General features: G+C 73.6%; 42 protein-coding genes, 1 tRNA gene, 2 pseudogenes and 1 riboswitch (1 of these 46 running past the window's edge). Of the genes and pseudogenes, 32 read left to right on the top strand and 13 right to left on the bottom strand.

Annotated elements, in window-relative coordinates; genetic code table 11:
- The 6 genes from shc to ABZ135_RS06435 form a co-directional block, all read left to right on the top strand.
- Nucleotides 1-1,948: the 3' portion of a squalene--hopene cyclase gene (gene shc, locus ABZ135_RS06460; protein WP_356692411.1), read on the top strand. It extends 209 nt beyond the left edge of the window; 1,948 of the gene's 2,157 nt are visible here — the last part of the coding sequence; the start codon falls outside the window, past its left edge; its stop codon occupies nucleotides 1,946-1,948.
- The gene (locus tag ABZ135_RS06455; protein WP_356692409.1) at nucleotides 1,948-2,646 is read left to right on the top strand and encodes a 1-hydroxy-2-methyl-2-butenyl 4-diphosphate reductase; all 699 of its coding nucleotides are present in this window, start codon (nucleotides 1,948-1,950) and stop codon (nucleotides 2,644-2,646) included. Before shc ends, ABZ135_RS06455 begins: the two co-directional genes overlap by 1 nt.
- A 7-nt stretch (nucleotides 2,647-2,653) precedes the next feature.
- Nucleotides 2,654-3,676, top strand: a complete 1,023-nt coding sequence (gene hpnH, locus ABZ135_RS06450; RefSeq protein ID WP_356692407.1) for an adenosyl-hopene transferase HpnH — start codon at nucleotides 2,654-2,656, stop codon at nucleotides 3,674-3,676.
- Between the two features lie 13 nt (nucleotides 3,677-3,689).
- Nucleotides 3,690-5,075 (top strand): aspartate aminotransferase family protein, encoded by a 1,386-nt coding sequence (locus ABZ135_RS06445; RefSeq protein WP_356692405.1) that lies wholly within the window; start codon nucleotides 3,690-3,692, stop codon nucleotides 5,073-5,075.
- Nucleotides 5,076-5,164: 89 nt separating this feature from the next.
- Entirely contained in the window at nucleotides 5,165-5,803 is a 639-nt protein-coding gene (locus ABZ135_RS06440) for an XRE family transcriptional regulator (RefSeq protein WP_356692404.1), read from the top strand.
- Between the two features lie 19 nt (nucleotides 5,804-5,822).
- A complete protein-coding gene (locus ABZ135_RS06435) occupies nucleotides 5,823-5,978 on the top strand; it encodes a DUF6126 family protein (RefSeq protein ID WP_356692403.1) in 156 nt (51 codons plus the stop codon).
- A gap of 6 nt (nucleotides 5,979-5,984) precedes the next feature.
- Here the strand turns inward: ABZ135_RS06435 and ABZ135_RS06430 are convergent, their stop codons facing one another.
- Nucleotides 5,985-6,782, bottom strand: coding sequence for a tyrosine-protein phosphatase (locus ABZ135_RS06430; protein ID WP_356692401.1), 798 nt, complete (start codon nucleotides 6,780-6,782; stop codon nucleotides 5,985-5,987).
- 355 nt (nucleotides 6,783-7,137) lie between these two features.
- Nucleotides 7,138-7,309: riboswitch (cyclic di-AMP (ydaO/yuaA leader) on the top strand.
- 4 nt (nucleotides 7,310-7,313) lie between these two features.
- On the opposite strand from ABZ135_RS06430, the gene ABZ135_RS06425 reads away from it, so the two are divergent.
- The 3 genes from ABZ135_RS06425 to ABZ135_RS06415 all read left to right on the top strand — a co-directional run bounded on the left by ABZ135_RS06425 (nucleotide 7,314) and on the right by ABZ135_RS06415 (nucleotide 10,378).
- Nucleotides 7,314-8,300, top strand: coding sequence for a LysM peptidoglycan-binding domain-containing M23 family metallopeptidase (locus ABZ135_RS06425; protein ID WP_356692399.1), 987 nt, complete (start codon nucleotides 7,314-7,316; stop codon nucleotides 8,298-8,300).
- A gap of 200 nt (nucleotides 8,301-8,500) precedes the next feature.
- Complete coding sequence (locus ABZ135_RS06420; RefSeq protein WP_356692397.1) at nucleotides 8,501-9,268, top strand: SGNH/GDSL hydrolase family protein; 768 nt, start codon at nucleotides 8,501-8,503, stop codon at nucleotides 9,266-9,268.
- Between the two features lie 225 nt (nucleotides 9,269-9,493).
- Nucleotides 9,494-10,378 (top strand): SIMPL domain-containing protein, encoded by an 885-nt coding sequence (locus ABZ135_RS06415; protein ID WP_356692395.1) that lies wholly within the window; start codon nucleotides 9,494-9,496, stop codon nucleotides 10,376-10,378.
- On the opposite strand, the gene ABZ135_RS06410 is transcribed toward ABZ135_RS06415, so the two are convergent.
- The gene (locus ABZ135_RS06410; protein WP_356692393.1) at nucleotides 10,363-11,007 is read right to left on the bottom strand and encodes a TetR/AcrR family transcriptional regulator; all 645 of its coding nucleotides are present in this window, start codon (nucleotides 11,005-11,007) and stop codon (nucleotides 10,363-10,365) included. The two genes, ABZ135_RS06415 and ABZ135_RS06410, sit on opposite strands and share 16 nt — an antisense overlap.
- A 184-nt stretch (nucleotides 11,008-11,191) precedes the next feature.
- Here ABZ135_RS06410 and ABZ135_RS06405 point away from each other — a divergent pair, with 184 nt between their 5' ends.
- On the top strand, nucleotides 11,192-12,391 hold the full coding sequence (locus ABZ135_RS06405; RefSeq protein WP_356692391.1) for an MBL fold metallo-hydrolase: 1,200 nt from the start codon (nucleotides 11,192-11,194) through the stop codon (nucleotides 12,389-12,391).
- Nucleotides 12,392-12,422: 31 nt separating this feature from the next.
- Here the strand turns inward: ABZ135_RS06405 and ABZ135_RS06400 are convergent, their stop codons facing one another.
- Nucleotides 12,423-15,710, bottom strand: a complete 3,288-nt coding sequence (locus ABZ135_RS06400; protein ID WP_356692389.1) for an NACHT domain-containing protein — start codon at nucleotides 15,708-15,710, stop codon at nucleotides 12,423-12,425.
- Nucleotides 15,711-15,785: 75 nt separating this feature from the next.
- Here ABZ135_RS06400 and ABZ135_RS06395 point away from each other — a divergent pair, with 75 nt between their 5' ends.
- The 6 genes from ABZ135_RS06395 (at nucleotide 15,786) to ABZ135_RS06370 (ending at nucleotide 20,531) form a co-directional block, all read left to right on the top strand.
- Nucleotides 15,786-16,163 carry a hypothetical protein gene (locus tag ABZ135_RS06395; protein WP_356692387.1) on the top strand — a complete coding sequence of 126 codons (378 nt, stop codon included), beginning with the start codon at nucleotides 15,786-15,788 and terminating at the stop codon, nucleotides 16,161-16,163.
- A gap of 429 nt (nucleotides 16,164-16,592) precedes the next feature.
- Nucleotides 16,593-18,536: an ATP-binding protein gene (locus ABZ135_RS06390; protein ID WP_356692385.1), complete on the top strand. Its 1,944-nt coding sequence runs from the start codon at nucleotides 16,593-16,595 to the stop codon at nucleotides 18,534-18,536.
- Between the two features lie 7 nt (nucleotides 18,537-18,543).
- Nucleotides 18,544-18,978 (top strand): roadblock/LC7 domain-containing protein, encoded by a 435-nt coding sequence (locus ABZ135_RS06385; RefSeq protein WP_345484375.1) that lies wholly within the window; start codon nucleotides 18,544-18,546, stop codon nucleotides 18,976-18,978.
- Between the two features lie 2 nt (nucleotides 18,979-18,980).
- Entirely contained in the window at nucleotides 18,981-19,352 is a 372-nt protein-coding gene (locus tag ABZ135_RS06380; protein WP_345484374.1) for a DUF742 domain-containing protein, read from the top strand.
- Nucleotides 19,330-19,965 carry an ATP/GTP-binding protein gene (locus tag ABZ135_RS06375; protein ID WP_356692382.1) on the top strand — a complete coding sequence of 212 codons (636 nt, stop codon included), beginning with the start codon at nucleotides 19,330-19,332 and terminating at the stop codon, nucleotides 19,963-19,965. Before ABZ135_RS06380 ends, ABZ135_RS06375 begins: the two co-directional genes overlap by 23 nt.
- A complete protein-coding gene (locus ABZ135_RS06370; RefSeq protein ID WP_356692380.1) occupies nucleotides 19,962-20,531 on the top strand; it encodes a GAF domain-containing protein in 570 nt (189 codons plus the stop codon). The genes ABZ135_RS06375 and ABZ135_RS06370 overlap by 4 nt, the downstream gene beginning before the upstream one ends.
- A gap of 109 nt (nucleotides 20,532-20,640) precedes the next feature.
- Here the strand turns inward: ABZ135_RS06370 and ABZ135_RS06365 are convergent, their stop codons facing one another.
- Nucleotides 20,641-21,840 (bottom strand): acyl-CoA dehydrogenase family protein, encoded by a 1,200-nt coding sequence (locus tag ABZ135_RS06365; RefSeq protein WP_356692378.1) that lies wholly within the window; start codon nucleotides 21,838-21,840, stop codon nucleotides 20,641-20,643.
- Nucleotides 21,841-22,460: 620 nt separating this feature from the next.
- Here ABZ135_RS06365 and ABZ135_RS06360 point away from each other — a divergent pair.
- A pseudogene (locus tag ABZ135_RS06360) lies at nucleotides 22,461-22,772 on the top strand (MmcQ/YjbR family DNA-binding protein); the annotation flags it as partial.
- Between the two features lie 205 nt (nucleotides 22,773-22,977).
- Here ABZ135_RS06360 and ABZ135_RS06355 read toward each other — a convergent pair.
- Nucleotides 22,978-23,871 (bottom strand): transketolase C-terminal domain-containing protein, encoded by an 894-nt coding sequence (locus ABZ135_RS06355; protein WP_356692376.1) that lies wholly within the window; start codon nucleotides 23,869-23,871, stop codon nucleotides 22,978-22,980.
- Nucleotides 23,872-23,978: 107 nt separating this feature from the next.
- Nucleotides 23,979-24,689 (bottom strand): transketolase, encoded by a 711-nt coding sequence (locus ABZ135_RS06350; RefSeq protein ID WP_356692374.1) that lies wholly within the window; start codon nucleotides 24,687-24,689, stop codon nucleotides 23,979-23,981.
- A 125-nt stretch (nucleotides 24,690-24,814) separates the two neighbouring features.
- Here ABZ135_RS06350 and ABZ135_RS06345 point away from each other — a divergent pair.
- Nucleotides 24,815-24,888 (top strand) — tRNA-Pro (locus tag ABZ135_RS06345).
- Between the two features lie 107 nt (nucleotides 24,889-24,995).
- Here ABZ135_RS06345 and ABZ135_RS06340 read toward each other — a convergent pair.
- On the bottom strand, nucleotides 24,996-25,535 hold the full coding sequence (locus tag ABZ135_RS06340) for a GNAT family protein (RefSeq protein ID WP_356692372.1): 540 nt from the start codon (nucleotides 25,533-25,535) through the stop codon (nucleotides 24,996-24,998).
- 66 nt (nucleotides 25,536-25,601) lie between these two features.
- Here ABZ135_RS06340 and ABZ135_RS06335 point away from each other — a divergent pair, with 66 nt between their 5' ends.
- Nucleotides 25,602-26,453: a DUF72 domain-containing protein gene (locus ABZ135_RS06335; RefSeq protein ID WP_356692370.1), complete on the top strand. Its 852-nt coding sequence runs from the start codon at nucleotides 25,602-25,604 to the stop codon at nucleotides 26,451-26,453.
- A gap of 12 nt (nucleotides 26,454-26,465) precedes the next feature.
- On the opposite strand, the gene ABZ135_RS06330 is transcribed toward ABZ135_RS06335, so the two are convergent.
- The 4 genes from ABZ135_RS06330 to ABZ135_RS06315 form a co-directional block, all read right to left on the bottom strand.
- Nucleotides 26,466-26,873: an FKBP-type peptidyl-prolyl cis-trans isomerase gene (locus tag ABZ135_RS06330; RefSeq protein ID WP_356692368.1), complete on the bottom strand. Its 408-nt coding sequence runs from the start codon at nucleotides 26,871-26,873 to the stop codon at nucleotides 26,466-26,468.
- A 156-nt stretch (nucleotides 26,874-27,029) separates the two neighbouring features.
- Nucleotides 27,030-27,638, bottom strand: coding sequence for a hypothetical protein (locus ABZ135_RS06325; protein WP_356692366.1), 609 nt, complete (start codon nucleotides 27,636-27,638; stop codon nucleotides 27,030-27,032).
- Entirely contained in the window at nucleotides 27,628-28,557 is a 930-nt protein-coding gene (locus tag ABZ135_RS06320) for a hypothetical protein (protein ID WP_356692364.1), read from the bottom strand. Before ABZ135_RS06320 ends, ABZ135_RS06325 begins: the two co-directional genes overlap by 11 nt.
- Before the next feature lie 154 nt (nucleotides 28,558-28,711).
- Nucleotides 28,712-29,602, bottom strand: a complete 891-nt coding sequence (locus ABZ135_RS06315; RefSeq protein ID WP_356692362.1) for a DUF4231 domain-containing protein — start codon at nucleotides 29,600-29,602, stop codon at nucleotides 28,712-28,714.
- A gap of 420 nt (nucleotides 29,603-30,022) precedes the next feature.
- Between ABZ135_RS06315 and ABZ135_RS06310 the strand changes: the two genes are divergently transcribed.
- Entirely contained in the window at nucleotides 30,023-33,274 is a 3,252-nt protein-coding gene (locus tag ABZ135_RS06310) for a toll/interleukin-1 receptor domain-containing protein (protein WP_356692360.1), read from the top strand.
- Between the two features lie 122 nt (nucleotides 33,275-33,396).
- Nucleotides 33,397-34,080 carry a DUF305 domain-containing protein gene (locus tag ABZ135_RS06305; protein ID WP_356692358.1) on the top strand — a complete coding sequence of 228 codons (684 nt, stop codon included), beginning with the start codon at nucleotides 33,397-33,399 and terminating at the stop codon, nucleotides 34,078-34,080.
- 62 nt (nucleotides 34,081-34,142) lie between these two features.
- On the opposite strand, the gene sigJ is transcribed toward ABZ135_RS06305, so the two are convergent.
- Together sigJ and ABZ135_RS06295 are read right to left on the bottom strand one after the other, a co-directional pair.
- Nucleotides 34,143-35,138, bottom strand: coding sequence for an RNA polymerase sigma factor SigJ (sigJ, locus tag ABZ135_RS06300; RefSeq protein WP_356692356.1), 996 nt, complete (start codon nucleotides 35,136-35,138; stop codon nucleotides 34,143-34,145).
- A 78-nt stretch (nucleotides 35,139-35,216) separates the two neighbouring features.
- On the bottom strand, nucleotides 35,217-36,689 hold the full coding sequence (locus ABZ135_RS06295) for a SulP family inorganic anion transporter (protein ID WP_356692706.1): 1,473 nt from the start codon (nucleotides 36,687-36,689) through the stop codon (nucleotides 35,217-35,219).
- A gap of 435 nt (nucleotides 36,690-37,124) precedes the next feature.
- Here ABZ135_RS06295 and ABZ135_RS06290 point away from each other — a divergent pair, with 435 nt between their 5' ends.
- From ABZ135_RS06290 to ABZ135_RS06240, 11 genes and pseudogenes are all read left to right on the top strand, one after another.
- Complete coding sequence (locus ABZ135_RS06290) at nucleotides 37,125-37,541, top strand: MerR family transcriptional regulator (protein ID WP_356692354.1); 417 nt, start codon at nucleotides 37,125-37,127, stop codon at nucleotides 37,539-37,541.
- A 263-nt stretch (nucleotides 37,542-37,804) separates the two neighbouring features.
- Complete coding sequence (locus tag ABZ135_RS06285) at nucleotides 37,805-39,061, top strand: helix-turn-helix domain-containing protein (RefSeq protein WP_356692352.1); 1,257 nt, start codon at nucleotides 37,805-37,807, stop codon at nucleotides 39,059-39,061.
- Between the two features lie 381 nt (nucleotides 39,062-39,442).
- Complete coding sequence (locus tag ABZ135_RS06280) at nucleotides 39,443-39,964, top strand: cobalamin-dependent protein (RefSeq protein ID WP_356692350.1); 522 nt, start codon at nucleotides 39,443-39,445, stop codon at nucleotides 39,962-39,964.
- Between the two features lie 68 nt (nucleotides 39,965-40,032).
- On the top strand, nucleotides 40,033-41,580 hold the full coding sequence (locus ABZ135_RS06275) for a methylaspartate mutase (RefSeq protein WP_356692704.1): 1,548 nt from the start codon (nucleotides 40,033-40,035) through the stop codon (nucleotides 41,578-41,580).
- Nucleotides 41,577-42,578 carry an asparagine synthetase A gene (locus tag ABZ135_RS06270; protein ID WP_356692348.1) on the top strand — a complete coding sequence of 334 codons (1,002 nt, stop codon included), beginning with the start codon at nucleotides 41,577-41,579 and terminating at the stop codon, nucleotides 42,576-42,578. The genes ABZ135_RS06275 and ABZ135_RS06270 overlap by 4 nt, the downstream gene beginning before the upstream one ends.
- Nucleotides 42,575-43,855 (top strand): glutamate synthase-related protein, encoded by a 1,281-nt coding sequence (locus tag ABZ135_RS06265; RefSeq protein ID WP_356692346.1) that lies wholly within the window; start codon nucleotides 42,575-42,577, stop codon nucleotides 43,853-43,855. Before ABZ135_RS06270 ends, ABZ135_RS06265 begins: the two co-directional genes overlap by 4 nt.
- 192 nt (nucleotides 43,856-44,047) lie before the next feature.
- Nucleotides 44,048-48,916 carry an amino acid adenylation domain-containing protein gene (locus ABZ135_RS06260; protein WP_356692344.1) on the top strand — a complete coding sequence of 1,623 codons (4,869 nt, stop codon included), beginning with the start codon at nucleotides 44,048-44,050 and terminating at the stop codon, nucleotides 48,914-48,916.
- Nucleotides 48,917-48,969: 53 nt separating this feature from the next.
- Nucleotides 48,970-53,637 (top strand): amino acid adenylation domain-containing protein, encoded by a 4,668-nt coding sequence (locus tag ABZ135_RS06255; RefSeq protein WP_356692342.1) that lies wholly within the window; start codon nucleotides 48,970-48,972, stop codon nucleotides 53,635-53,637.
- 675 nt (nucleotides 53,638-54,312) lie between these two features.
- Complete coding sequence (locus tag ABZ135_RS06250; RefSeq protein ID WP_356692340.1) at nucleotides 54,313-56,124, top strand: non-ribosomal peptide synthetase; 1,812 nt, start codon at nucleotides 54,313-54,315, stop codon at nucleotides 56,122-56,124.
- Nucleotides 56,121-57,032, top strand: a complete 912-nt coding sequence (locus ABZ135_RS06245) for a thioesterase domain-containing protein (protein ID WP_356692338.1) — start codon at nucleotides 56,121-56,123, stop codon at nucleotides 57,030-57,032. The genes ABZ135_RS06250 and ABZ135_RS06245 overlap by 4 nt, the downstream gene beginning before the upstream one ends.
- A pseudogene (locus ABZ135_RS06240) lies at nucleotides 57,026-57,671 on the top strand (hypothetical protein); the annotation flags it as partial. The gene ABZ135_RS06245 and the pseudogene ABZ135_RS06240, both read left to right, overlap by 7 nt.

The following is a 57,671-nucleotide window of genomic DNA, read 5'->3' as shown; positions in this document are numbered from 1 at the left end:
CGGGCCCGCGAAGGCGGGCGCGCGTGACGGGGCCCCGGGAGCGGATGTTCTCGACGAGGCCGCCGCCCGGGCGGCGGAACGCTCCGTCGCCCACCTCCTCGGCCGGCAGGACGCCGAGGGCTGGTGGAAGGGCGACCTGGAGACCAACGTCACCATGGACGCCGAAGACCTGCTGCTGCGGCAGTTCCTCGGGATCCTCGACCCCGACACCACCCGCGCCGCCGCCCTCCACATCCGCGGCGAACAGCGCGAGGACGGCACCTGGGCCACCTTCTACGGCGGCCCCGGCGAACTCTCCGCCACCATCGAGGCGTACGTCGCCCTCCGGCTCGCCGGGGACCCGCCCGAGGCCCCGCACATGGCCCGCGCCTCGGCCTGGATCCGCGCCCGCGGCGGCATCGCCGAGGCCCGGGTCTTCACCCGGATCTGGCTGGCCCTGTTCGGCTGGTGGCGCTGGGACGACCTGCCCGAGCTGCCGCCCGAGCTGGTCTTCCTGCCGAGCTGGTTCCCGCTCAACATCTACGACTTCGGCTGCTGGGCGCGCCAGACGATCGTCCCCCTCACCGTCGTCTCCGCCAAGCGGCCGGTGCGGCCCGCCCCCTTCCCGCTGGACGAGCTGCACACCGACCCGGCCCACCCGAACCCCCGCAAGCCGCTCGCCCCGGCCGCCAGTTGGGACGGCTTCTTCCAGCGCGTCGACAAGGGCCTGCACCTCTACCGCAAGGTCGCCCCGCGCAGGCTGCGGAAGATCGCCATGAACGTCGCCGCCCGCTGGATCGTCGAGCGCCAGGAGAACGACGGATGCTGGGGCGGCATCCAGCCGCCCGCCGTCTACTCGGTGATCGCCCTCCACCTCCTCGGCTACGACCTCGACCACCCCGTGATGCGGGCCGGTCTCGAATCCCTCGACCGGTTCGCCGTGTGGCGCGAGGACGGCGCCCGCATGATCGAGGCATGCCAGTCCCCGGTCTGGGACACCTGCCTCGCCACCATCGCCCTCGCCGACGCCGGCGTCCGCCCCGACCACCCCGCGCTGGTCAAGGCCGCCGACTGGATGCTCGGCGAGGAGATCACCCGCAAGGGCGACTGGGCGGTACGCCGGCCCGGACTCCCGCCGGGCGGCTGGGCGTTCGAGTTCCACAACGACAACTACCCCGACATCGACGACACCGCCGAGGTCCTCCTCGCCCTGCGCCGGGTCCGGCACCCCGACCCCGCGCGGCTGAACGCGGCCGTCGCCCGCGGCGCCCGCTGGACCCTCGGCATGCAGTCGAGGAACGGCGCCTGGGGCGCCTTCGACGCCGACAACACCAGCCCCTTCCCCAACCGGCTGCCGTTCTGCGACTTCGGCGAGGTCATCGACCCGCCCTCGGCCGACGTCACCGCCCATGTGGTGGAGATGCTCGCCTACGAGGGCAAGGCCCGGGACCCCCGCACCCGCCGGGGCATCGACTGGCTGCTCGCCGAACAGGAGCCCTGCGGCGCCTGGTTCGGCCGCTGGGGCGTCAACTACGTCTACGGTACGGGCTCGGTGGTCCCGGCCCTGACCGCCGCCGGTCTGCCCACCGGCCACCCGGCGATCCGGCGGGCCGTCGCCTGGCTGGAGTCCGTGCAGAACGAGGACGGCGGCTGGGGCGAGGACCTGCGCTCCTACCGCGAGCGGAGCTGGATCGGCCGCGGCACCTCCACCGCCTCCCAGACCGCGTGGGCGCTGATCGCCCTGCTCGCGGCCGGCGAGCGGGAGTCCGACGCGGTCCGGCGGGGCGTCGCCTGGCTGGTGGACACGCAGGCCGAGGACGGCTCCTGGGACGAGCCGTACTTCACCGGCACCGGCTTCCCCTGGGACTTCTCCATCAACTACCACCTCTACCGCCAGGTCTTCCCGCTCACCGCGCTCGGTCGCTACGTGAACGGGGAGCCCGTGCTGCACGGCCTGGAGGGCGGCTGATGGCCGGCGAACCGGCCGCGGGCCCGGCCACAGGCCCGGGAGCCGAGCCGGCGGGGACCCCCGCCCCGGCCGCCGCACCGCCGCTGCTCATCGCCTGTGCCCTCGGCATCGAGAAGCTGGCCCTGCGCAGCGGCGACCGCGGCGGCGCCCCCGCCCCCGTCACCGTGGTGCGGACCGGAATGGGCCCGGCGCAGGCGCGCCGGGCCGTCTCCCGCGCCCTGGAGCGCGAGACGTGGCGCGACGCGGCCGTCATCGCCTCCGGCTTCTGCGCCGGCCTGGCCCCCGGCATGCACCCCGGCGACCTGATCGTCGCCGAGGAGACCCGCGACCCCGACGGAGCCACGCCCTGCACGGGCACCGAGCTCCTGGTCGAGGCGCTCACCCACACCCTGCCAGGCCGCACCGTCCACACCGGGCCGCTGACCGGCTCCGACCACGTGGTGCGCGGCCCCGAGCGGGCCGCGCTGCGGGCCGGCGGGGCGATCGCCGTCGACATGGAGTCCGCCGCCACCCTGCGTACCGCGACGGCGGCGGGCGCCCGCCCCGTTGCGGCCGTACGGGTGGTCGTGGACGCCCCGGAACACGAACTGGTCAGGATCGGCACCGTACGCGGGGGAATATCGGCGTTCCGCGTCCTTCGTGCCGTCCTTCCCGCATTCTTCGAATGGCACCGTTCTTTGCTGCTCCCCAGGAGGTGAGCGAGTTATGGCCATGCCGCTCCGTCAGTCCATCCGGGTCGGGACCTACCTCTTCGAACAGAAGCTCCGCAAGCGGGACAAGTTCCCGCTGATCGTCGAGCTGGAGCCGCTGTTCGCCTGCAACCTCAAGTGCGAGGGCTGCGGCAAGATCCAGCACCCGGCGGGCGTCCTCAAGCAGCGCATGCCGGTCGCCCAGGCGGTCGGTGCCGTCCTGGAGTCCGGGGCGCCGATGGTGTCCATCGCCGGTGGAGAACCGTTGATGCACCCTCAGATCGACGAGATCGTGCGCCAGTTGGTGGCCAAGCGGAAATACGTCTTCCTCTGCACCAACGCGATGCTGCTGCGCAAGAAGCTCGACGACTTCACCCCCTCCCGGTACTTCGCCTTCGCCGTCCACATCGACGGACTGCGCGAACGCCACGACGAGTCCGTCGCCAAGGAGGGCGTCTTCGACGAGGCGGTCGCCGCGATCAAGGAGGCCAAGCGGCGCGGCTTCCGGGTCACCACCAATTCGACCTTCTTCAACACCGACACCCCGCAGACGATCATCGAGGTGCTCAACTTCCTCAACGACGACCTCAAGGTCGACGAAATGATGATCTCGCCCGCCTACGCCTACGAGAAGGCCCCCGACCAGGAGCACTTCCTCGGCGTCGAACAGACCAGGGAACTCTTCAAGAAGGCATTCGCGGGCGGAAACCGGCGCCGCTGGCGGCTCAACCACTCGCCGCTCTTCCTCGACTTCCTCGAAGGAAAGGCCGATTTCCCCTGCACCGCCTGGGCGATCCCCAACTACTCCCTCTTCGGGTGGCAGCGCCCCTGCTATCTGATGAGCGACGGCTACGTCCCCACGTACCGCGAACTCATCGAGGAGACGGACTGGGACAAGTACGGACGCGGCAAGGACCCGCGCTGCGCCAACTGCATGGCGCACTGCGGCTACGAGCCCACCGCCGTCCTCGCCACCATGGGCTCGCTCAAGGAGTCGCTGCGCGCGGTCCGCGAGACCGTCGCCGGGGACAAGGCGTGAGGGCGGACGGACGATGAGCGGCGGGTTCGACCTGAGGGCGCTGCTCGCCGAGCGCGGCGGCGAGCGCTACGAGCTGCACGCCCGGCACCTCAACCACCAGCTCCCGCGCATGCTGCACACCCTCGGCTTCGACAAGGTGTACGAGCGGGCCGAGGGCGCGCACTTCTGGGACGCCGACGGCGCCGACTACCTGGACATGCTCGCCGGCTTCGGCGTCATGGGCCTCGGCCGCCACCACCCCGTGGTCCGCAAGGCGCTGCACGACGTCCTCGACGCCCAGCTCGCCGACCTGACCCGGTTCGACTGCCAGCCGCTGCCCGGCCTGCTCGCCGAGAAGCTGCTCACCCACAGCCCCCACCTGGACCGGGTGTTCTTCGGCAACAGCGGCACCGAGGCCGTGGAAACCGCCCTCAAGTTCGCCCGGTACGCCACCGGCCGGACCAGGGTCGTCTACTGCGCGCACGCCTTCCACGGCCTGACCACGGGCTCGCTGTCCGTCAACGGGGAGAAGGGCTTCCGGGACGGCTTCGCCCCGCTGCTGCCCGACACCGCGATCGAGCTCGGCGACCTCGACGCCCTGGAGCGGGAACTGGCCCGGGGCGACGTGGCCGCCTTCGTCGTCGAGCCCATCCAGGGCAAGGGCGTCCACGAGGCACCGCCCGGCTTCCTGCGCGCCGCCCAGGAGCTCCTCCACCGGCACGGCGCGCTGCTGATCGCCGACGAGGTGCAGACCGGCCTCGGCCGGACCGGCGACTTCTACGCGTACCAGCACGAGGACGGCGTCGAACCGGACCTGGTCTGCGTCGCCAAGGCGCTCTCCGGCGGCTATGTGCCGGTCGGCGCCACCCTCGGCAAGGACTGGATCTTCAAGAAGGTCTACTCGTCGATGGACCGGGTGCTCGTCCACTCGGCCAGCTTCGGCTCGAACGCGCAGGCAATGGCGGCCGGGCTGGCCGTGCTCTCGGTGATGGAGTCCGAGGGCACGGTGGCGCACGTCCGCCGGATCGGCGACCTGCTGGCCGGCCGGCTGCGGGAGCTGGTCCCGCGCTACGAGCTGCTGCACGAGATCCGCGGCCGCGGACTGATGATCGGCATCGAGTTCGGCCGGCCGTCCTCGCTGGGCCTGCGCAGCCGCTGGACGATGCTCCAGGCCGCCCGCAAGGGACTCTTCGCGCAGATGGTCGTGGTGCCGCTGCTCCAGCGCCACCGCATCCTGACCCAGGTGTCGGGCGACCATCTGGAGGTCATCAAGCTGATCCCGCCGCTGATCATCGACGAGGCGGACGTGGACCGCTTCGTGACCGCCTTCACGGCGGTCATGGACGACGCCCACGGTGGTGGCGGTCTGATGTGGGACTTCGGGAAGACGCTGGTCAAGCAGGCCGTCGCCCAGCGCTAGCGCCCCCTGAGGTGCGGCCCGGGCGCGCAGGGTTTTGCCTCTGAGGCAAGAAAGTTGCCTCAGAGGCATGATCCTGGCGCAATGGACCCATGGACCACGTCCCCGGGGACAGCGCCCCGGACCCCGACGCCCGCGCCGCCCCCGACGCGCTGCCCGACGTCGCCCCGAGGCTGCGGGAGCTGCGCCGCCGCCGCGGGCTGACCCTGGAGGCCGCCGCCCGGCGGGCCGGTCTCTCGCCGGCCCACCTGTCCCGCCTGGAGACGGGGAACCGGCAGCCCTCGCTGCCGATGCTGCTCGCCCTGGCCCGTATCTACGGTACGACGGTGTCCGAGCTGCTGGGCGAGGCCCCGCCCGAGCGCGATCCGGTCGTCCGCGGCGGGCGCTCCGAACCGGTCGAGGCCGACGGCTGGGTCTACCGCCAGGCCGGCGGCGCCGGACGCGCGATGCAGTGCCTGCGCGTGCACGTGCCCCACGCCACCCGCGCGGACCTCGTGCGGGTCCATCCCGGCGAGGAGTGGATCCACGTCCTGGAGGGCCGGGTGCGGCTCGCGCTCGGCGAGGCGGTCCACGTCCTCGACCCCGGGGACAGCGCGCACTTCGACTCGCTCACCCCGCACCGGATCGGCGCCGCCACCCGAGCGGGGGCCGAGCTGCTGTTCGTCCACACCCTGATGCAGAGCCCCGCCGCCGAGCTGTGCCTCGGCGACGGCACTCCGCACCGCCGCTGACACCCCGAAAGGTACCGCTATGCCCGAGAAGTCCGTACCGGTCACCGGCGAGGAGCGCGGCGCCGGAAAGTTCCCCAAGGGGCTGGTGCTCCGCCTCTTCGCCTATCTGGTGGCGGGGCACCTCTTCGCCGGCTTCCTCTATCTGCTCTTCATGCTGGGCGGCCAGAACCAGTAGCCGCGCTCACGACCCGTCGAGCAGCCGCTCGCGGAGCAGCTCCCGGGTCTCCGGGGTGAGCCGCAGCCCCTCGGTCAGGTAGGCGTCCACCGATCCCCAGGTCGCGTCGATCGTCTCGAAGGCGGCCCGCAGATACTCCGCCCGCGCGTCGAACAGCGGGCTCAGCAGCTCCATCACCTCCGGCGACATGCCGTCCGGGGCGGTGGAGCTGCGCTGCACCTTGTAGCGGCGGTGCGGCGCGTTCGACTTGAGGTAGTCCTCCTCGATCGCGTCGCGCTCGACGCCGACGGCCAGCAGCGAGACCGCGATCGACAGCCCGGCCCGGTCCTTGCCCGCGGCGCAGTGCATCAGCGCGGGCACGCTGTCCGAGGCCATCTCGTGCAGGATCCGGCTGTGCTCGGCGGTCCGCTCGACCATCATCTTCCGGTACGAAGCGGACATCCGGGCCGCGGCCTTGCCGTCGCCGAGCAGTTCGCGCAACTGCGCCAGGTCGCCGGAGCGGACGAGCGCCCAGAACTCCTTGCCGTCGGCCGGGTCGCTCAGGGGTATGTTCACGTTCCGCACGCCCGGGAGCTCGACGTCCGGCCCCTCCACGCGCCGGTCGGCCTCGTTGCGGAAGTCGAAGACCGTGTGCAGGCCCAGGCCGGCGAGGAAGGCGGCGTCCTCGGCGGTGGCGTGCGCCAGGTGGCCGCTGCGGAAGAGCCGTCCGGGGCGCACGGTCCGGCCGTCCACGGTCGGCAGTCCGCCCACATCGCGGAAGTTGCGTACGCCGGTGAGCTCGGGCTCGGTCGTCGCTTGCGTCACGGTTGCTCCTGGTCTCGAGATCGGTTCCCGGGGCAATCATCCAGGTCAGGAACCCCCTGCGCACCCCCTCGGGCAGGAATGGGTGTTCTGTCCGAATTGAGGGTTTAGATATAACGCGCCCTGATTGCAGGGGAGATGAGGAACCGGGCGTGAGCAGCGTCATAGAGGTGACGGACCGTTGCTGATCGTCTTTTCCAAATTCCCTTCTGGAAAGGGAAATCGAGGGCCCGTCATCGACGGAGGGTGACCGGAATTCCGGGCGGATTTCGGGGAATCACGGGCCTGGCGAAAACGGTGGCTTGTTCCCGCCGACCCCCCTCGTCTAGCGTCGCGCTCAATCCGGACGGACCGCCGAATCCTGCCACCGCCCGGAATCCGCACCCACCCGTAGAAGGCAGGAGCGGGGGACCCAGGTACAACGCCGATCCCTCGACGAAGGACGGCTCGGGGTGAAGCCGCGCGACCACGCGGCCGGACATCTCCAGTCCGAACCCGACAGCTCACCTCGCAGGCGACGGAGAGGAATTCGCCATGCCCGCCAAGGGTAAGCACCGCCGTCCCAAGGCCAACCCGATCACCCGCGGGTTCGTGGCCGCCGGCGCCGGAGGCGCCGTCGTGGCCCTCCCGCTCATCGGCGCGACCGGCGCGCACGCCGCCGAGAAGGCCGCCCCGGCCGCCGCCCCGCAGCAGGCCGTCGCCGCCGCGACCCCCGCCCAGGCCCCGGCCGCGGCGACCGCAGGCAAGAAGGCCGCCCCCACGACGTACACCGTCGTGCGCGGCGACTACCTGTCCAAGATCGCCGCCGAGCACCGCCTCGCCGGCGGCTGGCAGAAGCTCTACCGCGACAACCGCCAGGTGGTCGGCGACGACCCCTCGCTCATCCTTCCCGGCATGGAGCTGACCCTCGGCGCCAAGTCCACCGCCAAGGCCCCGGCCGCCGCGCCCAAGGCTCCCGCCAAGGCCGCGCCCAAGCCCAAGAGCGCGGCGAAGTCCTCCGGCGACCAGCAGCGCGCCTCGCGCGCCAGCGAGCGCTCCTCGGACACGGGCTCCTCCGCCTCGGCGTCCACGTCGGCCTCCTCGTCCTCCTCTTCGTCGTCGGCCTCCTCGTCCTCCTCCGGCTGGGTCGCCCCCGTCGGCGGCGGCGTCTCCACCCCGTACCGCGCCTCCGGCTCGATGTGGTCCTCCGGCTACCACACCGGCGTCGACTTCATCGCCTCCTCCGGCACCACCGTCCGCGCCGTCGGCGCCGGCACCGTCCACTCCGCCGGCTGGAGCGGCGCCTACGGCAACGAGGTCGTCATCCGGCACGCCGACGGCACCTACTCGCAGTACGCCCACCTCTCCTCGCTGTCCGTCTCCGCCGGCCAGTCCGTGAGCGGCGGCCAGCAGATCGGCCTCTCCGGCTCGACCGGCAACTCCTCCGGCCCGCACCTGCACTTCGAGATCCGCACCGGTCCGGGCTACGGCTCCGACATCGACCCGCTGGCCTACCTCCGCCAGCACGGCGTGGGCATCTGACGCCCCGTTCGACACCACGTCCGACACGACGTCCGCCAGGGCCCGGCACACCACGTGCCGGGCCCCTGGCGTATTCCGGCTTGGGACAATCTTTATCGGTGGCATATGTCACCCTGCGTCAACCCCTCCTTACGGTCGCGTAGGTCACACCCGGAGGGGAATGATGTGCTCCCGTGGCAGACGATTCGACATCAAGAGACATGAACGCATTCGGGTCGTACGCGGCGATCGGTGACAGCTTCACCGAGGGCGTCGGAGACCCCGGGCCCGACGGGACCTTCGTCGGCTGGGCGGACCGGTTCGCGGTCCTCCTCGCCGACCGACTGCCGGAGCACGATGCCTTCCGCTACGCCAACCTGGCGGTACGGGGACGCCTTCTCGACCAGATCGTCGTGGAACAGGTCCCGCGGGCGAAGGAACTCGCCCCGGACCTCGTGACCTTCTGCGCCGGCGGCAACGACATCATCCGCCCCGGCACCGACCCCGACGACGTCGCCGAGCGCTTCGAGCGCGCCGTCGCCGACCTGACGTCCGCCGTCGGCACCGTCATGGTGACGACCGGCTTCGACACCCGCGACGTGCCCCTCCTCAAGCACCTGCGCGGGAAGATCGCCACGTACAACGGGCACGTCCGCGCCATCGCCGACCGCTACGGCTGCCCCGTCCTCGACCTGTGGTCGCTCAGGTCGGTCCAGGACCGCCGCGCCTGGGACGAGGACCGGCTCCACCTGTCGCCCGAGGGCCACACCCGGGTCGCGATGCGCGCCGCCCAGGTGCTCGGCCTGCCCGTGCCGGCCGATCCGGAGCAGCCCTGGCCGCCGCTGCCGGTGCGCGGCACGCTGGAGGTCCGCAAGGACGACATCCACTGGGCGAAGGAGTACCTGGTCCCCTGGATCGGGCGGCGCCTGCGCGGCGAGAGCTCCGGCGACCACGTGGCGGCCAAGCGCCCGGACCTTCTGCCGCTGTAACCGCGTCTTGTGGGGTGCCGGGCCCGGTGGGGTGCCGGCCGGTGCGGGCGGGTGCGGGCGGGGACCGGCGGGTGCGTCGCCGGTCCCTGGTACGGAGAGGTGAAGGATCGGCCCGCCCAGGAGTGGCGCGGGGGCGCGGCGGGCGGCGGCTGGTGGGATGTGCGCGCCGGGCAACGGCACCCGCCATGGCGACCGTCATGGCGACCTCCGCCGAAAGGACCGCCCATGACGTCCCGTCATCCCGCCGGAGCCGCCGGGAACCTCCGCGAAACCCCCGCCGGAGCCGCCGGGAACCTCCGCGAAACCCCCGCCGGAGCTCCCGGCGACCGCCCCGCCCACTGCTTCGGCACGCCCCTCGCCGCGCGTTCCGCACGGGCGTTCGCCGTCGGCGCCGTCCTCGGCGGGCTGTTCCTCGGGGCCGCCGCCCCCGCCCTCGCCGCCGCCCCCGGCGGCGCCGCGCGGCCCGCCGCCGTACGGCAGACCACGCCGGCCACCGTCACGGTCAACGGCAGCGGCCGGGCCGCCACCGCGCCCGACCTGGCCGTGGTCTCGATCGGCGTCGAGGTGACCCGCACGACCGCCAAGGAGGCGATGGCGGCCCAGAGCAAGGCCGCCGAGTCGCTGCTCGCCGTGCTGCGGGAGCAGGGCGTCGCCGACCGCGACATCCGCACCGAGAGCCTGTCCCTGTCACCGGTCTACGCCCAGAGCGGCGGCGGAGAGAGCAAGGTGACCGGCTACCAGGCCGGCCAGGGCTTCGCCGTGAAGGTCCGCGACCTCGACAGGACCGGACAGATCGTCGGCGCCGTCAACGAGGCCGTCGGGGACACCGGCCGGGTCAACGGCGTCGTGTTCGACGTGGCCGACCCCACCGCGCTGCGCTCCAGGGCCCGCGAGGCCGCCTACCGCGACGCCTACGACAAGGCCGCCCAGCACGCCCGGCTGAGCGGGCACCGGCTGGGGCGGCTGGTCTCCCTCACGGAGGGCGAGAGCGTGCGCCCCGCCACCGGAGTCGTCCCGAGCGCGTCCGCCGACGGCGGCGAGGGCGTGCCGCTCGCACCGGGCGAGATCGAGGAGCACGTCACGGTCACCGCGGTCTACGAGCTGCTCTGACCCCGCGGTCCCCGTGCCCGCCCGGCGCGGGCCACCGACGGCAGCCCGAGCTCCCGGGCGAGCGCCGCGTCCGCCCACTCCAGCATCGTGGCCCGGGGGAGGGCGCCGGGGTACGAGGTCATCTGGACGGCGAGGCCGTCCAGGAACGCGGTGAGCCGCCAGGCCGCGGCGGAGGGGTCGGCGCACGCGAACTCGCCGGCCGCCACGCCCTCCGCGATCACCGAGGCCAGTTCCGCCTTCCAGGCCCGGTCCAGCGCGCCGGCGACCTCGCGCAGCGCCGGTTCGCGCAGCGCCGCCGCCCAGCTCTCGATCCACAGCCGCCAGCCCTTGGCCTGACCGGTCGGGGCGTACCAGCGGACCGCCGCGCGCAGCCGCCGCACCGCGGTGGTCCGCCGCCCGAGCAGGGTGCGCAGCCGGACCAGATCCTCCTCGGCCGCGTACGCGAAGGCCGCCGCGACAAGCTGTTCCTTCGTCGCGAAGTGGTAGAGGACCAGCGCGTTGCTCACCCCGAGCTCGGCGGCCACGTCGGCGATCCGCAGGGCCGTGGCGCCCCGGGCCTCGATCTGGGCGACGGCGGCCCGCAGCAGCGCCTCCCGCCGCTCCGCCACGCTCAACCGCTCTCTCGCCACGCTCCGACCCTACACAGCACATGACAAGGGCATGATCAGCCCGCGCCCGCCCGCGCCCGCCCGCGTCGCCGGCCCGCCCCGTGCCGGCCCGCCCCCGCCCGCGCCGGGCCCCCGGTCCGACCCGACCCGCGCCCGTGCGCGCGGGCCGCACATAATGAAGGGACCCTCGACCGCAGGAGGTCCTGTGACCGGCACCGGCTCCGACCCCACGCTGCGGGCACGGCTGCGCGCGCTGCGCCCCGCGTCCTTCGGCGCCGACCCCGCGGGGGAGCGCCTGGAGCGCATCCGCCGCTCGCCGAACTACGCCGACGGCGTCTTCCGGAACCCCGAGTCGGCCCGGCACCGGCCGTCCGGTTCGACCGTCGAGTTCGCGAAGATCTACTTCGAGAAGGAGGCGCGGGCGCGCCGGGCCCCCACCGGCACGATCCCGGTCCACCCGACCACCCTCGCCGACCTGGCCAAGCCGCCGGCCACCGGTCTGCGCGTCACCTGGATGGGGCACTCCAGCGTGCTCGCCGAGATCGACGGCCACCGGGTGCTCTTCGACCCCGTCTGGGGCGACCGCTGCTCGCCCTTCGCCTTCGCGGGACCCAAGCGCCTCCACCCCGTGCCCGTACCGCTGGCCGCCCTCGGGCCGGTCGACGTGGTGGTGATCTCCCACGACCACTACGACCACCTCGACCTGCCGACGATCAAGGCACTGGCCGGCACCGGCACCCTCTTCGCGGTCCCGCTCGGGGTCGGCGCCCACCTGGAGCGCTGGGGCGTGCCCGCTTCGAAGCTGCGCGAGCTCGACTGGAACGAGTCCGCGGAGGTCGGCGAGCTGCGGCTGACCGCGACCCCCGCCCGCCACTTCTGCGGCCGGGGACTGCGCAACCAGCAGCACACCCTGTGGGCCTCCTGGGTCGTCGAGGGCCCCGAGCACCGGATCTACCACAGCGGCGACACCGGCTACTTCTCCGGCTTCCGCGAGATCGGCGCCGCCCACGGCCCCTTCGACGCCACCATGATCCAGATCGGCGCCTATTCCGAGTACTGGCCGGACATCCACATGACCCCCGCCGAGGGCCTGCGCGCCCACCTGGACCTCCAGGGCGGCCACCCGCACGGCGTGCTGCTCCCCATCCACTGGGGCACCTTCAACCTCGCCCCGCACCCGTGGGCGGAGCCGGGGGAGTGGACGAAGGACGCGGCCGAGGAGGCCGGGCAGGCGGTGGCGTTCCCGCGTCCCGGCGAGCCGTTCGAGCCCGCCGGGAAGCTGCCCGAGGCCGCCTGGTGGCGTGGGGTCTCCCGGCCCGTCGCCCGCCCGTGGCGGCGGCCGGAGCAGGCGGGGGCCGCCGGTGGGACCGAGCGGCGTGATCTCGACCTGGCGGGTGATCGCTGACGTCCGAAGGGGACGGTCGCGGCCGTCCCCTTCAGGGCCTGCACCCGAGGAGCATGCCCGTCGGAGGCTCGCCGTACGTGACGCCCGAGAGGTCGTAGACCTCGGAGGCGGGCTCCTGGCACCAGACGGTGTTGCGTCTGCCGCTGAGCCGGACCGTGTCTGCCTTTTGCACCCAGACCGAGTTCCGCTCCCCGTAGATGTACAGCCCGTCGCAGGACCCGGTCAGGGTCAGGCTGACCTCGTCGGCGTGGATCTCCACCGCCCCTCCGCGGCAGTGGTGGGTGCGCTCGCCACCGTCGGCGTCGATCCGCAGCTCCGCCGGAGCCGGTGACGCCTCGGGCGACTCGGACGGGGTCGGGGCAGGACTCGGTGTCGGTGTCGGTGTCGGTGTCGGAGTGTTCTGCTGCTCCGCGTCGAGGGACGCCTCGCACCAGGGCGTCGACGAGGCGTCGGCCGGCGGTGCGTCGTCGGAGATCCCCAGGTGGCGCAGGGCCGCCGTGGCCTGGGCGAGGGCGACGTCGTCGGTCGTGTCGAAGCAGACTCCCCGGGAGTCCCCGACCTGGGCCAGGACGATGACGTTCTCGACGCGGACGAGGGCGTACGACGGAGTGCCGGGCCCGGTTACGGCGGCCTCCTGACCGAGACCGGGGACCCGGTGCGCCGCCCACCGGTCGCTCATGAGGTCGAACTGTTCGGAGGCCACCTCCACGGCGCTGCGGGAGGTCCTGGGACGCACGACCTCTACGAAGAGGTTGAGGAAGTAGGGGCCGACGTACCGGCTGTCGGGGAGGGCGAAGGGGCCGGACGTGCCCGGCAGCGGCGGGGCCGAGGCAGTATCCGTCCTGCCTTCCCAGGCACAGGAGTACCGGTCCGGGTTCTCCCGCTCGGTCGGCCTCTGTACGTAACCCGTCGGCACGTCCAGCGACGGGCAGCGCAGCTCCTCGCTCGTGTACGGTCCAGGCGCGCCCGGCGTGAGACTGGTGCCCAGCAGGATCGCCAGGGCGGCGGGCACCGCGGCCAGATTGACCGACGGGGGCGGCAGCAGGACGCGGCCCGGCTCGGCGGGTTCCGGGGCGGGGCGGCCGGCGAGGCGCTCCTGGAGCCGGGCGTGACGGAACTCGTAGACACCGCCGGCCTGACGCAGGACGCCCCGGTCGTGCGCGTCCGCCAGGAACGCCCCGAGCGCCCAGGGCAGCCGGCCGGTGGTCGCGAGAGCGACCCGGGTGGCCGTGAAGGCCCACCAGGCCGACGCGGCGACGCCGAGCAGGGCGAGCGCCACCAGTGAGCCGACCGCGGCGACCGTCCAGATGAGCGGACCGACCGCGTCGTGACCACCGGTGCGGTGCCAGGCCGTCACCACGATCAGCGGGCCGAGGGCCGTCCAGGCGAGAAGCCAAGAGCGGACCGCCGCCGGTCCCTCGCCGCGCAACGCGTGGACCGGGGCGAGGAGCAGCACCGAGGCGCGGTCGGAGCGCAGCAACTGCCAGGGGCTGCCGGCCCGGGTGACGTCCACGGCGTGGTCCACGAACGCACGCAGCGCGAACAGCAGCGGCAGGCCGGCCAGGACGGCAGGCGTCACGTGCAGGGACCATCCGATCGGCAGCACCACGGCCGCGGCGATCGCCCCCTGTACGAGGAAGTCCCGCCACCGCCCCTGAACGGTGATCCGGCGCGGCACCATCCCGCCGTCCGGGGTCCCGAACGGCCGGGCCAGCAGGGCGGCCAGACAGGCCGCGGCCTGGATGCCGAGGACGTACGGCGGGGGAGGTCGCTCCGGCCGGGGCGGCTGTCCGAGGAGCAGCCAGCCGGTGACCGCGAGGGTGAGCGCCAGGGCGAGTGCCTCCAGCGCCGCGCGGGCGGCCTCGGGCACGCCGGGGGTCAGCCGCCACCAGGTGATCTCGCGCAGTCCCAGGCGCTGCAGGCGCCGGGCGAGGGTGGTCAGCCACGCCCGGGCCTGGGCGGCGGTCCAGTCGGGAGGGGGCTTTCCCGTGGCCGGGTCGGGGCCCGGGCCCCGACGGTAGACGGCGGTGACGAACTGGTCGAGGAGGTGGTGCTCGACGGCGTCCCGGTCCGGGAAGACGTCCTCGCGCAGCAGCTCGGACGGGGAGGCGTCGGTGTCGCTGTAGGCGGCACGCGCGAGGGCCACCATCAGCGGGGTGGACAGGACCTCGCCGAGCAGCGCGCCCTGATCACCCGGGGCGTCCAGGACCGTCCGCCAGGCCGAGCCGCCCTCGCCCCCGTCGCGGGCCGGATCGACCGTACGGGGCAGGAACTCCCGCAGATCCGCCGCCGCGAGCGGCGCCAGCTCGATCACGGCGGCGGGACGCAGGGAGCCCGCCTCCGACCGGGTCGCATCCCGGTACTCCGCGGGGCGGCTGGTCAGCAGCACGGGACCGGTGGTCGCGCCCTGCCGTTCGTTGAGGGCGTCGATGACCTTGGGGCGGGCGTCCTCGGGCAACTCGTCGAGGCCGTCGAGGACCAGCAGGAGCCTGCCCGTGCGGTACAGCTCGACCGCCGTGTCGGGATCGCCCAGATCGGCGAGCGGGGGGCACGTCTGGACGACCCGGGCGGCGACCCATTCCTCGAAGGGTGTGGCCGGATTCCAGGAGGACAGTGGCAGGAGGACCGCCACCGGCACCCCGGGATCGTGATCCCTGCGGTACCGGAGGTGGTCCAGCACGAAATGCGCCGCCAGTACGGACTTGCCGGCCCCGGCACCGCCCAGCACCACCAGACGGTTCGAGGCCGTCTCGAAGGCGTGCCGGATGTCGTCGAAGGTTCCGCCCGGCCCCAGGGGCTCGGCAGGCGCATCCGGCGCGGTCTCCGGGGGCGGGGGGTCGACCCAGTGCCAGCGCACCGGCAGCGGAGCGGGGTCGTACAACCGCCGGGCCTGCTCCTCCCGTTTCCAGGCGGCCTCCGTGGTGGTGGCGAGCCGCTGGGCGGCCGCGTTCAGCCGGTAGTCCTCCTCCAGGGCGCGATAGCCCCGCCATCTGCGTCGGGCTCTGCGGAGCTGCAGTGCGGTACCGGCCAGGCCGAGCAGGGCGCCCGAGGCCAGCAGCCAGGTGAGCGCGGGCTGCTTCTGGGAGCCCAGGCGGTCCAGTGCCTGCCAGCCGAGCAGTCCCGTCGCGGCGGACAGGACGACGGCGACGGCGTAGGAGGCCACCGCCGGCCAGGCGTTGACCCCGCTGCCCGTGAACACGAGCTGGCCGACGATCGTGCGGGCCTGGACGACGACCTGGGCGTTGCCGCTGAAGACGTTCGTCGTGACCGGCCGCCGGTGCTCCAACCCGTCCGGTTCCCTGGTCGGTTCCGTCGTCATGTGCACCCCGTCAGCAGACCGTCGTGCGGCACCATACCCATAGGTGCACGTTTCACGAACGACTGGAGGCCCCGCGTGGAACCCATCACGGCAGAACTGCTCGTGGCTCTCGCCTCGGGGACGGCCGGTGCGGCCGGGCAACAGATCTGGACGTCCCTGCGCGACCTGGTCACCCGAAGGGGGCCGCGCCCCGGCGAGGGCGAAGCGGCGATGACGGCCGAGCCCCCGCGTACCGAGGAACGGGCCGCGCAGCTCGCCGCGCTGCTCAACGAACGCGCCCGGCAGGATCCGGACTTCGCCACCGCGCTGGAGACCTGGCGGCGGCAGGCGAACGCCGAGGTCACCGCGCGGTCCGGGGACGTCACGAACGAGATCTCGGGCGGTACGCAAGGGACGGTGATCCAGGGCCGGGACTTCCACGGCGACATCACGTTCGGCGCCCGTTCCTCCTGAGCGGTGGCTGTGCGGACGCGAATCCGGAAGGAATCGGTCCGCGTCGCCGGCGGCGCAAAGGGGGTGGGTGGCGTGCGCCGGAGCGGCAGCCTGCTGCCCCGGTGTGCGCCCCTGCAACGGATTCCGGTCAGGCGCGAGGTGTACGGAGGGACGCGGCTCGCGCCCGCGTGCTTTCTCTTCCGTTCCGCTCCCGCCCCGCTCCGTAAAGGCGACTTTCGGCCAACCCTTCTCGGCCTGTCGTACGAAGGGCGATACCAGACCGGGGCGCTCTACGGGTAAGTTTGCCAACTGCGCACCGCACATGAACGGTTGACGACTACAGTGGCTGCTTGGTGATCATCGGTAGGCTCATCACACCCACGTAGGACACCTCCCCCTGTAGTGCACCCCCGTAGTACGCCGAATCCTGGGCACGTACCAAGGACACTCATGTCTCAACTTCGCGCACCCGCCGCGCGGTCCGAACGCCGCGAGGGCGGGCGGCACGGCCGGTCAGGCGCCCGTACCGCCGCCGGCGCGACCGGCGCCGGCTCCCCCCAGTCCCCCGCGCCGCTTCCGACCGAGGCCCGCATACGCCCCCAACTCCTGCGTACCTCCGTCCTCCCCGCCGTCGCCGTGGCGCTCGGCGGCGCCGCCGCCGTGCTGTTCACGATCCGCTCCACCGGCGCCAGCCCGACCCCCGGCCTGTGGGCCGCGCTCACCGGAGCCGCGGCGCTCACGGTGGCCTCGGTGACCGCCGCCGCCCTCGGCGCCGACCGGGCCGCCAAGGCCGTCCTCGATCGCGCCAACGCCCTGCGCCGCGCCAGCGCCCGCAGCCAGAGCGAACTGCGGACGGTCCTCGAACAGTTGCGCAGGGGTGAGAGTCCGGCGCCCCGGCCGCCCGCGGCACCGGCCGGTTCACCGTCCGGTGACGAGTTCGACCTGCTGGCGCAGGAGCTGACCCGCTCGCACGAGGCCGCCGTCACCGCCGTGGTGCAGGCGTCCAAGCTGTCCAGCAGCGTCGGCAACGAACAGAAGGTCGAGGTCTTCGTCAACCTCGCCCGCCGGCTCCAGTCCCTCGTCCACCGCGAGATCCAGCTCCTCGACGAGCTGGAGAACGAGGTGGAGGACCCCGAGCTGCTCAAGGGCCTGTTCCACGTCGACCACCTCGCCACCCGCATCCGCCGGCACGCGGAGAACCTCGCCGTCCTCGGCGGCGCCATCTCCCGCCGGCAGTGGTCGAACCCGGTCACCATGACCGAGGTGCTGCGCTCCTCCATCGCCGAGGTCGAGCAGTACCCGCGGGTGAAGCTGGTCCCGCCGATCGACGGTACGCTCCGGGGCCATGCCGTGGCCGACGTCATCCACCTCCTCGCCGAACTGGTCGAGAACGCGACGCTGTTCTCCGCGCCGCACACCACCGTGCTGCTGCGCGCCCAGTACGTCACGGCCGGTCTCGCCATCGAGGTCGAGGACCGCGGTCTGGGCATGCCCGTCGCCGAGCAGAACAAGATGAACGCCCTGCTCTCCGACCCCGACCAGGTCAACGTCGCGCACCTGCTCCAGGACGGCCGCATCGGACTCTTCGTCGTCTCGGCCCTGGCCCGGCGCCACGGCATCGCCGTTCGGCTCCAGTCGAACATCTACGGCGGTGTGCAGGCCGTGCTCGTCCTGCCGCAGGGCCTGCTCGGCGCCGACCCCGAGGGCCTCGCCCGGGGCGAGGGCCAGGCCGCCCAGGCCCAGGCCCAGGTCGCCGCCAAGGCCGCCCAGGCCCAGCTCGACAGCCAGGCCCTGGCCCAGCAGCCGGGCGGTCGGTCCGCCCCGCTCCCGGCCGCGGCGCCGCAGGCCCCCGCCCCGCAGGCCCCCGTACAGCCGGCGCCCGCGCCCGCCCCCGTACCCGCGCAGGCTCAGGCACAGGCGCACCTCCAGGCGCCGGCGCACGCGCAGGCGCCGCAGGCACCCGCCGTACCGGTCACCCCCTCCGTACAGCGGCCCTCGGCACCCCTCGGCACCACGACCGGCGGCTCCGGAGCGCCGGAGACCGCCGGCCCGCCCCGCGCGGCCGGAGCGACCGCGGGCCCCGGAAGCCACGGGGTCCCGTCGCAGTCCGCCTACCCCGGGCCCCACGGGTCCGGCACCGTCCCCCACCCTCCGGCGACCGAGGTCCCCCCGGCCCCGGCCTCCGGAGCCACGGGCAGGCCCGTCCTCCCCAAGCGGCGCGCCCAGGAGCACCTCGTCCCGCAGTTGCGCGACGAGCCCGCGGCCCGCAGGCCCGAGGAGCACGCCCTGCACGACCCGGGCCTCATGGCCGCCTTCCAGCGCGGCATCGGCCTCGCAGAATCCCAGCCCGCCCCCCGTGAACCGCTGCGTCCCGGTGACGCGCACAAGGAGTAGATGCACCATGGCGAGCAATGCGCCGAACGGCCATTCCTCGGATCTCGACTGGCTGCTCAGCGGCCTGGTCCAGCGGGTCCCCTACACCCGTAATGCCGTACTGCTCTCCTCCGACGGCCTCGTGAAGTCCGTCCACGGCCTCGACCCCGACGCGGCCGACCACATGGCCGCACTGGCCTCCGGCCTGTACTCGCTCGGCCGCAGCGCCGGCGCCCGCTTCGGCGACGGCGGCGAGGTCCGGCAGGTCGTGGTCGAGCTGGACTCCACGCTGCTGTTCGTCTCCACCGCCGGGTCCGGCACCTGTCTCGCGGTCCTCGCGGGCCGGGAGGCCGACGCCGCCGTCCTCGGCTACGAGATGGCCATGCTCGTCAAGAGCGTGCGGCCGTATCTGGTCACCCCGGCCAGACAGGCCGCCGGCGCGGCGGGCAGTGCGGGGCAGTGAGCATGGGGTCCCCTCAGGAAGGGCCCTGGCTCGACGACGCGGCCGGCCGGCTGATCCGCCCGTACACCGTCAGCGGTGGCCGGACCCAGCCCACGGCGGCGCTCGACCTGCTGTCGATGGTGATGGCGACCGGCACGGCACCGCAGCCGCACATGGGTCCCGAGCACAGCCTGGCCCTCGGGCTGTGCGACGGACCCACCTCGGTGGCGGAGATCGCGGCGCACTTACGGCTCCCGGCCGTCGTCACCAAGGTCCTGCTCTCCGACCTCGTGGACTGCGGGGCGCTCACCGCCCGAGCTCCCCGCTTCCACGCCAATCCAACCGACCGTTCCTTGCTGGAGGCAGTGCTCGATGGCCTACGACAACGGCTCTGAGCGCCACGAACGTGGTCACGAAGGCTTCGCGACCGACCCGTTTCCCACCGCCCTGAAGATCCTGGTGGCGGGCGGGTTCGGCGTGGGCAAGACCACGTTCGTGGGCGCCGTCAGCGAGATCGAACCGCTGAGCACCGAAGAGCTGCTGACCTCGGTCAGCGCGGCCACCGACAGCCTGGAGGGCGTGGAGTCCAAGACCACGACCACGGTCGCGATGGACTTCGGGCGCATCACCCTGGACGACAAGAACGTGCTGTACCTGTTCGGCACGCCGGGCCAGGAGCGCTTCTGGTTCATGTGGGACGAGCTCTCCGAGGGCGCGCTCGGAGCGGTCGTCCTGGCCGACACCCGCCGGCTCCAGGACTGCTTCTCCGCCGTCGACTTCTTCGAGCGGCGGGGCATCGAATTCGTGGTGGCGGTCAACGAGTTCGACGGCTCCTACCGCTACGAACCGGACGAGGTACGGGCGGCCCTCGACCTCAAGCCCACGGTGCCGGTCGTGCTCTGCGACGCCCGGATCTCCAGCTCCGGCATCCGCACCCTGCTGACCCTCGTCCAGCATCTGCTCACCACCATCCCGGCCGCCGTGCCGAGCTACGGAGCCCCGACATGACCTACGACCCGACCGGTCACCTGCTGCTGACCCCCGTCGACCAGGAGGCGCCCGCCCGGGTCCGCCGCCTGCGCGAACTGGGGCTCGGCGAGCAGCCCGACCCGGCCTTCGACGAATTCGCCCACCGGCTCGCGGAGGTGACCGGCGCGCCGTTCTCGATGGTCAACTTCATCGACGAGAACCGGCAGTTCTTCGCCGGCCTGCACACCCCGGCCGGCACCCACTCCGGCACCGACCTGGGGGCCACCGCCGCCGGCGGCGGTGTCGGCCGCTTCATGGCCCGGGACCACGGCTACTGCCCGCACGTGGTGGTGCGCCGCAAGGCCCTGGTCCTGGAGGACGTCTGCGACTACCCGCGCTTCGCGGGCAACCCGGTCGTGGACGAGATCGGCATCCGCTCGTACATGGGGGCACCGCTGATCGACCGCACGGGCGTGGCGCTCGGCACGATCTGCGTGGTCGACACGGACGTGCGGCCCTGGGGGCGCGCCGGCCTGGAGACCATCAAGGCGATGGCGGCGGAGCTGGTGGAGCAGATTCACCGCCGCGAGGACGGCAGGTTCTGACGAGCACCGTACGGAGAGCTACGCGTACAGATGCCCCGGTGTTCGGCTCTTCGCCGGACTCCGGGGCACGGTGCTTCTAGCGACCCTGGCGACCCTGTTCGAGGGGGTCTCAGATGTACGCGGGCTCCATGCGGACCACGTCGGAGAGCCGCTCCGACCAGCTTCCCTTGTCCTGGCCGAGGGCGACCTCGGCGAGGCGGAGGAGCTGGATGTCGGAGGTGCCCGCCGGGGCGAAGATGTGGTGCGCGTCGCGGAGGTACCGCTCGATGGACCGGTCGGTGAAGAGGCCGGCCGCCGCGTGGATCTCCATGGCGTTGCGCCCGGAGTCGAGGGCGGACTCGACGTTGACCAGCTTGGCGTTCATCAGCTCGGTGTCGCAGGACATGCCCTGGTCGAGCAGATGGACGGCGTGGTACGCGGCGAGCCGGGCCGTCATCAGCCGCGACTGCATCTGCCCCAGCTTCAGCTTCACCGTGGGCAGTTCGGCCAGCGGCTTGCCGTAGCGGATGCGCTCGGTGGCGAAGCGGGTGGTCTCCTCCAGGATCGCCTGGTGGATGCCGAGCGACACGGCGGTGAGGTTGGCGCGGCCGTAGAGCACGCTGGAGGAGTACGCGACGGCGAGGCCGTCGCCCTCGTCGCCGAGCCGGTTGGAGGCCGGCACCCGGCAGTTCTCGAAGATGAGCTCGCCGAAGCTGAAGCCGTGCAGCCCCATGGCCGGCTGCTGCGGACCGGTCCTGAATCCCGGGCGATCGGATTCGACCAGGAAGGCGGTGAGCCCCTTCGATCCGGGACCGGTGCGGACCACGACCCCATGGAGATCGCCGACATGGCTGTTGCCGACGTACACCTTGCTGCCGTTGAGGATGTAGTCGTCGCCGTCACGGACCGCGCTCGCGGACATGCCGAGGACATGGCCGCCGGACTCGGGTTCGGTGACCGCGATGGTCGGCAGGCACTCGCCGGAGGCGATGGCCGGAAGCCAGGTCTTGCGCTGTTCGTCGCTCCCGAAGTGGATGATCTTGGCGGTGCCGAGCTGCGATGCCTGGACCATGGCGCCCATCGCCCCGCTCACCCGCGAGAGCTCCTCGATGATGATCGTCTTGGCCAGATGGCCGGCGCCCATGCCACCGTACTCATGGCCGATAGTCGCGCCCAGCCAGCCCTGTCGGGTGATGAGCCGGGACAGTTCGTGGTGGACCGTGCGCGACGCCTCCATCTCCGGTATGCGTGGCCGAACCTCACGCTCTGCGAAGTCGCGAACCCGCGCCCTCAGTTGGTGATGCAGCCGACTGCTGAAGTAGCCGTCCATTCGAGTCCTCCCCTGCGAAACGCCTGCTCGTCGAGTGGTCCGAGCAGGTGGTGCATCGGCAGTGGTCCCGTCCCGAACAGGCCGACCACTTCATGGTGTTGATCTTTCTGGGGTGGAGCAATATCGCCACCAACTTTGTCCGAAAACGGAACGGTTGACGTTTGTTTCTGACTGTGTTTCGTGTGGTCTTGGCCTGCTCAGTCCGGTCCGAAGGACATTCCCCGGGGGCATCTTTCTGCCACATGCCAACGGCAACGAGTTCCCGGGCATATGGCGTCGAGAGAGGCCGGGTCGCCTCATACGTCACTTCGTCACCGAAGAGGCGGCATTCCGGAACCGTCGCCGGGGCGGGGCAGGCCCGGCGGCGCGGGGTGCGCGGGCGGATGAACCCCGCCCCGGGGGAGCCGTGGGGGCGTGTGGGGGCACGCCCCGGCGCGGGGGCGTGTCGAGCCGCGCGCGCCGTGGCGGTCACGGAGCGTGCGCGGGGGCGCGAGCGGGGCGCGCGGGGTGGCGCGGAGGTGCGCGCACGAGAGTGAGGGGCCGGGTGAGGGGGCGGGCGGGGGTGAGGGGGCGGGGGCTTGCGGCCGTCCTTTGCCGCCGGGAGGCCGTACGGTCGGTCCATGGCCACTTCCGACGATGTGCGCAGGATCGCCCTCTCCCTGCCCGAGGCCGTCGAGAAGACCGCCTGGGGCATGCCCACCTTCCGGGCCGGCCCGGGCGGGCGGATCTTCGCCTCGCTGGACGACGACCAGGTGCTGGGCGTCACGTGCCCGAGGGAGGAGCGCGCCGAGCTGATCGCGGCCGAGCCCGAGAAGTTCTTCCTCCGCGAGGGCCACGACGACCGCTATGCGTGGCTACGGGTCCGGCTCGCCGCCCTCGACGACGAGGAGGAGCTCCGGGCCATCCTGGCCGATTCCTGGCGCCAGGCCGCCCGCCCCCGGCTCCGGAACCGGTACCCGGAGGTGGGGCGGGTCGTACCGGAGGTGGGGCGGGCCGTACCGGAGGTGGGGCGGGCCGTACCGGAGGAGGGGCGGATCGCGCCCGAGGAGGGGCGGATCGCGCCCGAGGAAGGGCGGGCCGGGCCCTCGGACGGCTGAGGCGCGGCCCGCCTCCCGGTACGGGGACCGGGCCGGCGGTTCACCCCAGGAAGGCCGTGATCCGCGCCCGGAGGGCCGCCGGGTCGAGCCCCTGTCCGGCCAGGTGCTCGTCGACGGAGCCGTACCGGCGCAGCTCGCGGCGCCCGATGCCGAGCCCGAGGACGCGGTGCGGCACCTCGGCGAGCGCGTCGTTCGCGGCGGCCGTCGAGGTCCCGGCGAGGTACGGCTCCACCAGGACCACGTCCGGGCGCGCCCCGGCGACGGCCCGGCGCAGGGTCTCGCCGTCGAAGGGGCGGATGGTCGTCGCGTACAGCACCGTGACGTCGAGGCCCTCGGTCGCGGCCAGGACGTTGTCGAGCATCGGACCCACCGCGACGACGACCCCCCGAGAGCCCTCGCGCAGCGGGGTGAGGCCCGCGCCGCCGACCGGATGCGCCGAGGCGTTGGCGTGCACCGACAGCCGCACGTAGTCCGACCCGTCCCCGGCGGCGGCCTGCCGCACCAGGGCCTCGGCCTCGTCCGGGTGCCCCGGCACGTGCACGCTCCAGCCGTCGAGGGTGTCCATCAGCGCCACATCGCCGGGCGACATGTGGGTGAAGCCGCCGGCCGGCCAGTCGTACGATCCGCCCGCGCTGACCAGGACGCCGTGGACACCCTGGTGCCCGAAGTCCAGCTTCACCTGTTCGAAGGGGCGCTCCACCAGGAAACTGGCGAAGGTGTGCATGATCGGCCGCATCCCGGTGAGCGCCATCCCGCCGCCGACCCCGATGAGCAACTGCTCGCGGATCCCGACGTTGATCACCCGCTCGGGGTGGCGCCGCAGGGCCTGCCGGAAGCCGTCCGTGCTGATGTCGGCGAGTACGAGCGCGAGGCGGGGGTCGTCATCGAGCAGGCGGGTGGTGGTGGCGATGAAGCGGTCACGCATGGTGTCCATGAGGTTCTCCTGGGGGAGTGGGGCGTGGGGGAGGGGTGCGCCGGCCCGCGGCCCGGGGCGCGCCGGACTGGGGGCTCGGGCCCCGGGGGCCGGGCTCGGCGCGCGGTTCAGCTCTTGGGCTCGACGCGGGCGACGACCGCGCGGGGCCGGCCGGGGTGCGGCGCGGTGTAGGCGGCGTACAGCGCCTCGTGGTCCCGCCCGTCCACGGTCTCGGCCGACCAGCCGGCCGCCTCGAACCGCGAGGCGATCCCGCCCGGCCAGCCGTGGGTGGCTGAGCTGTTGTCGATCACCAGCGTGTGCAGCGCTTCGAGCCCGGCGGACCCGGCATAGGCGAGCGCCTCGTGGTTGCTGCCCTCGTCCAGCTCGGCGTCCCCGATCAGCACCCACACCCGGGGCTCGGTGAGCCCCTGCGCCCGCAGCCCGAGCACGCTCCCCACGGCCAGCGGCAGCCCGTGCCCGAGCGAGCCGCTCCCGATCTCCACGCCCGGCACGAGCGTGCGGTCCGGATGGTGCCCGAGCGGCGAGTCGTACCCGCCGAAGCCGCTCAGCACCTCCTCCTCGATGAACCCCTTCGCGGCGAGGACGGCGTAGTACGCCATGGGCCCGTGCCCCTTCGACAGCAGGAACCGGTCCCGCCCCGCCTCCCGCACGTCCTCCGGTGCCACCCGCAGGACCCGGTCGTACAGCACCCACAACGCGTCGAGCGTCGAGGTGGCGGCGGGCGAGTGCTTCTCGTCCCCGGTCATCAGCGCCATGAGCCGGTGCAGCCGCTCGATGTCGGCCCGCGCCGCGGGGATCGTGTCCGTCGTGTTCGTCATGGCCCACACCGTGCTACCTCAAGCGCGCTTGAGGTCAACCCGCAAACCGGTTCGTGACCACGCGCGGAAGTGCGGTATTGTTCTCATGCGCGTTCGGCCGGGGAAACCCCAGGTCAGACGGGCACCGGGACGTGGCGCAGCTTGGTAGCGCACTTGACTGGGGGTCAAGGGGTCGCAGGTTCAAATCCTGTCGTCCCGACTTGTGAGAGTCGCAGTCGAGGGGCCGTTTCAGAGCGATCTGAAACGGCCCCTCGATCGTTTCCGGCCGACCGTTTCGCTCCGCTGACCCCGTCTGTTCATTCGACGTCAGAGCTGCTGATCTTCGGCACGCCATTCGTCTTCGAGCATGCTGAACGTCAGGGAGTCCCGCCAGCCGTCCCGTATCCATGCCGTGTGGCGAAGGCGCCCCTCGTACGTCATCCCGAGCTTGGCCAGCACGCGGGCGGAGCCGAGATTCCGCGGGTCACAGGTGGCGAAGATCCGATGGAGCCCCAACTGATCGAAGCCGTACGCGAGAAGTCCGCGCCCGATTCCCGTGCCGATGCCTTGCCCCCATACCCGGGGATGCACGATGTAGGAGATCTCGCCCTGGCGCTGCCGGTGACTGCGGACACGCAGCTCGCCCATACCGACGACGTCGTCCCCCCAGCGCGCCGCATGGGCGAACCTCTGCTGGGGTGTGCTCGACCACGCCTCGACCGCGGCCCGCACGAAATCGCGTGTCTGGTCCTCGGTGTTCGGTCCCCAAGCCTGGAAACGGCAAGCCTCTGGGAGGCGGGCCCACGAGTGAACGGCCTGCCAGTCATCGAGCGCGATCTTGGTCAAGGACACCGCGTGCTGACGCATGGGTTGATCTTGTCACCTGGAGCCGGCTTTCCCGGGTAGAAGGGCCGCGAGGAAAGGACGGCCGGTATGGGCGAGTTGTCGATCGGGACGTGTTCATGGACGGACAAGGCGCTGGTGGCCAGCGGTTGGTATCCACCTGGGCGGCGCGACCCGGAGGGGAGGCTGCGGTACTACGCCGAACGCTTCCCCGTCGTGGAGGTCGACGCCGGTTACTACGCTCTCCCCAGCGTGCGCAACAGTCTGCTCTGGGTCGAACGCACGCCGGCGAGCTTCCGGTTCGATGTCAAGGCGTTCTCCCTCCTCACCGGCCACCCGACCCGCAAGGCCGCCCTGCCCGCCGACCTGCGCGGCCATGCCCTCGGCGACCCGGAGCTGCTGGACGAGGTCTGGCATCGTTTCGGCGCGGCCCTGCGGCCCCTTCGCGAGTCCGGCCGGCTGGGCGCCGTACTGTTCCAGTTCCCGCCGTGGTTCGGTCCGGGCGCCCGGGCGGAGACCGTGCTCCACGCCACCAGGAAACGGGCGTACGAGTGGCCGATGGCCGTGGAGTTCCGCCATCCCGACTGGTGGCGTGAGGACCGGCGGGAGCGGACCGCCGCCCTGTTGAGGGACCTGGACGCCACCGCGGTGGCCGTCGACACGGTCCAAGGGCTGCCCACCTCGATGCCCGCCGTCACCCCCGTCACCTCCCCGAGGCTCGCCGTGGTCCGCTTTCACGGCCGCAGCGCCGCCTGGGGGACCGGAAGCAAGGAGGACCGCTTCCGCCATTCCTACACGCGGGAGGAACTGGCCGACTGGCTGCCGCGCCTGCGCTCTCTGGGGGACCGGGCCGAGCAGGTGCACGTCCTGTTCAACAACTGCTGCGGTGACGCCGCGGTACGCGCCGCCGAGACGCTCCGCGGCCTGCTTGACGGTTCGTGAAGCCGGCCCCTCTCAGGACGCGCTGCTCCACCCGGCGGCCGGGGAGTACGCGTCGAGCAGGTCCACCACGAAGACCAGGGTCGAGTGCGGCGGGATCGACGAGGAGGGCGACTCCTTGCCGTAGCCGAGACGCGGAGGAACGACGATCTCGCGCCGACCGCCGACCCTCATCCCCCGCACCCCCCGGTCCATACCCTTGATGACCCTGCCGCCGCCCAGGGCGAACTTGAACGGCTCGCCGCGGTCCCAGGAAGCGTCGAACTGCTTCCCGGACGCGAAGGTCACCCCTACGTAGTGCACCCGGACCACCATGCCCGGCTTCACCTCGGGCCCGTCCCCGACGATCAGGTCACGGAGGGCCAGCTCGGTGGGAGCGGCACCCTCCGGGACGTCGACCTCGGGCTTCGTCCGCTCACCCATCACAGCCTCATCACTCTCCGCAGCCGACCCGCACGGCCCGTCCGGACGCACGGACTCTCCAAGGCAGCCTATGCCGGTCCGGAGGCGGTCGCGGACGCCGCCCGCCAGCGCCGGGCAACGGCCTCCGGCCGGCGGCCGGGGCCCCTGCGGGCGGCCCTAGTCCGAGAAGGTCCAGAAGAGACCGACCTCGGTGGCCGAGACCACGACAAGACCGCAGTCCTCCATGAACACACCCAGCGGGCTGTACTCCAGGCCCTCTCGTGAGAAGTCCAGCGTCCCCGGCGCGCTGCCCGGCTTGCCGACGTTGGTGTGGTACGTGGCGCCGTCCCCGTACCGCGCGAGGACCGTGCGCGCCATGTCCCGCAGCTCCTCGGGGGACTCGTCGAAGTACCGGAGGTTGTCCAGGGTGCAGCCGGCCTCCGTGAGGGCGAGGAGCAGATCCTCGGCGCCGGCCCGGTCGATCTCCTGGAGACGCGGTGCCACGTACGCGGCGGGGTGGGCGGCGAAGGGCCACCGGGGGTCCTCCGCGCGCCGCGGGTCCTGCTCCGCGTCGTCGACGCGGGCCCAGCCCCGGGGGTCGGGCACGGCCCGGGCCGTCAGCGCGAGGACGTCGAGCGTCCAGTCCTCGTGGCGGCGCGGGCCGGTGGCGATGTACGCGCAGGCGTCCCGGTACAGGTGGCGTACCGCGGCGTCCCAGGACGCCTGGTCGACGGACGGCACGAGGGTGCGGGACCTCGGGCCGAGGGGAGCGGGGCTACTCGACACGGGCGGGCTCCCGTTCGCGTACGGGCCGCGGCTCGTTCTCCGGCTCCCCACCGTGGCTCTCCGGGGCGCCGAACCAGGCCACCGCCACCGCGCCCGCGACCGCCAGGACGAAACCGAGGACGGCCAGCCAGGCGAAGCCCGGGCGGGAGGCGTCCCCCAGCCACCACACGCCGATCATGCCCGGCAGCACGGTCTCGCCGACCACGAGCGCTGCCGTCGCGCCGTTCACCGAGCCGATCTGCAGCGCGACCGTGTGCAGGTACATGCCGCCGACACCGGCCACCAGGATCGCGTACAGCGCCGGGTCCGTCAGGAGCGCGCCCGGGTCGAAGGGGTCGATGCCGTTCAGGATCCGCACCCCGACCCCCAACGCGCCGAAGCCCAGACCCGACAGGAGGCCCGCGAGGATCGCCGCCCGGGCGCCGAGCACGCGGACGAGGACCGTACCGCCGACCATCAGCAGCAGCGAGACGGCGAGCAGCCACCAGTGCGTCGCGATCGGGGTGTGCCCGCTGCCTTCCGGGCCCGCCGCGCTCGCCAGCAGCACCAGGGCCGAGCAGACCACACCGATCGAGGTCCACTCCGCGCGGGTCAGCCGGATGCCGAGCAGCCGCACGCTGAGGACGGCCGTGATGACCAGGTTGGCGCTGATCACGGTCTGCGAGAGGAACAGCGGGAGCATGCGGGCGGCGAGCGCGCCGAGGCCGAAGCCGACGAAGTCCAGGATCGTGCCGACGATGAACTCCCAGGTCATCGCGGCCTTCGCGGTCGACGACAGGCTCGGCCCGCCGTGCTGGGTGACCTGCCCCGCCGCGGCCGCCTCGCGCCGGGCGGACTTGCGGGAGCCGACGGCCTGGAGGACGGACCCCGTGCCGTAACAGATCGAGGCGGCGACGGCGGTCAGCAGTCCTATGAGCACAAGCAGATCCCTTCACACGGTCGGGGCCGGTCGGCCCCGTTCGTTCTCCGCTTGCCAGACGTCGGATCGGGCGCCGGCGTTGCCTCCGGCCTCCGACTTCCGTGCGGGCGCGGCCGCCGCGCGCCCCCCGGGCCCCTCGGCCCCGTGAGTCCGGTCAGCCCACGGTCCAGCGGATCATCCACGCCTCGTTCTGGATGGAGATGACGTGCTCGCACCGTGACACGAAGGCGCCGCTCGCCTCCGTCGAGGGCGTCGTCTCCGCCTGCCAGGCGTCGAGGAGCTGCTGCAACTCCTCGGCGGTGCGCAGGAACTCGAGCTGCTGGTAGGCGTAACGCTGTGCTATCCCGTGGGCGGTGACCGCGATGGACACGGAGGCGATCACCCCCGTCCAGGCCGCGAGCCCTCCGAGGGAGAAGGCCCCGGCGGCCGCGGCCAGGAGGGCGCCCGCCGCGCCGAAGGCGACTTCGACCTTGCCGAGGAGTTCCACCTTGCGGTGCATCAGCGCGGCCTTGGGTCGGTAGTACGTGTCGATCTGGCGGCGCAGCCGAAGGTCGACGTACGTGTCGATGCCCGTCACCGGAGGCAGCGGGCGGGCCTCGGCGGTGATGCCCGTGGTGTGACGCACGAGGTCCGCGGCGTCCACACGGAAGCGGCGGGCCCGCTCCGCCAGGAGCGCCGCGCCGTTCTCCGCGTCCTCGTACGGGCCCACGCCGGCGAGGCAGGTGTAGACCTCGCCCTTGAGGGCCTCCGACACGGCCCGGGTACGGATCCAGTCACTCATCCGGCCGGGGCCGGCCCGGTGGGCGAGAACGGGTGACATGCCCGCGGTGAGGGCGGCGAGGAAGGCGAAGGAGGTCCCCAGCCAGGTCTGCCAGTCCATCGTCTGGGCGGCCGCCGTACCGAGGATCGCCGCGGCGACCGCCAACGCCAGGGCCCGCGAACGAGCCGTCTCCACCGACCTCTTGAGCTTGTTCGCGCTCTGGGACCAGACGCTCTGCTGGTCCCAGACCTGTCGCATCGTCACGTTCTCGTGCGTCACTGTCATGCGGAGATTCTGGCGACTGGGTGCGGACGGCGGAACTCCCTCCGTCCGGAGGGCAGCCGGCCGACATGGCCGAGGAGTCTCTTCATCCGGGGGGACGACCGACTAGCGTGGAGCGGATAGGGCTTCGGGGGGAGCGGTGTGCGGGCGCGTCGTCGATGGTGGTGGCTGTTCTCCTGTGCCCTGGCGTGGGCGCTGTGCTGTGCGCTCGTGGGCCCCTGGGTCGCCCTGGCCGGTCTCTTGGTCCCCGGCGCGGTCTTCGTCCGTTTCCCTTCGTTCCGCCGCTTCCCTTCGTTCCGCCGTCGGCCGTCGGGCCGCTCCGACGGCCGGCGACCTCTCCGCGTCCGGCCGGGGGAGCGCGTCGGGAGTCCTGCCCGGCCGGCGCCCGCGAAGCGCCCGGAACTCTTCGTCGCCGGCTGGGGCGTGGCCGGAGCGGTGGTGTACGGCCTGGCCGCATGGGGCCTGCAGTACGTCACCGTACGCCTCGGGCGGCGGACGGTGTCGCTCATCCCCGAACTCCGGCCGGTAGAGGGCTTCTACCACGAGGTGGGCGAACAGATGGCGGAGAGTCTGTTCGGGGTGTCCGCCGACCGGCCGTACTGGCAGTTCCTCGCCGCGGGAGCGGGGCTGATCGCCGGCGGAGTGGCGGCGGCCGGCCGGGAGATCGTGCTGCGGGCCGAGCTCGCGGGGAAGATCTTCGACGAACTGGCCGAAGCGCAGGAACAGGGACCCCCGTCCGAAGGCACGGGGAAGGTGTTCGTCAGCTACTCCCGACGGGATTCCACGTTCGCCGAGCGCCTTCACCGGGAGCTCTCCGGCCGTCTGCGCGAAGTGTGGGTGGACTGGCTGGACATCGAGCCGTCGGCACGCTGGCGTGAGCGCATCGACGAGGCCATCCGCGGCTCCGACGCCGTGATCGTGCTGCTCAGTCGGGACTCGTTGCGTTCGAAGTACTGCTGGTTGGAGTGCGAGCGGGCGCTCGCGCTGCGCAAACGGGTACTGCCGATCGTCATCGACCCTGCACTCGAACACGGGGCCAGTGCCGCACTCCGCGAGAACGGCTGGGACCCGCTCGCCGACTTCCAACTCCTGCGGATGAGCCGGTCGGAGGAGTTCGCGGCGGGCGCGGACGCCATTCACGCCTTCGTGAAGAACCGGCACCGCTGGACCGCCTTCCACACGCGGATCGGGCTGCGCGCGCACGAATGGCGCATCAGTGGGGGAAGCGAGGCGTTGCTGCTGCGCGGGCACGAGCTGGTCGTCGCCGAGGCGTGGCAGCGGCAGCGGCCCGCGTCCGGGGAGGTGGACGACCGGACGGCACTCACCGAGGAGCAGGTGGCGTTCCTGCGGGCCAGCCGCGCGGCGGCACGGCGTCGTCGGATACGGGTCCAGGTGGGGGCCGTCGCCATAAGCGTGGCTCTGGCGGCACTCGCCGGGCTCGTCGTCTCCGGGGAGTCCTCGGCGTTGGCCCAGCGCCGGGCGGCCGATTCGCGGAGGCTGGCCGCCACCGCGAATGAACGGGCCGACGGCGACGTCCGACAGGCGGCGTTGCTGAGCGTCGCCGCGTTCAGTCAGGCCGACACGACCGAGGCCCGCGAGTCGCTGCTCCGGCAACTCAGCCGTTTCGACAAGGTGCGCGGCGTGATCCCGGCCAAGCGCGCCCTCGTCTCGTACCTCAGCCTCAGCCAGGACGAATCCGCGCTGGTCATCTGGCGGCGGGACGGGACGGCCGAGGTCTGGGACACCGCCGCGATGCGCTCCCGCGGCACGGTGCGGGGAACGCGCATGTCCAGCATGGCGGGAGGGGACATGAGCGCCGACGGGCGGATCCTCGGCGTCCTGCGCAAGGGGATCGTCGTCCTCGTCGACACCCGCACGATGAAGGAGACCCATCAGGCCGATCTCCGGCACTTCGGTGTGTCCGGCATCTTCGGCACAGCGGAACTGAGCCGCGACGGGAAGACCCTGCTGGTGAGCCCCTCGCCCGAGTCAGGGGCGCGTGGTCGGACCGTGGTGTGGGACGTGGCTGCCGGAACGGCGGTGCTTCAGGTGGAGGGATCGCTGGTCAAAGAAGGGGCTTTCGGCCTGGCGACGGAGATCCTGGACGAGGGCGACGACTCCGTGTCGGTCGGTTACGTGGCCGCCCCCGAACGGCCGCCGTCGAAGCTTCCGCCGGGCAGATTCCTCGGTATGAGCCACGCGGGAGCCCCGGTCGTGATGAACAGCGGAACCATCCGGGTTCTCACCGACACCGGGCGTACCGCGTGGACGCTGGGGAAGGGGCTGACCTTCGAGGACTTCAGTCGCAACGGGCGCTATCTCGTCGCCAGGCACACCGCTGCCCCGGGCCGCCACGACGTGTGGGACCTCGGCGCCCGTCGGCGGATCGGCCGCGTCGACGCTCCCGACCCCGGGGCCTACGGCCCCCGGGTGTCCCTGAGCGACGACGGCCGGTGGCTCGCGGTGGCGGCCACCTCCTTCTCGATCTTCCAGCAGACGTCGCAGTACGGGCTCTACAGCACCAGGACGGGCCGCAAGGAGGCGGACCTGCCGGGGCACGAGATCGCCCTCGGCGCGCGCGGACGGCTGATGGCCGGGGCAGGCTCGTACGGCACCGTGACGCTCTGGGACCGCGGTCAGGCCGGGCGCTTCGCCGACAGGTTCGAGGCTGCCGGTGCTGCCGGTGCCGTCGGCCTCGATGCCGCGACCGCCTCCCGTGGCGACGCCCTGGCGGTCCTCATGACGGACGGTACGGTGCGGCTTCTCCGCCGGTCCGACGGGCGGCTCCGTCGGACCGTCCGTCCCGGCGCCGATGCCTACCGGATCGCCCTGTCGCCCGACGGCGCTCTGCTCGCCGTCGCGGAGGCCGAGGGGGTGGGCTACGAACGCGCGGTGCACGTGGAGGTCTTCGACACCGGGAGCGGCCGCCGACTCGCTCGCCTGGAGGGGCAGGGCATCGGCTCCCCGAAAGTGCTCCCGATGACGTTGCTCTTCTCCCCGGACGGACGGCGGCTGTACCTCGGAGAGGCACACGGTGCGTCCGTGTATAGCTGGCACACCGGAACATGGCGGCCGGGCCACCGGTACGGCCCCGACTACGAGGTCGGCATCGTCGAGGACACGGCCCTGAGCGCCGACGGTTCCCTGCTGGCGGTGACGGGCGGTCAGCAGAAGGCTCAGGTCTGGGACACCCGGACGGGAAGACGCCTCGGCAAGCCCGTGCCGGGGGCGATGTCCGTCGCCTTCCGTCCCGACGGTCTCCTCGTGCTCGGGGGCGTGGGCGGCGGCAATCCCGCCCTGATCCTCTGGGATCCCCGTGCGCACCGTGCCCTCCGGGCCGCTCCGGACGCCGGGGAACTCACCCGGGCCGTCGCGGTCGGTCCGGACGGGCGGACGGCGGCTTCCGTCACGGGCGACGGGAGGCTTCTGCTGTGGGATGCCGATCTCGAGCGCAGCATCCAGGTCCCGGGATGGACGCTGGGGCGGCGCGGGGACCTCGTCGGGTTCACCGGGGAGGGCGACCGCCTGGTCGTCGAGCGGGACGGTGAGCTCTCCTCACTGCTGGTCGGCCCGAGCCGCTGGCGCGCGGCCCTGTGCTCCATCGCGGGGGAGCCGATGTCGCCCGCGGAGTGGCAGAACGCGGCTCCGGGAGAGCGGTTCCGGCGGATCTGCTGAGCCGCCGGACGGGGGAGGCGGTGGAGTGATCGGGTGGCGGGGGGCCGGGGTGGGGTTTCCGGGGGGCGGGGGGAGGCCACACGTTACTGACGCCAACCGCAGCCGTCCTCTTGGAGGAAGCCTTGACGCAGAACCCCCTGCGGCGCCGTGCCGCCGTCGCGGCGGTCGCCACCGTGCTGTCCCTCGCCCTCGCGCCGGCCTCGTTCGCCGCCGGCGGTCCGGGGCCCGAGCGGCCGACGAGCACGACGTCCCAGGACCCGCAGCCGCTGTCGGCGTCCCCGGCGGCGTACGAGCTGGGAGAGGAGCTCGCCGGGCTGGCGGGCAAGCAGCTCGAAGTGACCTTCCTGGCCGCGGTCATCCCGCACCACCGGGCCGCCGTCGAGATGGCGAAGCTGGAACGGGAACGCGGCGTCGACGCCGACGTCCGCAACCGTGCCGAGCACATCATCAGCGGCCAGCAGCACCAGATCGACCGCTTCACCCGCTGGCTGCACGAGTGGTACGGCCTCACCCCGCAGCAGGCCAGGGCCCAGGCACCCGCCGAGGCCCGCGAGGAGATGGCCGAGATGGACAAGGAGACGCGCAAGCGCGTGGACGAGCTGCGCAGGACGCCGGCCGGCAAGGGCTTCGACACCGCCTTCCTGAGGCGGATCATCCCCCACCACTCCGAGGGCATCGCCGTCTCGCTCGAAGTCCAGTCCCGCGCCGTCCATCACCGGCTCCGTGAGGCCGCCTCGACCGGCATCGCCGCCCAGCAGGCCGAGATCGAGGACTTCCGCGACCGGCTCGGGCGCGGAAGGAAGTAGGGCCCGTCCCCGTGCTCCAGCGCCCCGCTCCCCGCCCGGGGAGCGGGGCGCGGTACGGGCTTCTAGCGGCTGATGCGGCGCGGGACCGTCACCGTGACGAGCTTGTCCGGGTTGCGGATGGCGTAGAAGTGGGTGATGCGGTGGTCGGCGATCTCGATCAGGAAGACGCCCTGGACCCGGTCGCCGCCGTGCACGACCAGCGCGGGCGTGCTGTTGCAGTTGGCCCGCTCGATCCGCAGGTCCGGCAGGCGTCGCCCGGTGCGGAGCAGGTCCAGGAGGAACGCGGCGACCTTCTCCGCGCCCACCACCGGGCGGCGCGCCGCCGTCGCCTTGCCGCCGCTGTCGGCGGTCCAGGTCACGTCCGGGGCGAGCAGGGACAGCAGCCCTTCCAGATCGCCGGTGGCCGCGGCGTTCATGAACTGCCGGGTGATCCGCTCGGTCGTCAGGGCGTCGACGGGCTCGAAGCGGCGGCGCCGGGCCTGTACGTGCGAGCGGGCGCGGTGCGCCACCTGCCGTACCGTCACCACGGACTTGCCCACCGCCGCGGCGATCTCCGCGTGCGCGAAGCCGAAGACCTCCCGCAACACGAACACCGCCCGCTCGTCGGGGGTGAGGGTCTCGAGCAGCACGAGCATCGCCATCGACACCGACTCGGCGAGCACCGCGTCGGCCGACGCGTCGTTCTCGTCCAGCAGCAGCGGTTCGGGCAGCCACGGGCCGACGTAGTCCTCGCGCCGGCGGGTGCTCGCCCGTCGTGCGTTGAGCGCCTGCCGGGTCACCAGGCGCGCCAGATACGACCTGGTGTCCCGCACGGTCGTGAGGTCGACGTCGGCCCACCGTACGTAGCTGTCCTGGAGCACGTCGTCGGACTCGGTGGCCGAGCCGAGGATCTCGTACACGATCGTGAACAGCAGCGGCCGCAGGACGGTGAACCGCTCGGCGTGCTCGTCGGCGGGCACGGCGGCGTGCGCGGCGGTGCGCACGGGGGTGTGCGCGGCGGGGCGGTGGTCGGCCGGGGCCTTGTCGAGGCCGAGGCCGAGGTCGCTGTGTGCGGTCATGCCCTCAAGACACCCGAGGCCGCGAAGACGTGACACGGTGTGAGGTGATGCGCGTCACTCCGCCGCCCGGTGGCGGCGTCAGTGGCCGACCGCGAGTTCGCCGCTGAGTCTGCCGTGGAGGTCGGCGCTGGGGGTGTTGAGACCGGTGATCTCGACCGTCTTGCCGCGCTGGGCGTATCTGGTCTCGACGGCGTCGAGGGTGGCGACCGAGGAGGCGTCCCAGACGTGCGCCGCACTCAGGTCGATGACGACCCTGTCGGGGTCGCCGGCGTAGTCGAACCGGCCGACGAGGTCGTTGGAGGAGGCGAAGAACAGCTCGCCGGTGACCCGGTAGACGACGGTGGAGCCGTCCGGGGTGGTGACGGCGGTGACGTCGGCGAGGTGGGCGACGCGCTTGGCGAAGATGACCATGGCGGTGACCGAGCCGACGACGACGCCGACGGCGAGGTTGTGGGTCGCGACGACGCAGACGACGGTGACGAGCATGACGACGATCTCGCCGGCGGGCATCCGCTTGAGGGTCTTCGGGGCGATGGAGTGCCAGTCGAAGGTCGCGACCGACACCATGATCATGACGGCGACCAGTGCGCCCATGGGGATGTCGGAGACGACGGGCCCGAAGGCGATGCACAGCACCATCAGGAACGCGCCCGCGAGGAAGGTGGACAGGCGGGTGCGCGCGCCGGAGACCTTCACGTTGATCATCGTCTGGCCGATCATCGCGCAGCCGCCGATGCCGCCGAAGAAGCCGGTGACGATGTTCGCGATGCCCTGACCGATCGACTCGCGGGTCTTGTCGGAGCGGGTGTCGGTGATGTCGTCGACCAGCTTGGCGGTCATCAGCGACTCCATCAGCCCGACCAGCGCCATCGCGAAGGCGTACGGGGCGATGGTGGCCAGGGTGTCCAGCGTGAACGGCACGTCCGGCAGACCCGGAACGGGCAGGGCGGACGGCAGGGCGCCCTTGTCGCCCACGGTCGGCACCGCGATCCCCGCCGCGACGGTGATCGTCGTCAGGATGACGATGGAGACGAGCGGCGCCGGGATCGCCCTGGTGATCCTCGGGAAGAGCACCATCAGCGCCAGACCGCCGACGACCAGCGGATACACCGCCCACGGGACGTCGGTCAGCTCGGGGACCTGCGTCATGAAGACCAGGATGGCGAGCGAGTTGACGAAGCCGACCATCACCGAGCGCGGGATGAACCGCATCAGCTTCGCCACCCCCAGCGCCCCCAGGACCACCTGGAGGAAGCCGGCCAGGATCACCGCCGCGATCAGATGGCCGAGGCCGTGCTCGCGGTTGAGCGGGGCGATGACGAGCGCGACGGCGCCGGTCGCCGCCGAGATCATCGCCCGGCGCCCGCCGACGACCGCGATCGTCACGGCCATCGTGAACGAGGCGAACAGGCCGAGCGCCGGGTCGACCCCGGCGATGATCGAGAACGAGATCGCCTCGGGTATCAGCGCCAGCGCGACGACCAGCCCGGCCAGGACCTCGGTGCGCCAGACCTTCGGATCCGACAACCAGTCGGGTTTCAGGCCCCGCAGGCGCGCGGCGAGGGACGCGGAGACCGAGACCGAGGCCGGGGTCGAGGCCGTGGCCGGGGGAGCGGGCGTCGGCGTGGGCGTGGAAGAGGAGGAAGGCAAGAGGGAGGGGACCTGTCGTGCTCGGGCACACCCCGTTCGACAGCCGGGAGGACCGGGACGACCGGGGCAGCCGGGGCGGGCGGGGTGGGTGGGGACGCGGAAGGGACGGCTCGGCTCTCCGCGGGGCGCCGCCGCGGGCGACTCCGGGGGCGTCATCGGCCCCGATACGGCGAAGGTGACGGCGACGGTGACGCCGGAGGCAGCGGTACGGCGCGGGCGCCCTCGCCCTCGCCACCGGCAACTCTACCCTAACGTTAGAGTAGGGATGGAAGGTGCCGCCGGGGCTCCGACCCCGGCCGGGCCGGCGGAGACGAGAAGAACCAGAGGATCGTGGGCATGGACGGCAGGCACATGCAGATCGGCGAGGTCGCCGCGCGCACGGAGCTCTCTCTGCGCACCATCCGGCATTACGAGGAGACCGGCCTCGTCATCCCCTCCGCCCGCTCCCAGGGCGGCTTCCGCCTGTACACCGAGGCCGACGTCGCCCGTCTGATGGTGATCCGCCGCATGAAACCGCTCGGCTTCACCCTGGACCAGATGCGCGACCTGCTCGACGCGACCGACCGCCTCGACCGCGATCCCGGCCTCGGTGCCGAGGACCGCGCCGCCCTGCTGGAGCGGATCCGCTCCTACGAGCGGGCCGCCGTCGAGCAGGTGGAGAAGCTCCGGGTCCAGCTCTCCCGCGCCGAGGACTTCGCCGCCACCCTGGGCGCCCGGCTCGAGCAGGACACCGCCCCCGCCGTCCGCCCCTGACCCCGTCCGGCGCGATACGGGTCGGGTCGGGTCGGCTCCGGCGGACCCTCCGGTGCCGCCCGAGAGTGGGGGGAGGTGTGGAGACGGCGTGAGCGAGTGGTGATCGGCCGTTGATCGGCCGTAGAGCCGTGCCGTGGACCATCGGTGCCAGGGGGAACACGGCTCGACGGTCACCACCGGTCGACGTCGCGCTCGGCGTGCCGTACGGCCGCCCGGGCCCCCGGTCCCCGGTAGTTGGCCATCCCACGAAAGGTGGACGAGGCATGGACGGTGTTCAGTCGCCGCAGTCGACGGCGGGCTTCGGAGAGCTGCTCAGGATCTGGCGCGAGCGGGTCGGGCTGACCCAGCAGGTGCTCGCCGACCACGCCACCCTGAGCGTCCGGGCCATCCGGGACATGGAGAGCGGCCGGGTCCAGCGTCCCCGGCAGGAGACGGTCCGGCTGCTGGCCGACGCGCTGCGACTGGAGGGCCGCAACCGGTCGGTCTTCGAGGCCACCGCCCGCCGGCAGACGCCCACCGAGGAGCCCGGCGACGAACCGACCGCGCCCCCGGTCGCCCGGGGTGCGATCGTCGGCCGGGAGCTGGAGGTCGAGGTCCTCGCCGACGCCTTCGCCCAGCACGGCGACCGGCTGGTCACGGTGGCCGGACTGGGCGGGGCCGGCAAGACCAGACTGGCCCTGGAGGTCGCGAGACGGCTGCACCTCGCCTCCCGCTGGTCGGTGCGCTGGATCGACTGCGGCCGACTGCCGGTCGCCGGGCTCGAACGCCGTACGGACCTCGCCCGCGCGATCGGGGAGCGGCCCACCCTCCTGGTCCTGGACGGCGCCGACGCCGGCGTGGACACGGCCCTGCTGGACGAACTGTTCCAACGCTGCCCCGGCCTGCGCGTCCTGATCACCGCCCGGGTCCCGCAACCGCTGCCCGGCGGCCAGGTGATCCCGCTCGCCCCGCTGCCCACCCCCGGTCCCGAACTCGACCACGACCCGGCGGCCCTGGCCGAGGTCGGCGCCGTCCGACTGCTGCTCTCCCACCTGCGCCGACTGCGGCCCGGCTACCGTCTGGAGCCCGACGAGGCACCCGCAGTCGCCGCCCTCTGCCGCCAACTCGACGGCCTGCCCGGCGCCTTGGAGCTCGTCGCCGGCTGGTCGACGGTCCTGTCCCCGCGCCAGTTGGTGGCGCGCCTCGCAGAGGGGCCGTTCCACCTGGCGCCGCCGCCCGCCGGATACGGGGGTCGGGCGGACGTACGGGCGGCGCTCGGGGCCGCCCTCGACCGGCTGACGCTCGGTCAGCGCGACCTGCTGGAGCGCCTCGCGGCCGAACCGGGGGACTGGACGGGCGAGGACGCCGTCGTACTGAGCGGCCGGCCGCCGCAGGAATGCCTGGCTGCCGTGCACGAGTTGCTGGCGAGCGGGCTGATCCGCAGTGTCCAGGCCCGCGACGGTGTCCGGTTCACCGTGCTGAACCTCTGCCGGAGCCTGTGCGGGGGCCGCGCGTACGCGGAGCTGGCGACGGCGAGTTGAGCCTCGGCCGGCCGCCCCGCGGCCGCCACGACCGAGCGGCTCCGGTGCCGGTCCCGGTCTCGGTCCGGCCCCGGTTCGGGTCTCGGTCCGGTTCCGGTCTCGGTCCGGTCCCCGTTCCGGTTCGATACTGCCCGCATCCTGCCGGGCGAGCTGCCGGTCCGGCGCCCGGATCGTCCCTAGCGTTCTGTTCACGGCCGGGCGAGCCGGACCCGGGAGCCGGGCGAGCCGGACCCCGGACACCGGGAAACCCGGACACCAGGACACCCCGGGCACCCGGACCCGGACGCCCGGACAGCGGGCGCCGCCCGGAGGGACCGCCGTCCCGGGATCGCTCACCAGTCCGGGATTCCTCACCACCTACCGACACAGAGGGTTTGCGCCGTGGATCAGCATGCCGTGGAGCAGCACGGAAAGGCCGAGCCGGCCGGTCTGGACGTCGTCGTGACGACCATGGCCTCGGACTCTCACACCTGGAACCTGGTCTTCCTCCACCTGCTCCTGGAGGAGCTCGGGCACCGGGTCACCAACCTGGGCGCGTGCGTGCCGGACGAGCTGCTGGTCGCCGAGTGCCGCCGGATCGAACCCGACCTGATCGTGCTGAGCAGCGTCAACGGGCACGGCTTCCACGACGGGTTGCGGGTGATCGCCGCGCTGCGCTCCTGCCCCGAACTGGCCCGCACGACCACCGTGATCGGCGGGAAGCTGGGGATCGCGGGCTCCGGAGCCCCGGCCCGGCGGCGGGCGCTGCTGGCGGCGGGCTTCGACGGGGTCTTCGAGGAGGGCCGCCCGGTGGCGGAGTTCCCCTCCTTCGTCGGCGCGCTGACCGCCGGATCCGCGCCCGGGCCCTTGGCCACCGGGTCCGCGCCCGGCCCCCTGACCGCCGGGTCCGGAGCGCTCCTGTGACCGGCTCCGGGGGCGGCGCCGCGCGCGACACGCCGGCCCCGCGCCCGTACGTCCCGGCCGGCCCCCCGGTGGCGGGCGGCTTCGGCGCCTTCGTGGCCCGTGCTCGCGCGGCCGGTGCGCTGGTGGTCCAGCCCAGGATGGGCATGGCCGACCCGCTGCGGATGCGCGACGGCCTGCTGGCCACGCGGGACGCGGACGCCGTCACCGTCGGCACCATCACGCTCGACAGCTACACCCGCACCGGCGATCTCGCGGCCGCCCGGCACGCGCTCTCCCACGGGCTCGGCCTGAACGGCTACCCGATCGCCACCCACCCCGACGACACCACCCGGGCGGTGCTGCGGGGCGTCGCGGACGCGCGCTTCCCGGTCCAGGTCCGGCACGGTTCCGCCAGACCGGAGCACATCGTCCGCGCGTTGCTCGCGGCCGGCCTGGACGCCACCGAGGGCGGACCGGTCTCGTACTGCCTTCCCTACAGCCGGACGCCCCTGCGCGAGGCGGTCGCCGACTGGCAGCGAAGCTGCGAACTCCTCGCGTCGATAAGGGAGTTCGGCACGGAGCCGCACCTGGAGACCTTCGGCGGCTGCCTGATGGGGCAGCTCTGCCCGCCGAGCCTGCTGATCGCGGTCAGCGTGCTGGAGGCGCTGTTCTTCCGGCAGCACGGGCTGCGCGGCATCTCGCTCAGCTACGCCCAGCAGGCCGACCCGCGCCAGGACGAGGAGGCGCTCACCGTCCTCGGGCGGCTGGCCCGCGAACTGCTGCCGGACGTCGACCACCACATCGTCCTCTACGCGTACATGGGGGTCTTCCCGCGCTCACCCGGTGGCGCCCGGCTGCTCCTGGAGGACGCGGCCCGGTTGGCGGTACGGGCCGGCGCGGCCCGCCTGATCGTCAAGACCACCGCCGAGGCGCACCGGATCCCCACCGTCGCGGAGAACGTCCGCGCGCTGGAGACCGCCGCCACGGCCGCCGCCGACGAGCACGCCCGCCGCGCCGCCCCGCCCGCCGCGCCCGGCACGTACACCCAGATCCCGGGCCGGCACGGCACCGGTCCGCACGGCACCGGTCCGTACGGCATCAGCTCCCACGCCGCCGGCTCGCGCGACCTCGGCCCTGACGGCACCGTCCCCCACAGCCCCGACGTCCACAGCCCCGGCCCCCGCGGCCTCGCCGTCGAGGACACCGGTATCGAGGCGGAGGCGCGGGCGCTGATCGGTGCCGTCCTGGAACTGGACGCGGACATCGGCCGGGCGCTCGTGCGGGCCTTCGCCGCCGGGTACCTGGACGTGCCCTACTGCCTGCACCCCGACAACGCCGGCCGGGCCCGCAGCTCTCTCGGACCCGACGGCCGGCTGCACTGGTCGAGCGTCGGGTCGATGCCGATCGCCGGCCTGGCCGACGGCGGCCCGCGTCCGCCGATCCTCGGCTCCACCGGTCTGATCACGGCGCTCTCCCACGTCCAGCGGACCTACGACGCCCGCGCCGCCGCCCGCACGCCCGCCGGTGCCGTCGCCGGTACCGCCGCCGGTGCCGTCCCCGACCCGCCCCGAACGCCCGCCGCACCGCCCCGTACGACGTCCACGCCACGACGACAGTTGGGACTCACCACACCATGACCACCGACGGGCACACGGCCGCCGCACCGCTCCCGGACCCCGGCCGCCACCTCACCGCCCCGGCCACCCGCGCCGCGCTGCGCGTCCAGCACGAACTCCTCTCCGCCGCCCGCTCGTTCCTGCGCGAACAGGGTTTCACGGAGCTGCTGCCGCCGATCGTCGGGCCGGTCACCGACCCCGGCTCGCGCGGCTCCAAGCAGGTCGACGTCGACTTCTACGGCCACCGCTACAAGCTGATGACCAGCGCCATCCTCTACAAGCAGGCGTCGCTCCTGGCCTTCGACAAGATCTTCTGCATCGCGCCCAACGTCCGTCTCGAACCGCTGGAGACCGCCGGCACCCGCCGCCACCTCGTCGAATTCCACCAGCTCGACGTGGAGATGGCGGGCGCGAGCCGGGACGACGCCGTCCGGCTGGTCGAGGAGCTGGTGGTCCACATGGTCGACAGCGCGATCCGCGCACTGCCCAAGGACTTCGCCGAACTCGGCCGCGACACCGACGCGTTCACCGAACTCCTGAAGGGTTCCTTCGGCCGCATGCGGCACGCCGAGGCGGTCGCCGAACTCCGCGGACTCGGCCACCCGCAGAGCCCGGACGCCGAACTCGACTGGGAGGGCGAGGCCCTGCTCTCCGGCCGACGCGACCGCCCGTTCTTCGTCACCGACTACCCGAAGGGCTCACGCGGCTTCTACGACCGCGAGGACCCCGAACACCCGGGGCTGCTCCGCAACTTCGACCTGATCGCCGCCGAGGGCTACGGCGAACTGTGCAGCGGCAGCCAGCGCACCAACGACTACGCGGAGATCGTCACCCGGATGCGGGAGACCGGCGAGAACCCGCAGAAGTACCGCTGGTACCTGGACCTGGTGCGCGAGGGCGTGCCCGGCAGCGCGGGCTTCGGCATCGGGGTCGAGCGGCTGACCCGTTACGTCGCCGGTCTGGACGCGGTCTGGCAGGCCAGCGCCTTCCCCAAGCTGGCGGGGGTGGTGTCACCGTGAGCGACCTCGCGGCGCCCGGCTTCCCGGAGGAGGAGGTCCGGCACCGCGCCCGGGCCGGGGCGGCGGCGGCCTTCCCGCCGCCCGGCGAGTACGGCGGCGTCCTGTTCGGCGCCGAGGGCGGCGGAGGCGAGCGGCGCTCGGCGGACCGCGCGCGGGATCCGCTCGACGCGCTGCGCATCACCCCGCCGGTCTTCATGCCGCAGCGGCTCGCCCGGCTCATCGAACTGGGGCGGGAGCCGGACTACCGGGACGTGGAACTCACCACTCTCCTTGGTGGGTTCACTTCCAGCCTGCCGGTGTACGTGTCGGCGCTCGGCTCCACCCGGGCGGCCGGCGGCGACCTCGGCCTCGCGCTCAGTCGGCAGGCGGGCGCCCTCGGAATCCCCATGGTGATCGGCGAGAACGTCGTCCCGGTCAACGGCTACGGCCGGCTCGGCGAAGCGGCGGACCGGGCGCTCCTCGGCCGCCTCCGCGCCTACGCCGAGGAACTGCCGGACGGGCGGGGCGGCGTCGCCGTCCAGCAGTCCACCGAGGACGCGGACGCCGAGGTGTGGAACCTCGTCTACAGCGACCCGGCGGCCCTTCCGCTGCTCGAATCCGGCCGTCTGGCCTTCGAGTTGAAGATCGGGCAGGGCGCCAAGCCGGGCCTCGGCGGGATGACCGTCCTGGACGCCGAGGCGGCCGCGCGGCTCGGCGACCGTTACGGGATCGACGACGTCTTCGGCGACGGCCGTGTGCTGCGCTCCAGCACGCCCGGCACCTTCACGGCGGAGATCCTGCGCCAGCAGGTCCGGCTGATGCGCAACAACTTCCCCCGCGCCCGCGTCTGGGTGAAGCTGCACCCCGGCCGGGACGTGGCCGAGGCCGCCCGCGTGGCCGCCGAGGCGGGCGCGGACGCCGTCACCGTGGACGGCGCCGAGGGCGGCACCGGCTGGGCGCCGGGCGCCTTCCCGGCCCAGGTCGGCCTGCCGCTGGCGGAGTGCCTGCGCCGGCTGGCCGCCGCCGGGCCGCCGCCCTGTCTGCTGGTCTCCGGGCGGATGTGGGAGGGCGGCCGGGCGGTGAAGAGCCTGGCGCTCGGCGCCCGCGCGGTGGGTCTCGGACGGGCGGCCCTGCTCGCCACGGCCGAGGACCCCCGGGCCGGTCTCGTCCGGTTCACGGAATGCCTCGCCCTCGAACTGTGCCTGCTGATCAGCGCACTCGGAAAATACGCGCCGGCCGCCCTGGACCGTGACGACGTCTGGTCCCCGGAATTCCCGGGAATTCACGTCGACGGATAGGGGAGATATATGTCCTCAGCCCGCCGAAGCGCCCGTGTGCGCTCGGCGGGCCGCTCTTTTTGGCCGAGAATCCACAGGTAAAGCGGCAGGTGAAACTGCCGATGGACTTCCCCGCATTCTGCCGATTGGGCCGGATGCGCCGCCCTATCGTCGACCTCACTGCCCGCAGCGTCCTCAATTCATCGGGGTTGGATGATGAAATCTCGCGATTTCCCTTTCATAGCCGTCGCACGCCGGTTTCCGGACCGTCCGGCCCTGAGGCTCGGTGCCCGGACCGTGGTCTACCGGGAGCTGGACGAGCTGAGTGGTGCCCTCGCCGCCCGGATCGCCCCTGGGCGGACGGTGGCCGTGACCGGCCGTGACCGGCTCGACCACGTGGTCGGCCTGCTCGCCGCCCTCCGCGCTGGCGCCACCTACCTGCCGCTCGACCGGGAGGCCCCCGAGGAGCGCAACCGCTTGATCCGCGAGGACGCCGGCGCCACCCTCGCCTACACCGACGGCAACCTTGTCGAGGCGGTCGAGGCGGTCGAGGTGGGCAGGACGGGCGGCTCCGGCGGCGCGGACCGGACCGGCGGCGCGGGTTACCTCATCTACACCTCCGGCACCACCGGCCGCCCCAAGGGCGTGCATGTCCCGCTCGCCGCACTGGCCGGCCACCTGTCCGCCGCCGTCGAGCGCTTCGGCCTCACGGAGGACGACGTGGTGCTGCACCTCGCCCGCCCGACCGTGGACGTGGCCGTCGAACAGGTGCTCACCGCCCTCTCGGCCGGCGCCTGCGTCCTCGTACCCGAAGATCAACTCCTGGCTCCGAACGCCCTGTTGGATCTGATCGACGCCGAGTCCGTCACCGTGGCCAACCTCGCCGCCGGCTACTTCCAGGAGGTGGTGGCCGCGCTCCGCGAGGGCGGACGCGCACCGCGCTCCCTCCGCCTGATGATCTCCGGCAGCGACCGGCTCCACCCGGACACCGCCGCGGGATGGTGGACCGCCACCGGGGTGCCCCTGCTCAACGCGTACGGGCCGACCGAGACCGTCGTCACCGCCACCGTGCACGAGCTCGCCGGTCCGGCGGCGGGGGAGGGCGGCACGGTCCCGATCGGGCGCCCGCTCGGCGACCGCCGCGCGTACGTGCTCGACGACCGGCTGCGGCCGGTGGCGCCCGGCACGGCCGGCGAGCTGTACCTCGGCGGGCCGCTGCTCGCCTCCGGTTACCACGGCCGCCCGGGCCTGACGGCCGGCCGGTTCCTCGCGGACCCCTTCGCGCCGGAGCCGGGCGCCCGGATGTACCGCACCGGGGACGTGGTCCGGCGCTCCGGCGCGGATGCCCCGCTGGAGTTCGTCGGCCGCGCCGACCACCAGGTGAAGATCCGGGGCTTCCGGGTCGAGCCCGGCGAGATCGAGCAGCTCCTCGCCGGGCACCCGGACGTCGCCGGAGCGGTCGTGGTCGCGCACGACGGCCGGCTCGCCGCCTACGTGACGGGTGCGGGGACCGGTACCGGCGCCCCCGGCACCGGGACCCGCACTACCGGCACCGGGGCGGCGGCGGTGCCGACGGCAGGGGGCGACGGGACCGAGGCCGGCACCGGCACCGGGACCGGGGCCCGGGGCGCCTCCGACGTCGTCCTCGACCCCGCCCGACTGCGCTCCTACCTGGCCGAGCGGCTCCCCGAGCACATGCTCCCGGCGACCGTCACCCCGCTGGCCGCGTTCCCGCTGACCCCGGGCGGCAAGGTGGACCGGACGGCGCTGCCCGCACCCCGGGCCGCCGCGCCCGGCGCACCGGACACCGGCCGGCGCCCGCCGCGTACCCCCGCCGAGCAGCTCATCGCCGCCGTCTGGGCGGACGTGCTCGGCGTGCCCGAGGTCGGCGCCGACGACAACTTCTTCCACCTGGGCGGCGATTCGCTCACCGCCGTGCGCGTGGTCGGCCGGGTCTTCGACGTGTTCGGCATGATCTCCCCGTACACCATCTTCGACGCGCCGACCCTGGCCGAGTTCGCCGCCGCCGTCACCGCCGCCTCGGACGACGGCGAACGCCCGGCGCTCACCCGGACCGGCGCCACGGAGGCGCCGCTCGCCGGCCTCCAGCGCGGGCTGTGGTTCCTGGACCAGTGGAACCCGGGCGCGGCGACGTACAACGTGCCGTGGGTCTTCCGCTTCGCCGGCCCGGTCGACCCGGAGCTGCTCCGCCGCGCCCTGGCCGGTGTCGTCGAGCGGCACGAGGCGCTGCGCACCACGTTCACGCTGACCGAGGACGGCCCGCGACAGGTGGTCCACCCCTCCGTCGAACTGCCGTTCACCGTCCGGGAGACCACCGCCGCCGCCCTGGACGACCTGCTCGCCGAGGCCGCCCTGGTGCCCTTCGACCTGGAGACCGGCCCGCTGGTCCGCGCCCACCTCTACCGCACCGGCGGCACGTCCACCCTCCTGCTGCTCTGCCACCACATCGTCTGGGACGAGGGCTCGCTCCCCGTCCTGGAGGCCGAGATGGCCGTCCTGTACGAGTCCCTGGCCGCAGGACGTCCGGCCGAACTGCCCGAACTCCCCGTCCAGTACGCCGACTACAGCCTCTGGCAGCAGCAGGACGCCACCGCCGAACGCCAACTCGACCACTGGCGCGAGCACCTGAAGGACGCGCCCACCGAGCCGCCGCTCCCCACGGACCGCCCCCGGCCCGAACTCCAGTCCTTCCGTGGCGCGTTCCACCGCTTCGCCATGCCCCGCCCGGTCGCCGAGGCCGTCCGGGAACTGGCCCGCGGCGAGGACGCGACCCCCTTCATGGTGCTGCTCGCCGGACTCGCGCTCACCCTCCACCGGCGGACCGGCCGGCGCGACCTGGTGCTCGGCTCCCCGGTGAGCGTCCGCGGCCGGTCCGAACTCGACGCGCTCATCGGCTATTTCGTCAACCTGCTGCCGCTGCGCGTCCGGATCGACGACGGCATGGACTTCCGCGACCTCGTCCGGCACGTGCGCGAGGTGGCGATCGGCGGCTACCGCCACCAGGAGGCGCCGTTCGACGCCATCGCGGCCGCCGTCATGGCGGAGCGCCCCGACGACCGCACCGAGGACCGCAACCCGCTCTGCCAGGTGCTGCTCGAACTGCACCCGCTGGACACCCGCCCGCTGACCGTCGGCGGCACCGAGGTCACCCGCGGGCTCCACTCCAACCCGGTCTCCCGCTTCGACCTGTCGATCTCCGTCGACGACCGGGGCACCGACTTCACCGGCCGCTTCGAGTACGACTCCGACCTGTTCGACCCGGCCACCATGGCGGAGCTGTGCGAGGCATGGCTCGGCACCCTCGCCGCCGCCGTCGCGACACCCGTACACCGCCTCTTCGAGGACCGCGCCGCCCGGGACCCGCACGCCCTCGCCGTGGTCTCCGGCGAGGACCGGCTGGACTACGGCACCCTGAACGAGCGGGCCAACCGCCTCGCCCACCACCTGGGCGCCCTCGGCATCGGCCGTGGCGACACCGTCGCCGTCCTCGTCGAGCGCGGACCGGACCTGGTGGTCGTCCTCCTCGCCACCCTCAAGGCAGGCGCCGCCTACACCCTGCTCGACCCGGACTTCCCGGCCGGGCGGCTGGCCGGCGCGGCCGCCGACAGCGGCGCCGCCCTGCTGGTCACCCACCGCGGCGCGAGCCCGCCGTTCCCCGTCGCCCGCCACCTCGACCTCGACGCGGCGGCCGCCGCCGTCGCGGCCCGGCCCGGCCACGACCCCGGTCTCGCGGTCACCGGCGACGACCTCGCCTGCGTCATGTTCACCTCCGGCTCCACCGGCCGCCCCAAGGGCGTCGCCGTCCCGCACCGCGCCCTCACCACCACCTACCTCGGCCAGGACTACGCCCGTTTCGGACCCGACGAGGTCTGGCTCCAGTGCTCCCCGGTCTCCTGGGACGCCTTCGCCCTGGAGCTGTACGGCGCGCTGGCCTTCGGCGGAGTGTGCGTGCTCCAGCCCGGCCAGCGGCCCGACCCGCAGACGATCGCCGCGCTCACCCGCCGCCACGGAGTCACCCAACTCCAGTTGTCCGCCAGCCTCTTCAACTTCCTCCTGGAGGAGTTCCCCGAGACCTACGACGACCTCGCGGTGGCCTTCACCGCCGGCGAGCGGGCCTCCGTCACCCACGTCGCCAAGGCCCTCGACCAGTATCCGCGGCTGGTCGTCGCCAACGGCTACGGCCCGGTCGAGAGCCTCGGCCTCACGACCTGCCACCGCGCCACCCGGCAGGACACCACCGGGGCCGCCATCCCCATCGGCCACCCCCTGCACGGCAAGGCCGTTCACGTCCTCGACGAGCGGCTGCGCCCCGTCCCCGACGGCACCACCGGGGAGCTGTACGCGGCCGGCGGCGGACTCGCCCTCGGATACGTCGGCCGCCCCGGCCTGACCGCCGAACGGTTCGTCGCCTCCCCGTTCGGCGCTCCCGGCGAGCGGCTCTACCGCACCGGCGACCTCGGCCACCGGACGCCCGACGGCGTCCTGCAGATCACCGGCCGGATCGACGACCAGGTGAAGATCCGCGGCTTCCGGATCGAGCCGGGCGAGATCGAGGACGCGCTCACCCGCCACCCCTCCGTGCGGGAGGCCGCCGTCACCGTCCACGAGCCCGCGCCGGGCGACTCCCGCCTCGCCGCCTACGTCACCCCGGCCGCAGCACCGGCGCCCGCCCCCGACCCCGACGCCCTGCTCGACCACCTGGCCGCGCTGCTGCCCGAGCACATGGTGCCCGCCACGCTCGACGTCCTCGCCGCGCTGCCGCTCAACCCCAACGGCAAGGTCGACCGCCGCGCCCTTCCCGCCCCCGCCGACCGCCCCGAAGCCGCCCCGGCCGACCCGCTGACCGCCGCCGAGCGCCTGGTCGCCGACGCCGTACGGGCCGTCCTCGGCCGGGCCGAGGAACTCGGCCCGGACACCGACTTCTTCCGCATCGGGGGCAACTCGCTGGCCGCCGTACGGGTCGCCATGCGGCTCTCCCGGGACACCGGCACCCGGGTCCCGCCCCAGGCGGTCTTCCGGGGCCGCACGGTCGGCGCCATCGCCGAACGGCTGACCCCGTGATGCCCCGACCGCACAACCCCCCGCCCACCCGCCCGACCGAAGGGAACGAGCCCGTGAGCCCGTCCACCGAGCCGCCCACCGCGCCGGAGGCTCCGGCCATCGGCGCGTCCGTTACCCCGCGCACGGCGATGCCGGCCGACCCGGGCGCCGACGCGGCCGCAGGCCCGGCCGCCGTCCGGTCCCTGGGGACCGGGGCCGCCGCCCCGGTCCGTACAGCTCCCGCTCCCGTCCGGACCGCACCCGTTTCCGGGCTCCAGCGGGGGCTGTGGTTCCTGGACCGTTGGGACCCGTGCGCCGCCACGTACAGCACGCCCTGGACGTACGACGTCACCGGACCGCTCGATCTCGCGCTGCTCCAGCGGGCGCTGGACGGTGTGGTCGCGCGGCACGAGGTGTTGCGCACCACGTTCGCGCTGCACTCCGACGGGCCGCGCCAGGAGGTTCACGGGGCCCTCGCCGTGCCGCTCGGCGTCACCGATCTGCGGGGGCTGCCGGAAGGCGAGCGGGACGAGCGCGTCGAGCGGGCGATCGCCGAGCGGGTGGCCGAGCCGTTCGACCTGGCCACGGGGCCGCTGCTGCGGGCCGAGGCGTTCCGGCTGGCGGAGGACCGGACCACGCTCCTGTTCGTCGTCCATCACATCATCTGGGACGGCTGGTCGGCCGAGCTCTTCGAACGCGAACTGGCCGAGCTGTACGGCGCCTTCGCCGACCGGCGCACCCCCGACCTGCCGGCGCTCGCCACCCAGTACGCCGACTGGGCCGAGGAGGAGCGGCACACCTCGTACGAGGAGCACCTCGCCCACTGGAAGTGGACCCTCGACGGCGCCCCCACCCTCCTGGAGCTGCCCGGCGACCGGCCGCGGCCCGCCGAGCGCGGCCAGGGCGGGGCCACCGAGCCGTTCAGCCTCGCGCCCGGCACGGCCGCCCGGGTCCGGGCGCTCGCCGAACGGGAGGGCGTCACCCCGTACACCGTCCAACTCGCCGCCTTCGCCCTGCTGATGGGCCGCTGGACCGGCGCGGACGACCTGCTGATCGGCACCCCCGTCACCACCCGCAACCGCCCCGAACTCGCCGACCTCCTCGGCTACTTCGTCAACCTGCTGCCGCTGCGCGTGCGGCTCGCCCCCGACGCCACCTTCCGCGGGCTGCTCGCCGACCTCCAGGACACCGCCTTCGACGCCTTCGGCTACCTCGACGTGCCCTTCGACCAACTGGTCGACCGGCTCGGCACCCCGCGCACCCCGCAGCACCCGCCCCTCGTCCAGGTCGTGTTCGGCGCCCACACCGAGGACCGCGCGCCGCTCGTGCTCGGCGCCGCCACGGCGGAACGCACCGTCCGCTCCAACGGCACCAGCAAGTTCGACCTCACCTGGTCCGTCTTCGAGGGCGAGGGCGAGGGCGAGGGAGAGGGCGAGGGCGACGGTGACGGCGGAGGCGGAGGCGGAGGCGAGCTGCGCGGCGAGGCCGAGTACAGCACCGACCTCTTCGACGCCGGCACCGTACGCCGCCTCGCCGCCGACTACGCCGCCCTCCTGGACGCGGCCCTCACCGACCCCGACACCACCGTCCTGCGCCTCACCTCCGCCGAGCAGCCGCACCGCCCCGCCCGGCTGGACCCGGGCCACTGCCTGCACCGGCTCTTCGAGCGGGCCGTCGACGCGCACGGCGACCGGCCCGCCGTGAGCGACGAGGACGGCACCCTCAGCTACGCCGAACTCGACCGCCGCGCCAACCGGTTGGCCCACGCCCTGCTCGCCCGCGGCGTACGCCCCGGCGACCGGGTCGGCCTGCTCCTCGAACGCACCGCCGCCGTACCCGCCGCGATCCTCGCCGTCCTCAAGACCGGCGCCGCCTACGTGCCCGTCGACCTCGCCGCCCCGGCCGACCGGGCCGCCCTCGTCTTCGGTGACACTGCCGTCACGCTGGTCCTCACCGACCGGCCCGACCGCGCCCCCGACGGCCCCTGGCAGACCCTCGACCTCACCGCCCGGGCCGCGGAGATCGCCGCCCACCCCGCCGAACGACCGCCCGCCGCGGGCCGGCCCGGCGACCTCGCCTACCTCATCTTCACCTCCGGCTCCACCGGCCGCCCCAAGGGCGTCGCCGTCGCCCACGAACACGTCAGCCGCCTCCTCGACTCCGGCCGCGACCACTTCGGCTTCGGCCCGGACACCGTCTGGACGCTGTTCCACAGCTACGCCTTCGACTGGACGGTCTGGGAGCTCTGGGGCGCCCTGCTGCACGGCGGCCGCCTCACCGTCGTCCCGTACCTCACCAGCCGCTCACCCGACGAGTTCACCGCCCTGCTCGACGAGGAACGCGTCACCCACCTCTGCCTCACCCCCTCGGCCCTGCGCCAGCTCGAACCCGCCCTGCGCCGCCGCCCGCGCGCCCTTCCCGCCTTGCGGTGGATCATGCTCGGCGGCGAGGCCCTCGACCCGGCCGTGGTCCAGCGCTGGCACGAGCTCGACCCGCTGCCGCCCGCCCGGCTCTGCAACCTCTACGGCATCACCGAGACCACCGTCCACGTCACCCTCCACGACGTCGCCGAAGGCGGCGCCGGCTTCGAGCGCAGCCTCGTCGGCGACGCCATGCCGCACCTCACCGCGCTCGTCCTGGACGACTGGCTGCGGCCCTGCCCGCCCGGCGTCCCCGGCGAGCTGTACATCGGCGGCGGCAGCCTCGCGCACGGCTACTGGGACCGGCCCGGACTCACCGCCGGCCGCTTCGTCGCCGACCCGTACGGACCGCCCGGCGCCCGGCTCTACCGGACCGGCGACGTCGCCCGGCGGCTGCCGGACGGCGGCGGCCTCGAATACGTCGGCCGCGCGGACTTCCAGGTGAAGCTTCGCGGCTTCCGGATCGAGCTCGGCGAGATCGAGAACGCCGTCGCCGCCCACCCCGACGTCGACGCCTGCGCCGTCACCGTGCACGAGGACCGGCTCGCCGCCTACGTCACCGGCGGCACCCCGGCCGGGCCCGCCGACCTGCGGGGCTTCCTCGCCCGTACGCTCCCCGACTACATGATCCCGGCGACCGTCACCGTCCTCGACGCGCTGCCGCTCACCGTCAACGGCAAGGTCGACCGGGCCGCCCTGCCCGCCCCCGGCCGGGCCGCCACCGCCACCACTCCCGCGGCCGCCGGCCGGCACGTCGAGCCGCGTACCCCCGAGGAGGAACTGTTCGCCGGCGTGTGGACGGAGGTGCTCGGCGTCGGCGGGATCGGCGTCCACGACGACTTCTTCCACCTGGGCGGCGACTCCATCCGCGCCGTTCAGCTCGCCGGCGCCCTCCACGACCGGGGCTGGCAGATCACCCTCCGGGACGTCTTCAACGCCCCCACCGTCGCCGAACTGCTGCCGCTCGCCCGCCCCGTGGCCGCCGACCCGGCCGCCGAGCGGCCGTTCGCCCTCATCGACGGGGAGGACCGGGACGCACTGCCGCCCGGCATCGTCGACGCCTACCCCATGGTCTCCATGCAGCTCTCCATGGTCTTCCACATGGAGGTCGCCGGCGGCACCGACAGCTACCACAACGTCAACTCGTACCGCATCACCGGCGACCTCGACGAGACCGCCTTCCGCCGCTCGGTCGGCGAGGCGATGACCCGGCACGCCGTGCTGCGCACCGGCCTCGACCTTTCCGGCTACGGCCAGCCGCTCCAACTCGTCCACGGCAGCCTGCCGGTGCCCCTCGAATTCGCCGACCTGCGGAAGGAGGCGGAGCCGGAGCAGGACGAGCGGATCCGGGGCGTCTTCGCGGACCACCGGGACCGGCCCTTCGACCTCGCCGCACCGCCCCTCTTCCGGATCACCGTCCAACGGCTCGCCGACGACGCCTTCCAACTCACCATCTCCGAACACCACGCCATCCTCGACGGCTGGAGCTTCACCTCACTCCTCACCGAGATCCTCGAACGGCACACCGCGCTCGCCGCCGACCCGGCCTCCGCGCCGACCCCGCCGCCGCGCACCGCCTTCCGCGACTTCGTCGCCGTGGAACGCGCGGCCGCCGGCGACCCGGAGTCCCTCGCGTACTGGCAGCGGCGCCTCGACGGCGCCACCGGCCAGCTCTGGCCCGGCAGCGAGGACGTCCACGAACTCCCGCGCACGGTCGAGCGGGTGCTGCCCGACGCGCCCGGTCAGCTCCGCGCCGTCGCCGACGCGCTCGCCGTCCCCATCAAGTCGGTCGCCCTCGCCGCCCACCTCCACGCCCTGGCCCGCATCACCGGCCGCCGCCGGGTCACCACCGGCCTCGCGATGAACGGCCGCCTCGAACGGCTCGGCGGCACCGAGGTGTACGGCCTGTTCCTCAACACCGTCCCCCTGGTCGCCGAACCGGACGAGGACGACCTGCCCGCCCTCGTACGGCACGTGCACCGCGAGGAGCTGGACATGATGCCGCACCGGCGCGTGCCCTTCGCCCGGCTCGCCCGCATGATGGCCGACACCGCGCTCGACAGCCAGTTCGGCTACCTGCGCTTCCACGCCCTCGGCCGGCTCAGCGCCGCGCGCATCGAGGACGGCCGCATCGGCTGCGAACCGACCCTGCGCCACGAACCCAACAGCTTCGCCTTCGGCGCCTCCCTCATCCAGGACCCCGTCTCGCACCGCGTGCTGCTGGCCGTGGACCACCAGCGCGCGGTGGTGGACGACACCACTGCCGAGACCTTCATGGACGCGTACGCGGAGGCGCTGACGCGCTTGGCCGCGGACGCGTGAGGAGGGGGCGGGGCGGGGGACGGGGGTGCGGGTCCGTACTTGGGCCGGGGCCCGTACTTGGGCCCGGGCCGGGGTCCGCACTCGGGCCTGGTGCCCCGGGCCCGAGTGCGGGTGGCGCGGCACGGCGGCTCCGGCCGCCTCCGGTCGACCGGGTCGAGGTGTGCCGCGCCGTCGGTCGCACGGACCTCCGGCCCGCGGCGGGACGGGCAGCCGGGGTCGGCTGTCGAGTCCGCAGCCGTCCGGCGCGGGTCTCAGGCCCGCATACGTGCCTCCGGCCGGCATCGGGCGCCAGATCCGCAGCCGTCCGGCCTGAGCCTCCGGGCCGCATCGGCCGTCACGTCCGCCTGAGGGCGTCCGGCCCGCCCCTCCCGGCGATCCGGCCCCGCGCGACCGTTTCGTCCCCAAGGCCATCCGGCCTCAACGCCCGTTCCGCTCGCAGCGGCCGGCCGCCCCGTATCGGACGCGTGGCCCGCTTGACCGTTGCGGGCCCCACGGCTGTCCGGCCCGCTCGGCCTTCCGTCCGCCCTCGACCCCTTCCACCGTGCCGGCCATTCGGCCCGCATCGGACCGTCCACCCGGCATCGCCCGCTCGGCCTCGGCCGTCCGCCGTCCCCCACCCGCCCACTCACCCTCACGTACGTCCACCCACCCCACCCCACTAAGGAGTGCCCTCGCATGACCACCTACGTCGAGCCGTCCATCACCACCCCCCTCACGCCCACCCCCACCCCCGCCGTCGATCTGCTGGCCCGCCTGCGGGGTGCCGTTGCCGCGCACCCCGGGCGGGACGCCGTACGGGCCGTCGACGGCGGTCTCGACTTCGCGGCTCTGGACCGGCGCAGTGCGGCGCTGGCCCGTGCGCTGTGGGCGCAGGGGGTGCGGCGGGGGGACCGGGTCGGGGTGCATCTGGGGCGGACCGTGGATCTGCCGGTGGCGCTGCTGGCCGTGTGGCGGGCCGGCGCCGCGTACGTACCGCTGGATCCGGCCTATCCGGCCGAGCGGATCGCGTTCATGGCCGCCGACGCCCGCCTCGCCGCCGTCGTCAGCGACGACACCGCGCCGCCCGTGCCGGCGGGCGTCCCCGTGCTCCGCCCCGACAGCGCCGCCGACGGACCGGCGGACACGTTCGTCCCCCACCCCCTCGACTCCGCCTACGTCATCTACACGTCCGGCTCCACCGGCCGCCCCAAGGGCGTCGAGGTGCCGCACGGCGCCGTCGCGGACCTCGCCGACGCGCTGGAGCGCAGCGGCGCCTACCGTCCCGAGCCGGGCGTCGTCGCCTGGAACGCCAGTGTGTCCTTCGACGCCTCCGTCCAGCAGTGGATCCGGATCTGCCGCGGCGACACGCTGGTGGTGATCGACGACGAGCACCGGGCCGACCCCGCCCGGCTCGCGCGCCTGCTCACCGAGCACGGCGTCACCGACCTCGACCTCACCCCCTCCCACTGGCGGTTGCTGCGCGAGTCGCTGGCCGGCGCCCGCGTGCCGCGGCTGTTCATGGGCGGCGAGCCCGTGCCCGCCCGGACCTGGCGCGAACTGGCCGACGGCGGTATCGACGCGCTCAACCTGTACGGGCCCACCGAGTGCACCGTCGACGCGATCACCGCCCCGATCACCGGCCCCGGCCCGCACCTGGGCGAGCCACTGCCCGGGGTCCGCGCCCATCTGCTCGACGAGCGCCTGGCCCCGGTGACGGCCGCCGGCGCGGTCGGGGAGCTGTACCTGGCGGGGCCCGGGCTCGCGCACGGTTATCCGGGGCACCCGGGCCTGACCGCGGGCCGGTTCGTCGCCGACCCGTTCGCGGCGGAGCCGGGCGCCCGCATGTACCGCACCGGCGACCTGGCCCGCCGCTCCCCGGACGGCCTCCTCGAGTACGTCGGCCGGGCCGACCGCCAGGTCAAACTGCGCGGTTTCCGGATCGAGCCGGGCGAGGTCGAGCACGCCCTCTCCGCCCTGGACGGGGTCACCGCCGCCGCCGTCACCGTCTACGAGCCCGCGCCCGGCGACCAGCGACTGGCCGGCTACGTCACCGGTACGGCGGGCGTCCGCCCCGCCGACCTGCTCGCCGCCCTGCGCCGCACCCTGCCCGCCCACCTGGTGCCGTCCTCCGTGACCGTCCTGGACGCCCTGCCGCTCACCCCCAACGGCAAGGTGGACCACCGTGCCCTGCCCGCACCGGCGGCGGAGGCCGTCACGCAGGACGCGGCCGGGGGAGTGGACGAGCAGGTCGCCGAGGTCTGGCGCACCGTGCTCGGGGTGCCGGTCGTGCGTCCGGGCGACGACTTCCTGTCCCTCGGCGGGCACTCGCTCGCCGCCCTGCGCGTCGTCCACCTGCTGCGCCGCAGACTGAACGTCGAGCTCCAGCTCCGCCACCTCCTCGACGCCGCCGACCTGGCCGAGTTCACCGCCGCCGTACGCCGTGCCGCCGCGGCCGGTCCCGCCGCCGCCCGCCCCGCGCTCACCGCCCGCCGGGAGGCCGTCCGATGACCGCCACCCTGCCTGCCGTGCCCGCCGCGCGGGTCGCCCGTCCCCGCGTCGAGGGCGACTGGCTCCTCGTACCGGCGCCCCAGCCCCACCGGTCCCTCCGGCTGTTCTGCTTCCCGCACGCCGGCGGCGACGCCACCGCCTACACCCCGCTCGCCCGCGCCCTCGCGCCCGTCGCCGAGGTCTGGGCGCTGCGCCCGCCGGCCCGGGGCGGCCGCAGCCGGCATCCGATGCCGCCCGACTTCGACGCCCTGGTGGCCGCCGTCACGGAGGCCCTGACCCCTCACCTGACCGGTGGTGGCGACGGCGGCCGGTTCGCCTTCTACGGACAGAGCTTCGGCGCCCTGCTCGCCTACGAGGTCGCCCGCGCCCTGCCCGCGGACCGGCGCCCCGCGCTGGTGGTCACGGCCGGCGCCCCCGCCCCGGCCGCCTGGGCCGAGCGGAAGTCGAGGGACCTGGACGCGTCCGAGCTCCTGAGGATGACCGGCCTGGAGGAGCTGGTCCGGGCCGACCCGGAGCTGGTCGAGCTCGCCCTCGGGGCCATCCGGACCGACCTCGTCGTCAGCGCCACCTACCGCCACCGCCCGCACGCGCCGATCGGCTCCGCGCTCTACGCCCTGGCCGGAGCCGACGACCCGATGCTCACCACCGGTCCCACCGGTCCTACCGACTCCACCGACCCCACCGGCCGCACGGATCTCACCGAGCCCGCCTGCCTCACCGGCTGGGCCGCCCACACGCGCGGGGCCTTCGGCCATCGCGTCGTGCCCGGCGGACACCTCCTCGCCACCGTCGACCGGCCCGGCCCGGTCGACCTCCTGGCCTCCCTCCTCACCTCTCTGACGGACCCTCAGGGCCCTGCCCCGTCGTCCGCTACCGACCGCAGCAGCCTCCAGGAGCCGTCATGCTGACCACCGCCGCCACCACCGCCGCCTCCACTTCCACCACCACCGCTGTCGACCTCACCGACCCGGACCTGTGGGCCCGGCCCGACACGCCGGCCCTGGTCGACGCACTGCGCGCGGAGGCGCCCGTCCACCTCACCGACACCGTCGACGACGGCCCCGTCTGGTCCGTGCTCACCTACCGGGAGTCGGCGGAGGTGCTGCGCAACGCGGCCGCGTTCAGCTCGGAGTCCGGCTCGCTGCTGGGCGCGGGACCGGGCAACGTGCCGGTCGGCTCGGGCCGGATGATGGCCCTCACCGACCCGCCTCGCCACCGCGAACTGCGGGCACCCGCCAACCCCTTCTTCTCCAAGGGCGGTGTGCGCGGAGCCGCCCGCTCGATCACCGAGCGGGCCGGCGAACTCTTCGACCGGGCGGTCGAGCAGGGCGAGGCGGACCTCGTCGACGTGGTCTCCGCCCTGCCGCTGGCGGTCATGTGCGACCTCCTCGACGTCCCCGAGAAGGACCGGGACATGGTCGTGCGGGTCTGCGACGTGGCGTTCCTCGGGCGCACCCCCGAGGATCCGGCTGACCCGCAACGACCTCCGTTTCGCCGACACCCCGGGGCTCGACTGGGTGGTCGTACGCGGCGACGACGCCAAGATC

The sequence above is a fragment of the Streptomyces sp. NPDC006339 genome (genome assembly GCF_040612775.1).
Lineage (GTDB): Bacteria > Actinomycetota > Actinomycetes > Streptomycetales > Streptomycetaceae > Streptomyces.
The sequence above is the reverse complement of the archived record's forward strand: the minus strand, read 5'-3'. Positions and strand labels throughout refer to the sequence as shown.

Coding starts and splice junctions, on each gene's coding strand:
- ABZ135_RS06245 (WP_356692338.1), top strand. CDS start 56,121: ATGACCGCCACCCTGCCTGCCGTGCCCGCCGCGCGGGTCGCCCGTCCC.
- ABZ135_RS06260 (WP_356692344.1), top strand. CDS start 44,048: ATGATGAAATCTCGCGATTTCCCTTTCATAGCCGTCGCACGCCGGTTT.
- ABZ135_RS06365 (WP_356692378.1), bottom strand. CDS start 21,840: ATGGACGGCTACTTCAGCAGTCGGCTGCATCACCAACTGAGGGCGCGG.
- ABZ135_RS06290 (WP_356692354.1), top strand. CDS start 37,125: ATGGACGGCAGGCACATGCAGATCGGCGAGGTCGCCGCGCGCACGGAG.
- ABZ135_RS06350 (WP_356692374.1), bottom strand. CDS start 24,689: ATGACGAACACGACGGACACGATCCCCGCGGCGCGGGCCGACATCGAG.
- ABZ135_RS06425 (WP_356692399.1), top strand. CDS start 7,314: ATGCCCGCCAAGGGTAAGCACCGCCGTCCCAAGGCCAACCCGATCACC.
- ABZ135_RS06390 (WP_356692385.1), top strand. CDS start 16,593: ATGTCTCAACTTCGCGCACCCGCCGCGCGGTCCGAACGCCGCGAGGGC.
- ABZ135_RS06340 (WP_356692372.1), bottom strand. CDS start 25,535: ATGCGTCAGCACGCGGTGTCCTTGACCAAGATCGCGCTCGATGACTGG.
- ABZ135_RS06370 (WP_356692380.1), top strand. CDS start 19,962: ATGACCTACGACCCGACCGGTCACCTGCTGCTGACCCCCGTCGACCAG.
- ABZ135_RS06440 (WP_356692404.1), top strand. CDS start 5,165: ATGGACCACGTCCCCGGGGACAGCGCCCCGGACCCCGACGCCCGCGCC.
- ABZ135_RS06285 (WP_356692352.1), top strand. CDS start 37,805: ATGGACGGTGTTCAGTCGCCGCAGTCGACGGCGGGCTTCGGAGAGCTG.
- ABZ135_RS06420 (WP_356692397.1), top strand. CDS start 8,501: ATGAACGCATTCGGGTCGTACGCGGCGATCGGTGACAGCTTCACCGAG.
- ABZ135_RS06445 (WP_356692405.1), top strand. CDS start 3,690: ATGAGCGGCGGGTTCGACCTGAGGGCGCTGCTCGCCGAGCGCGGCGGC.
- ABZ135_RS06270 (WP_356692348.1), top strand. CDS start 41,577: ATGACCACCGACGGGCACACGGCCGCCGCACCGCTCCCGGACCCCGGC.
- ABZ135_RS06250 (WP_356692340.1), top strand. CDS start 54,313: ATGACCACCTACGTCGAGCCGTCCATCACCACCCCCCTCACGCCCACC.
- ABZ135_RS06455 (WP_356692409.1), top strand. CDS start 1,948: ATGGCCGGCGAACCGGCCGCGGGCCCGGCCACAGGCCCGGGAGCCGAG.
- ABZ135_RS06415 (WP_356692395.1), top strand. CDS start 9,494: ATGACGTCCCGTCATCCCGCCGGAGCCGCCGGGAACCTCCGCGAAACC.
- ABZ135_RS06330 (WP_356692368.1), bottom strand. CDS start 26,873: ATGGGTGAGCGGACGAAGCCCGAGGTCGACGTCCCGGAGGGTGCCGCT.
- ABZ135_RS06400 (WP_356692389.1), bottom strand. CDS start 15,710: ATGACGACGGAACCGACCAGGGAACCGGACGGGTTGGAGCACCGGCGG.
- ABZ135_RS06355 (WP_356692376.1), bottom strand. CDS start 23,871: ATGGACACCATGCGTGACCGCTTCATCGCCACCACCACCCGCCTGCTC.
- ABZ135_RS06380 (WP_345484374.1), top strand. CDS start 18,981: ATGGGGTCCCCTCAGGAAGGGCCCTGGCTCGACGACGCGGCCGGCCGG.
- hpnH (WP_356692407.1), top strand. CDS start 2,654: ATGGCCATGCCGCTCCGTCAGTCCATCCGGGTCGGGACCTACCTCTTC.
- ABZ135_RS06315 (WP_356692362.1), bottom strand. CDS start 29,602: ATGACAGTGACGCACGAGAACGTGACGATGCGACAGGTCTGGGACCAG.
- ABZ135_RS06375 (WP_356692382.1), top strand. CDS start 19,330: ATGGCCTACGACAACGGCTCTGAGCGCCACGAACGTGGTCACGAAGGC.
- ABZ135_RS06385 (WP_345484375.1), top strand. CDS start 18,544: ATGGCGAGCAATGCGCCGAACGGCCATTCCTCGGATCTCGACTGGCTG.
- ABZ135_RS06435 (WP_356692403.1), top strand. CDS start 5,823: ATGCCCGAGAAGTCCGTACCGGTCACCGGCGAGGAGCGCGGCGCCGGA.
- sigJ (WP_356692356.1), bottom strand. CDS start 35,138: ATGACCGCACACAGCGACCTCGGCCTCGGCCTCGACAAGGCCCCGGCC.
- ABZ135_RS06335 (WP_356692370.1), top strand. CDS start 25,602: ATGGGCGAGTTGTCGATCGGGACGTGTTCATGGACGGACAAGGCGCTG.